The sequence below is a fragment of the Butyricimonas sp. RTP31003st1_G1_RTP31003_210430 genome (assembly GCF_040920905.1).
In the GTDB taxonomy this organism is placed as follows: domain Bacteria; phylum Bacteroidota; class Bacteroidia; order Bacteroidales; family Marinifilaceae; genus Butyricimonas; species Butyricimonas paravirosa.
In genome coordinates this window covers 57,672-103,768 of the sequence record NZ_JBCOSQ010000008.1, presented here as the reverse complement: position 1 = coordinate 103,768, position 46,097 = coordinate 57,672, and the positions used below count along the sequence as shown (strand labels likewise).

The following is a 46,097-nucleotide window of genomic DNA, read 5'->3' as shown; positions in this document are numbered from 1 at the left end:
CTTCATATATGTTTGACAACCGTTATGCATTCAATATGAGTGTTCGCGGGGATGCTTCCAACCGTTTTGGTCAAGACAGACGTGTGCGTTTTAAACCGGTTTGGGCGTTGGGATTCCGTTGGAACATGGCCGAAGAACATTGGCTGGCCGACCAGAATATAGTGAATGACATGAACTTTACTTTCTCTTATGGATTCCAAGGAAATGTGGTAACCAATGTGAGTCCTGAATTGATCGCTGTCATTGGTGTGGATGATAAAAATTATGACTATACGTTGACATTGAAGGATTTGCCTGCACCTCGACTGAAATGGGAGAAGGTACAAAACATGGACTATGGTATTAGCGGAATGTTGTTCAATCGGAAAATATCATTCTCTTTTAACGGATATTATAAGAAGACAAAAGACATGGTTATAAATAATGAAGTGCCTTATGAGAATGGTGTTGCTTCTCGTCCGATTAATGGAGGTCAGATGTCTAACTCCGGATGGGATTGTAGTTTTGGTTTTACTCCGGTAAGAGGGAAGGATTTTATCCTCTCTATGGGAGTGAACATGGGTAAAGTGTATAATAAAATTGAAACGGAATTGGAACCGAAAGGAAATTGGCAGGAAGCGGTAAGTGGTAATGCGAATAAGGAGGGGTATGCCGTATCCAGTTTCTGGGCATTTCGTTTTGACGGATTGAATCCGGAAAATGGGGGGCCGATGTTTGATTTGAGTGGTTCGGAGTTGGAAGCAGCTAAAAGTGATGCAACGCTTTATATGGATTATGCCGGTAAATTGGAACCGGATTTTACTTGCGGGCTTTCTTTCTCTATTCGTTACAAAACGCTTTCTTTCTCCAGTGGATTTTATTTGAGTGTGGGTAACCAACAATTCTTAGCTCCTTTGGATCGAATTATCACGAACTCGGTACCGAGTGAGTATCAAAATATGTCCACGGAATGGGTGGATCGTTGGAGAAAACCGGGAGACGAAAAATTTACGAACGTACCTTCGTTGCCGAATAAAATCACGAGTGCAAGAGAAATCGAATTGCTGGGAGAGAGTGTTAATCCGTATAAGTTGTATGCCAATTCAACTATTCGTGTAGTGGATGCTTGGTATTTACGTTGTGGTACTCTCAGCTTATCTTATACGTTACCGGAAAAGAATTTGCCTCATTTTATTAAAAATATGGGTTTCTCTTTCTTCATGTCAAATCCATTCCAGATTCGAAGTAAGGATTTTAAGGGACGTGACCCGGAGGTCGCTCTAGGAGGTCAACCGATGACGAGAAACATGGGGGTTGGTATAAATGTTAGTTTTTAATTCATAAGGAGATAATAATATGAAATCAAGATTATTTATACTCTTTTTGGCGTTGAGTTTTGTACGTTGTAATGATTTTTTGGAAGAGAAAAGTCAAGATGAAATTCGCCCTTCTACCGTGACGGATATGTCAAAAATAATGGAGAGTGAAGCCTATTTTTCGATAGGCGAGGGGGCTTTGTTTAATCGTAAAACCGATATTTTCACGGATGATATCACTTGTGCTGTAGTAGAGGATGTTAGTTATCAAATCCAGAAAGAGCAGGATCATTGGCGTTATAGATGGGATGCAAAGATGTTTGATGAAGGCGGTGGTGGAGAGGATCTTTCTTTCTGGAAAATTCCCTATGAACGTATCAAAGGATGTAATGTCGTGTTGGAATATGTTGATGGTATGCAAGGGGATGAGATGAGAAGAGAGCATTTGAAGGGGGAAGCTTACGCTTTGCGAGGATTTTATTACTATATGTTGGTCAATTTCTTTGGGCTACCTTATAACTATGGGGATCCGACTCAGAATTTAGGAGTTCCTTTGAAATTGGTGAGTGGGGTTACCGCTGAGCTATTTGTGCGAAATACGGTGGCTGAATGTTATGCTCAAATTGTGAAGGACCTTGAATTAGGAGCGGAGTTGATGGAGAAGAACAAAGAGGTTCACCAAACGAAATTGCATCTCACTTATTTGGCTGCCCATGCGTTACTGTCGAGAGTGTATTTGCACATGGAGAATTGGAATAAGGTGATCGAATCGGCAGATGCGGTGTTGAATGAGTATCCGGAATTATTGGATATGAAAACCACGCCTTCTAGTAGTGGCGTGTACGACGAGAGAAGTAATGTTGAAGTGTTGTGGGCAGGACCGGAAAAAGCATTGGATCAACCGGATCAATTAGCAGCTTATCCGAATTCAATGGATTTGTCTTCTGTTTATGACATAGATAATGACGGTTCGACGGATAAAAGAAGAGAGTCAGGTAAAACATCTTCTTTCTTGCATAATTCTTGGATGGCACCCGAGTTAGGATACTTCTATGTGTATAAAGGTTGGGGAAATTTGTATTATACTAATGGAGGTGTTCGGACTGCAGAGGCATATATAAACCGGGCAGAAGCGTATATTCGGAAATACATAGAGTCTAAAAATAGAGAGGAAGCACAGAGGGGATTGGATGATTTGAATACTTTGCGTAATCATCGTATTGTGGGTAATGTAGATAAAGTTTTGGAAGATTTTGCCACTCCGGAAGAATTGTTGAATTTCTGTTTGCGGGAAAGACGTCGTGAGTTATGTGGAGAGGCCAACCATCGTTGGTTTGATTTACGTCGTTTGGGTATGCCGGAAATCAAACACATTTATGTCGATGATCAGAATGGACATCAAACAGTGCATACTTTACAGAAAGAGGATCCTCGCTACGTGTTACCGATACCGGAACGTGTGATTGAAAAAAATCCCAATTTGCGGGAAAAATAAAGAAAATAATTTAATCGTATAGATGATGAAATTTGTATATTTATTATTTGCGATAGCAATGCTTTGTAGTTGCTATAATGAGAAGGACATTGTTCCTACGGAAGGGGCGGAAAAAATGTATACTTTGCCGCAAGGGGGAAATGCTGACTATGATCCGGATATTGTCGGATGGTTTGAAAAATATGGTTTTTATGTGGTGTATGATTTTGACCCGGAGGATGTATATTGGGCAGATAGAAACTGGGAAGGTTTCACGGGAGTCCCAGGGCTGAGTGATGGTTCTTTGGAGGTGACGAAAGGCGATCCGAAATACATCGGTCCTTTATTGGAGATGTTTAAAACGTTTTTCTTGAAATATTATACGGAGGATCAGTTGGCTTGTATGCCTTTGAAGGTGTTTTTGTGTTCGAAATTGGATAGTCGGGGATGGGATGGTAATGTACCTGCCGAAGAGACTACTCGTTTATGGTTTTATCAAGGGTATGATTATTTTGCATTGAATGGAGCAAGCAAAGAGGAATCCGAAAATTTTGATGATGGAGACAAAACGGAATTTATGCGGAATATTAATCGGGCATTCATCCGTATTTTGTTAGGGCAGGAAAAATTGGTTGTGCCGGAAGAGTTTAGTAAGGTGTCTAATTATACAGTTTATACCGGTAATGGTATATTTCCTTGTTATCCAGATGAGTATCCAAAACCTTGGTATAATAGTGACTGTTTTACTCAAGGCTATTTAAATATTCAGACGGCTAAAGCAGGATTGACAAAAGAGCAAATGCAATATTACGATTTCATATATTATGTGGATCTCGTAATGAGTTATTCTTTGGCAGAGTTAGAAGAAGGTGAGGGGCAATGGGCAGAAAATTGGGGAGAAAAATTTAATCAGCCTTACATGAACTACCTGGGATTGTTGAATCCGGTTTACGAGCTTACGAAGATTCGGCAAAAATATGACATTGTGGTAGATTACATCCGGGAAATCTTGGGTGACGATTATGATCGTATCCAGTATCCAGAGCGTTTCGTAGAAGCAGAATAAATCGTAGTTAGTTATAATTTTCGTGATTGATTTATGAGGTATCGCCCTGTCTCCTTGAGAGACAGAGCGGTACTTAAGGGAGTATTGTTTGTAAATATGTAAGAAATTATGGAAGAATCTATTGTAAGAGTAGAGCATTTGTCACATCGTTACAGCGTTCAGTGGGCTGTTCGAGATGTTAGTTTTGAGATTCCCAGGCGAGGAATTTATGGATTATTGGGATCGAACGGGGCGGGGAAATCGACCGTGATGAATATCATGTGCGGGGTGTTGAAACAGACCGAAGGAGATGTGATTATTGCGGATATAAATACGAAGCAAGATACGATTGCAGCGAAACGGCATATTGGTTTCTTGCCTCAAAAACCACCATTGTATGGCGATTTGACGGTAGAGGAGTATTTGACTCATGCGGCTGATTTACGTTGGGTGGCACCCCGGGAAGTGAAGAAAGCCGTGGATGAGGTATTGGAACGTTGTGCGATCTCTCATTTCCGTAAACGTTTATTGAAAAATCTGTCCGGGGGATACCAGCAACGGGTGGGGATAGCTCAGGCTATTGTACATAAGCCGGATTTGGTGGTGTTTGACGAGCCGACAAACGGGTTGGACCCGAATCAAATCGTGGAAATTCGGCATTTAATCAAGAGTATTGCCGAGGAACGCACGGTTATTCTTTCGACACATATTCTTCCGGAGGTACAGGCTACCTGTGACCATATCTTGATGATGGATCATGGAAAGTTGGTTTTTGCCGGAACAGTAGATGAATTTGATAATTATATTGTGCCTAATACGATATTTGTCCATTTGGCAAATGCACCTTCAACGGATGTCCTGGCACGGATAGAGGGTGTTTGTGGAATTGAAGAGCTGGGTGGACAACAGTTCCGTATACGTTTCACGGATGCCCAAGAGGTGATCGAGCGAATCGTGGATCAAAGTATCGAAAATCATTGGAGATTACTGGAGATTCGACAGGAAAAGAATTCCTTGGATACGATATTCGCTAAATTGACGGAAAAGGGTCAGTAATGTATTACAAATTAAAAGTTAGATATTTATTATGAGAGCAATATATAAAATAGCGAAAACCGAATTGCAGATGCTTTTTTATTCGCCTATCGCTTGGTTATTGTTATTGTGTTTTGTTATCCAGACGGCCGTTTTCTTCACGGGGATGTATGGGGATTTCGTGCTTAACATGGAGAAATACGGTCGGGCGTTTGATTGTTCAAACCGTCTTTTCGTACTTGGATATGGGGGAGGTAATCCGGGATTGTGGTACCAGGTAACCAATTTCTTGTATATGTATATCCCGTTGTTGACGATGGGAGTCATCACGAAGGAGTTAAGTAGTGGTTCCATTAAGTTATTGTACTCTTCACCGATTAGTAATGTACATATTATTTTGGGTAAGTTCTGTGCGATGGCAACCTACGCTTTTATTTTATGTGCGGTGTTGTTCCTTTACGTGTTGCTTGCCGGGTGTACGATTGAAGGTTTTGAGTGGGCATGGATTTTGACCGGATTGTTTGGTCTGTTCTTGCTGACTTGTACCTATATGGCTGTCGGTATTTTTGTTTCCAGTTTGACTTCTTATCAAGTGATTTCAGCTGTCGGTACGTTTATCGTTTTGATGTTATTGAGTATGGTGAGTGGTTGGGGACAACAATATGACCTAGTGCGTGAGATTACGTTTTGGTTAGGGATCAGCGGGAGAGCGGCAACCTTTATTCAAGGTATGATTTGTAGTGAGGATTTAATTTATTTCCCTGTGGTAACAGGAATGTTTCTTGCCTTGACAATTATTCGTTTACATGCAATCCGCCAAAAACAGAAATTTTCTATTACGCTGTATAAAAATACAATCGTGATCGCTATCGTATGTGTGATTGCATTTGTCTCTTCCCGTCCTTCATTATTGGCTTATGTAGACACGACGTCCACGAAACAAAACACACTGACAGAAGTCAGTCAGGATATTGTTTCTCAATTGGATGGAGGTTTGACGATCACTTCTTACGTGAACTTGCTTGATCCTAGATATAACAATTACGCTTATCCTTATTTTATCATCAATAACCGGAATGAATTCAGACAATATACTCGTTTCAAACCGGAAATTGACTTGAAAGTGGTTTATTATTATGCAGATCCTGCCGGAAGAGATTTGGGAGATTATGCTTGGCAGCAGGCCCGGAGAGTGTGTGAGATGTATGATTTGGATAGTATGATGTTTTTGAGTAAGGCAGAGGTAGATCAGTTGGTTGATTTATCGGAGGAAGGATACACGTTTATTCGTCAGGCAGTGCGGGAGAATGGACAGAAAGAGTGGTTACGGGATTTTACCGGAGGTAAGGTGAAAGAAGCAGAAACGTCCGTGGCTTTGAAACGGATGGTGGTGGCTCAGGTGCCGAAGATCGGATTCTTGACCGGACATCGTGAAAGAAATTTGTATGGAGATTTCCCGACAGCGATGGGGTTCATCATGTCCCACAAAGGTTTTTCGACATCTATGTTTAATTCAGGATTTGATATTGAAGAAATAACGTTAGAAAAAAGGATTCCTGCAGAGATCAATATATTATGGATTGCTGATTTACGTATCCAGTTGACGCCGGAGGAGGAAGCCGTATTAGCTGAATATATCGAACGGGGAGGTAATTTGGTATTCATGGGAGAACCGCGTCACCGTGAAGTACAAAATGCCTTATTGGCTAAGTATTTCGGTTTGGAATTGACACCGTTGGTAGTAGGACCGGATGTGCGTTTCAAAGGTACGTTACCCACGGCGAATATTTTGGCCGCTCGTCCGACGAAGGAGGGAATTACTCAAGGGTATCAGTTGGGAAATACATTTACCGTGGTGCATGAAAATTGTTCGGGAATTGAACAGATCGAAGATAAAGGTTGGAATGTGACAGAGTGGGTGAAATGTGACACGGTGGGACAATTCTGGACGGAGTTGGAGACCACTGATTTCTTGGATGATACGGTGAAATTTAACCCATCAGTTGGAGAGGTGATGAAAGAATTTACGACCGTGGTCGGATTGAACCGAACTGTGGGAGATAAAGAGCAACGCGTGATCGTAACCGGGGATGTCGATTGTTTGGCAAACAGTGAGTTTACGATTGTTCGCGGGGTGTCCAGCAGCAATGCATTCCTTGGACAGGCGATTGCTAATTGGCTGACTTATGGTGAAATTCCGTTGGATACCCGTCGTCCGCAAAGGGATGATAAGTATGTTTCGTTACGAACTGCCGGATTCGGAATTGTGAAGAACGGATTCTTATTTGGACTACCAATCTTGTTGTTAGGTTGTGGTCTGTATATTTGGATTAGGAGAAGAGGAAGATAAGGTTGAGATTAAATAGATTAAGTGATTATTTTAAGATATTTATATGAAAGAAGCTATTGTAAAAGTATGCCATCTATCTCATAGATATAGTGTACAATGGGCTGTCAAAGATATTAGTTTCGACATCCCGGCACAGGGTATATACGGATTATTGGGTTCCAATGGTGCGGGGAAATCCACCGTGATGAATATCATGTGCGGGGTGTTGAAACAAACTGAAGGAGAAGTTTTTATTGATGGAGCGGATACCCGCAAAGATCCGTTGGTAGCAAAACGGTGTATCGGATTTTTACCGCAACAACCTCCCTTGTATGGAGATTTAACGGTAGAGGAGTATTTGACCCATGCCGCTTATTTGCGCCGTATGCCGGATAAAGAGATCAAGGCGGCGGTGGATGAGGTACTGGAACGTTGTTCTATCGCGCATTTCCGTTCTCGTTTGATCAAGAATCTTTCCGGAGGATACCAGCAACGGGTGGGTATTGCTCAGGCAATTGTTCACAAACCGGCGTTGGTGGTATTTGATGAGCCTACAAACGGATTGGACCCGACTCAAATTTTAGAGATTCGTCATTTGATCCAGAGTATTGCAAAGGAACGTACTGTGATTCTTTCCACGCATATCTTGACGGAGGTTCATGCTATGTGTGATCATATATTCATGATCGAACAGGGGCAATTGGTATTTAATGGTACGGTGGATGAGTTTGATAATTGCTTGACTTCGAATTCTATTTTCTTGCAGTTGGCTGATGCTCCGGCAACAGAAGAATTGATGAGAATCAAGGGGGTAACGGATGTAGAGGAGTTAGGGGGACAACGTTATCGTATTCGTTTCTCAGAAGCAGAAGGTGTAGTGGAACGTTTGGTGGAAGCCAGCTCGCATAATCGTTGGCGATTGATGGAAATCCAACAGGAGAAAAGTTCGTTAGACGATATTTTTGCCGCCTTGTCTAAAAAAGCAAAGAAGTAAAATGCTAATTTTAAAATAGATCGTATGAAATTAATATATAGAATTGCGAAGGCTGAATTGCAGATGTTGTTTTATTCGCCGGTTGCGTGGTTTTTGCTCGTGATATTTGCCGTGCAGACGGGTATGTTCTTCACAGCGCAGTACGAGTGGTTCATGAAAGGAAACGAGCTGGGCAACGGGAATACGTTTATGGTCTCCATGAGACTTTTCCCACAAGGAATCTGGGGAATTGTACAGAATTACCTCTATTATTATATCCCGTTATTGACGATGGGATTGATCAGTAAGGAGTTGAGTAGCGGGTCAATCAAGTTGTTATATTCTTCTCCGGTTCGAAACTCGCAGATCATTTTGGGCAAGTTCTTTTCTATGGTGTTATATGCAGCCGTAATGTGCGGAATCTTGTTATTGTACGTTATTTATGCAGAGTGTACGGTGAAGGACTTCGAATTGCCAGTGGTGTTGGTCGGTTTGTTGGGATTGTTCCTGATGACGTGTACGTATGTGGCCGTGGGTATTTTCATGTCCAGTTTGACTTCTTATCAGTTCGTGGCGGCCATTGGAACTTTTATTATTTTGATGTTGCTGAGTATGGTCGGAAGATGGTGGCAAGAGTATGATATTATTCGCGATATTACTTATTGGTTCAGTATCAACGGGCGAGCCTCCACATTTATCATGGGTATGATTTGCTCTGAGGACTTGTTGTATTTCCCGATCGTGACGGCTTTGTTCTTGTTCTTGACGGTGATTCGTTTGAATGCAGTGCGTCAGAAAGTAAGATGGCAGGTTTCTTTCGGTAGATATATAGCGGTGATTTTGATCGCTTGTACATTAGGATATTTTTCTTCTCGTCCGAAATTGATGGCATATTATGATGCGTCTTCTACAAAATGGAACACTTTGACCCCACAGAGTCAGGAAATTGTATCGAAATTGTATGGGGATATGTCGATCACGGCTTACGTGAACGTACTGTCTCCTAACTATGCATTGTTTTCGTTCCCGCATTTTATTCAATCTAACCGGGAGTTGTTTAAACAGTATGAACGCTTTAAGCCGGAAACAAAATTGAAAGTAGTTTATTATTATGATACGATCACCGTAGAAGATTCACCTGCCTATGCCGAGACTTTTGCCAATAAGTTGAAGAAAGATGGTATGACGTTGTGGGAAGCGGCTAAAAAAGGGTGTGAAATCTATCGAATTGATAGTAATCGTCTGAAAACACCAGAAGAGGTACGTAAGATGACGGATTTGACCGGAGAGCGTACTTTTGCATGGGAATTGGTGCGGGAAAACGGACGTAGAGCTTGGTTGCGTACATACGATGATCCGATGAATCCTTTCCCTACCGAGGCAGAGATCTCCGCTGCAATGAAACGGATGGTGATGGAATTACCGAAAATCGGTTTTGTGGAAGGATATGGTATGCGTTCTATCCATGATAACAGGAGCCGTGGCTATGGTTTTTTTGCTTATAAGAAAGATTTCCGTCAAGCTTTGATCAATCAGGGATTTGATGTTGTGGAGATTGATTTGGAAAAGGGTATTCCTGAAGATGTAAATATTTTGACCTTAGCGGATATGCGTGAACCGCTTTCTGAGAAAGAGGAACAGGTTTTGGAAGAATATATAGCCAACGGAGGAAATATGTACTTGTTGGGAGAACCGAGAAGACGGGACGTGATGAATCCATTGATGAATAAATTGTTCGGGGTGGAATTAATGAAAGGTACGTTGGTGCAATATCGTTTAGAGTGGTTGCAACCGGACATCTTGTGTAGTTTGATCACTCCCGAAGCGAGAAATTTGAGTTTTTATTATGGATTGGCTTATAGTGTATTATTGCCAACGGCTGCCGGTTTGGAGGTTGTTGCTGATCGTGGGTTTCAGATGGTTCCCGTATTGAGAAGTGACACCTTGAGTATTGCTAACAAGAAAAATCGTTCCTATGCAGTTTGGAATGAAATGGAATCTTTGGACTATACAGAAGATGAGATGATTCCAAACCCGGAGAAAGGTGAAGTTGTGGGGGATTACTGTACGGCATTGGCTTTGATGCGTAAAGTCGGAGATAAGGAACAACGGATCATGATCATGGGGGATGCAGACTGTATTTCAAATGGTGAGATCGGTGAATCCCGTTCTCAGACCAATTTCGTGATGGACTTGGGAACTTACCATTGGTTATCTAATAATGAAATGCCCGTGGACATAAGGAGAGCGCAACCAACGGATAACCGGGTAGATATCAGGAGAACCGGATTCAACATGATGAACTGGGGTTTCATGGGTGTATTACCTCTGTTGCTGGCTGGTGCCGGGGTGATTTTATGGATTCGTAGAAGATCAAAATAATTTGATGGTTTATGATTGACGTTCCCTATTGGCATAGGGACGTTAGTCGTGGATCAGACATATAAATGGTGAATAGATGAGTTTTAAGATAGATAAACAGACACTGAATGATTTAGCCGTGTTTGGTACGGGTAGAAATCAGTCGGTGTATGAGATTTTCAATCGGATGCATACACGGGGAGGTGCCCGGCAATTGGAGGAGATGTTTCAGTTTCCTCTTTCTGAAGTGGAGGCGATTGAAAACCGGAGTAAGATTATTGCTTACTATATGAATAGCCGGGTGGCTTTTCCATTCCGGGGTGCGATATTTGATGCAATGGAGTTTTACCTGAATAACACGGATCGTCGAACGCAATTGATGGTACAGGATAACACGCTGGGTAGGAAGATGAAGAATATGATGGGCTCCGATACAGACTATACCTGGATTCATAACGGGATAATGGGATGTTTGGAGATGTTGAATGTGTTGGATGATTTTCTGAGTTCCGGGGCAGAGGCGACAGATCCGAACGTGAAGAAGTCTAATGAAGAGTTGAAGGCATTACTTGCCAATGAAAATTGGAACTGGTTCCGGCAGGAAAAAGGGAAGAAAAAGGTGACTTACGAGCAGGCGGTGACATATGATCGGGTATTCCGATTTGAAGAGCGGGATAAGTTGTTCAAGATGATGTATAATATATATTTGATGGACGTGTATATCACCGTGGGACAGGTTGCCGTAGAACGAGGTTTCGTGTTTGCAAAGGTTTTACCGGCAGAAGAGAATGTGTTGAGGATGAGAGGTATTTTCCACCCGTTCTTGAAGAAACCCGTGGGGAATTCGATAGATGTGGATAAGGATAGTAATCTTATATTTCTTACCGGGGCAAATATGGCAGGAAAGTCGACGTTTATGAAGTCTTTCACCATTGCCTTATTCTTGGCTCATGTAGGTTTTCCGGTTCCGGCGAAAGAGATGGAATTTTCTGTGCGTAACGGAATGTTCACAACGATTAATCTACCGGATAATCTGAGTATGGGTTATAGTCATTTTTATGCTGAAGTGTTGAGAGTAAAGAAAGTGGCCCAGCAATTGTGTCAGACAAAGAATCTGGTCATCGTGTTTGATGAACTTTTCAGGGGGACGAACGTGAAAGATGCGTATGATGCAACGTTGGCTGTGGCAGAGGCATTTGCTGAAATTCCGGATTGTTTGTTTATGATTTCGACACATATCATTGAGGTGGGGCAGGCTTTGAAAGAGCGTTGTAAAAATATCCGTTTTGTCTATTTACCTACAAAGATGGAGGGCAGCACTCCTGTTTATACTTATCAGTTGACGGAAGGTATCACGAATGATAGACATGGAATGATTATTATTAATAACGAGAGAATTATAGAAATTATCAATGGAGAAGGAGGTACACGATGAGTTTCGAGACAGATAAACAGACCTTAGAGGACTTGAATATTCTTGGTAAGTTTAAGAATAATTCAATTTACAGTATCTTTTCCGGAATGGTGACTCGTGGAGGAGAACGTTTATTGGAAAAAATGTTCTTGAATCCATTGACGAATGCCGAAGAAATCAATCAACGCACACGGGTTTTTCGGCACTTTAAAGAACATGATGTTGCATTCCCCGGAGACACGAAAGAGTGCGACGTGGTGGAACAGTATTTGGCGGGAGCAAGCGGAAAACATTGGGTGTTCAATTTGGCTCTTTTGTTCAGAGCAAAGATGTTGGAATTGATTGGTAATAATACAGTTATCAATCAATGGCATGAACAAGTTATTACCACGGTGTTTTTCTTGCAAAAGGCCAAACGTTATTTAGATGAAGTCGGTAAGACGATTGCCGGGAATCCGATGGAAGAGGGCATCAAGAAAGGAGAGGCTTTGTTACAGAATAAAACATTAGCTTGTGTGCTGAATTTCCAAGGTAAAAACTTAAGCTTGACAGAGATGTTCAAGTTTGACAAGCTTTTGCGTTGTGACATGAATAAACAATTTGCCGAATTGGTAAAATTGTTTCATGAAATAGATGTGAATACTGTGGTGGGACGGGTGGCCCGGGAACGAGATTTCAGTTTTCCTGTGGCCTTGACGGATGATGAAATGTCAATAGGAATTAAAGGACTATTTCATCCGGCTCTTCCCGGTGCAGTTTCGAATGATTTGGAAATCACGAAGAGTAAAAATATCTTTTTCTTGACAGGGGCGAATATGGCAGGAAAGTCCACGCTGATGAAATCTTTCGGTATTGCCGTTTACATGGCACACATGGGATTCCCCGTGGCTGCGAAAAGTATGACGTTCTCCATTCAAGACGGATTATATACCTCAATCAACGTACCTGATAATATTAACATGGGATACAGTCACTTTTACGCTGAAGTGCTTCGGGTGAAGAAAGTGGCGGAAGAGGTCAGTTTGTCAAAACGCTTGGTGGTGATCTTTGACGAGTTATTTAAAGGAACAAACGTGAAGGATGCTTTTGATGCTACTTTGGCGGTAACGAAAGCGTTGGCAAATAGAAAAGCTTGTTCATTTATGATTTCGACACATATTATCGAAGTGGGGCAGGAATTGGGAAAAGCATGTGATAATGTGACATTTGCGTACCTTCCTACCGTGATGAGAGATAAGGTGCCGACTTACACGTATAAATTGGAAAATGGAATCACGAGTGATAAGCACGGTATGATCATTATTAATAATGAACATATTGTAGATATTATTCGCTCAAGGACAATATAGACTTCAAAGATTGAATTATGAGATGTTTAGGTGATATTAGTTCACGTTTTAGAAGCGTGAATAAGGGATTTATAGTGTTTTTCGGAAGTGTATGTATCTTTTTTTCCGGAGTTCATGACGGGGTTGCTCAAGAGAAAAAAGAAGGTTGGTCTCTGCGTGCTTGTATCGAACATGCCCGGGAGCATAACCTTCAGGTGGGATACGCCCGGGTGGCATTGGAAAATACGTCTGTTGAATTATCCCGAGGGAAGGCACAACGTTTACCCTCGTTGAGTTTTTCCAGTACTCAAGGGTGGGCACATCAGAAAAAGACAGGAACAAACGGGGATTTGAAATCATCGAGTGCTTACACGGGTAGCTATTCTTTAAATGGTAATCTTTCGATTTACGAGGGAAGAAAGCTTTCCCGTTCCATTCTGCAACAAGAGTTAACGGAGAAGGCCATGAAGCTGAACGTGCTTGTGGCGCAGAATGATATAGAGATAGCTGTAACAGAGGCGTACTTGCAAATTTTGTATGCCAATGAAACGTTAAAGACGGATCGACAGACATTAGAGAGCTCGGAAGTACAATTAGCCCGTTCTAGGGAGTTGTGCCAAGCGGGTTCTATCAGTCAAAGTGATTTGGCTCAGATGGAATCTCTGTATAGTAGCGATCAGTACCGGGTGATACAATCCGAAAATAATTTGGCTTTTTCTAAATTGCAATTGAAACAACTTTTGGAGTTGGAACCGGAAGAAGATTTTGAAGTGATGTTTCCGGAGCTGGATGAAAAGAGCGTGTTGGTTACTATTCCTAGATTGGAAGATGTTTATCGGGAAGCATTGTTGGTAATGCCGGAGATGAAAAGTAGACAAATAAGCGTGGAAGCATCTGTCTTAGGAGAGAAGATTGCCAAGGCCGGATATTTACCGACGGTTGCGCTCTCGGCTTCCGTTTCTACAAATCACGATTCCAAGAGTTCCGGTTCTTATTTTTCCCAGATGGATGATCGGTTGGTGGAAAACGTAGGGGTTAATATCAGTATCCCGATCTGGAACCGGAAACAAGCCCGTTTGAATGTGTCAAAAGCAAAATTGCAAACGGAGCAAGTCCGGTTAGATGAACAAAATACCCGAAAAGATTTGTTGCAGACGGTTGAATCCTTGCATCAGGATGTTGTTGCCGCTCAAAGTCGGTATTCTGCAGCCATACAGCGAGTGAAATCCGCTTACGAGAGTTATCGACAAGTACAAGAAAAATTTGATGCCGGAATGAAGAATGCTGTGGAGCTACTGGTCGAAAAGAATAATTATCTATCGGCTTTACAAGAACGGATTCAAGCTAAGTATCAGGCAGTGCTTGCATATAAGCTGTTGAATTTTTATAGAAATGAATCGATTAATATCTAATGTTTGATAAAAGAGATTGAAAATGAAAAAGATTGCTATTTTAATAATCGTTGTCGTGGGAGCTATTTTCTTGTTTTTTTCTTTTCGCACGGAAGAAAAAGCGAAGATAGATTACGAGGTGTTTAAAGTGAGGAGAGGTAATATCCGTAACACGATAACAGCTACCGGTACGATAGAGCCTATTACGCAGGTGGAAGTGGGAACGCAGGTGTCCGGTACGATAGCCCGCATTCTCGTGGACTATAATTCAGAGGTGAAGAAGGGACAACTTATTGCAGAATTGGATAAGACCGTGTTGGAGTCGGAATATGAAGCGCAACAGTCAACGCTTTATGCCAATCAAAACGAGTTTGACTATCAGAAAAAGAATTACGAACGAGTGTCCGGTTTGTATGCTAAAAAATTGGTGAGTGATTCTGAGTTTGAGACTGCCGAATATCAATATGAGAATGCCCGTCGGGCTTTGGACAGATCACGTTCTGATTTGATCAAAGCGAAAACAAATTTGAATTATTGTATGATTTATTCTCCGATTGACGGGGTGGTTATTTCACGGGCAGTAGATGAGGGACAGACGGTTGCCGCGATGTTTAATACTCCGAAGTTATTCGTGATCGCAAATGATTTGCGGAAGATGAGGGTGATTGCGGACGTGGATGAGGCCGATATTGGTCAGGTACAAGAAGGACAAAAAGTAATATTTACCGTGGATGCTTTTCCGGATGAGCATTTTGAAGGATCGGTGACTCAGGTGCGTTTAGAGCCTATCGTGACTTCAAACGTGGTTACTTACGAGGTGGTTATTGATGCTCCGAATCCGGATTTAAAACTGAAACCCGGTTTAACGGCTAGTATTACCGTATTGATACATGAGAAGAAGAATGTGTTGGTAATGCCTTTGCGTGCCCTACGTTTCCAACCGGAGGATGAAGATGGGATGCCTGTGATGACTGAAGAAGTAAAAACACAAACGAGTAAATCAGTTTGGTTACAAACGCTTGAAGGATTGAAATCTAAAGATGTACGTACTGGAATATCGGACGGTATTTACACGGAAGTGTTGGAGGGAGTTCAAGAAGGAGAAAGCGTGGTGACCGGAATACGTTTGCCGGAGAAGGCTGCCGACGTGAAGAAAACGAAACCGGGGGGGAAATCCTTTGATGCCTAATATGACCGGGGCACGGCCACAGCATTAAAGTAATGACTAATTGGAGAGGGACTGTTCCAAAAGTCATTTTATTTCCAAAATTCCTCCATCACTTCGTGCCATCTCCTCTATAAATAGAGGAGGAACTGGTGACTCTTCCCGAAAACATGGAGTATTTCAATTCTCCCTCTGTTTATAGAGGGAGTACCCCGAAGGAGGGAGGGAGTTTGAAAAATGACTTTTTGGACAGCTCTACCTAAATGAAACGGACAAATGAAAGATATTATAAAAATAGAAAATCTCTGTCGGGATTTTGTGGTAGGTTCGGAAACAGTACATGCTTTAAGAGATGTCTCTTTTGCCATTCAGCCGGGAGAGTTCGTGACGATTATGGGAACGAGTGGTTCCGGTAAGTCGACCTTGTTGAATGTGTTAGGGTGTTTGGACATACCGACATCCGGGGAGTATTATCTGGATGGGATGTCGGTTCGAAATATGGGAAAGAATGAACGGGCTTCTTTTCGAAATTTGAAGATAGGCTTTATTTTTCAGTCCTATAATCTGTTACCCAAAACAACAGCATTGGAAAACGTGGAATTACCTTTATTGTATAATCCTTCTTATTCGAAACGAGCGAGAAGGGAGAGGGCTTTGGATGCGTTGAAGGCGGTTGGGTTGGAAAACAGGATTCACCATCGTTCCAATCAAATGTCTGGAGGTCAACAACAACGGGTGGCCATTGCTCGTGCCATGGTGAATGATCCCGTTATTTTGCTGGCTGATGAGGCGACTGGTAATTTGGATACCCGCACTTCATACGAGATTTTGGCATTGTTTCAACGTTTACATGCAGAAGGGAGGACGATTATTTTTGTCACTCATAACCCGGAAATAGCTGAATTTAGTAGCCGTAACATATTGCTGCGGGATGGGCAGATTATCGAAGATAAGGTAAATCTACAGATCGGGTCGGCACAACAGGCATTGGAGGCGTTACCGAAAGAGAACGATTAGACAATTGAAAATCAATTAATTTGTGATTTATGAATTACGGAAATTTGATAGTTATAGCCCTTCGGGCATTAAGTAATAATAAATTGCGCGGATTCCTAACGATGTTGGGAATTATCATCGGTGTGAGTTCGGTGATCTCGATGTTGGCCATTGGTGAAGGCTCCAAGCGTAGTATTGAAAAACAGATAGAGGAGCTTGGGGCTAATATGATCGTGGTCAACCCGACCAATGCGATGGTGGGAGGTATCCGGCAAAATGGAGTGATCGTGCAGACTTTAGAGTTGAAAGATTATCAAGCCATTATGTCGGAAGTTCCCTACTTGGAAAGTTGCTCCCCTTACGTGACAAAATCGGGACAGGCTATTTATGGACCTAATAATACTCCTACTTCTATTTATGGGATTAACGAGGATTATATGGAAATTCGTCGTTTATCTGTTGCCAAAGGAGAAATGTTTAGTGATCAGGATATGAAAATGGCGGCCAAGGTGTGTGTGGTAGGGCAGACTATCGTGGATAATTTGTTCAAGAATGGGGAGGATCCTCTTGGGCAGGTTATTCGTTTTGATAAAGTACCATTCCGTATTGTCGGGGTATTAGCTCCCAAAGGGTACAACTCTATGGGACGAGATCAAGATGATATTATAGTGGCTCCTTTCACGACGATACAAAAAAGATTGTTAGCTATTCCTTATATGCACGGGATATATGTTTCCGTTGCGGATAAAAAGTACACGAATAAAGTGATCCGGGAGATAACCGGAGTATTGAGACAAACGCATGGTATATCTGGAACGCAAGAGGAGGACTTTACGGTTCGTTCTTTGGAAGAGATGAGTTCCGTGTTGACGATGGCAACGAAAGTTTTGACTATACTTTTGGCTTGTATCGGAGGTATTTCTCTATTGGTTGGGGGTATCGGGATCATGAATATCATGTATGTTTCCGTGACGGAACGTACGCGGGAGATCGGTTTGCGAATGTCCATCGGGGCCAAGGGGAGACATATATTGTTCCAATTTTTGATCGAATCAATCATCATCAGTGTTTCCGGTGGAATTATAGGTGTGGCCTTGGGAGTTGGGGTGGCATTAGCACTGCGTTCGCTTTTGGGATGGCCGGTATCTGTTTTATTGTATTCCGTCATCATTTCATTCTTGGTTTGTACGTTTACCGGGATATTCTTCGGTTGGTATCCAGCCCGCAAAGCTTCCCGGTTAAATCCGATAGATGCTATTCGTTACGAGTAATAATTTAAGATTTTGAAGATATGTTTTTTTTAGGAGCAGCAATAACAAGTATCACGTTAGCCCTTGTTTTTTACACGATAGGGACTTGGGCTGAGAAGGTACAGGGCAGGCTGAAATTGTGGCACATCGTGTTTTTTCTTTTGGGTTTGGTTGCCGATTCTTTGGGGACGGCGATTATGTCCGATATTGCAGGACAAAAAGGAGATGTAGATCCTTTACATGGGATAACCGGAATGCTTGCGATTGTTTTGATGGCAATTCATGCGGTTTGGGCCATAGTAACTTACCGGAAAGGGAATGAGAAGGCGATGCGTAATTTTAGCAAATTCAGTGTGATTGTCTGGGCCTTTTGGCTCGTTCCTTACGGACTGGGGCTTGTTTTAGGTATGTCTCATTAGATTAGCTTTTCCATAAATCATCTTGATTGAACACAAGCAAGATGGACCTATCTGTTTCGGCAGGTAGGTTTTTTATTTGTTATTAGGGCTTTAGGGTACTAAAAAAGAGGGAAATTTCCCTCTTTTTTACTTGTATTTAGTAACGCTTCAATTATAGAGCGTTTGCATCAACAACTACGTCTTTGTTGTATTCTCCGTTAGCTAACTTTTGGGCAACATTCTTGAACGCTTTTACCGTGTATTCCACGTCTTCCAAGGTGTGCATAGCCGTCGGGATCAAGCGGAGTAATAATTGGCCTTTCGGGATAACCGGATAAACCACGATAGAACAGAACAAGTTATAGTTCTCTCTTAAATCCATGGCAACCTGTGTTCCTTCAGCCACACTACCGGACAAATAGACAGGAGTAACCGGAGAATTGGTTCTTCCGATATTCAATCCGTCAGCTTTTAATCCGGCTTGGAGAGCTCTTACGATCGTCCATAATTTTTCACGCAATTCCGGTTTGGTTCTCAATAGTTCCAAGCGTTTGATCGCACCTTCAACCATAGGCATCGGGAGTGATTTTGCGAAGGTCTGAGAACGCATGTTATATCTCAAATACATACAAATATCTTCATCACAAGCGATGAATGCACCGATACCTGCCATTGCTTTAGCAAAAGTTGCAAAGTAAAGGTCGATACCGTCCATTACACCGAAATGATCTCCTGTTCCGGCTCCGTGGGGTCCCATGGTTCCGAATCCGTGAGCGTCATCCACGAGTAAACGGAAATTGAAATCTTTCTTTAAAGCTACAATCTCGTCCAATTTACCAAGATCTCCTGCCATACCGAATAAACCTTCCGTAATCACCAAAATACCACCACCGGTGTTTTCCACCCATTTGGTTGCTCTTTCCAGTTGTTTACGCAAGCTTTCCATATCATTATGCTGGTACACGTATCTTTTTGCCGGAGACAAACGAAGACCGTCCATGATACAAGCATGGTCTTCAGCATCGTACACGATACAATCATGACGGCTGGTCATGGCATCAATGATAGAAACCATTCCCTGGTAACCGAAGTTTAATAAGAAAGCGTCCGGTTTTCCCACAAATTCTGCTAATTGAGATTCCAAGTACTCGTGACGAGAAGTTTGCCCACTCATCATACGTGCCCCCATCGGGTAAGCCATACCATATTTTGCAGCAGCCTCGGCGTCAGCTTTACGCACTTCCGGGTCGTTTGCAAGACCGATATAATTATTTAAACTCCAGTTTAAAACTTCCTTACCGCGGAATTTCATGCGGGGACCAATTTCGCCCTCTAATTTCGGGAAAGAGAAATAGCCATGAGCTTGTTTGGCATATTGACCAATGTTTCCCTTTTGTTGTCTTACTCTTTCAAAAATGTCCACTTCGATAAATATTTTGAAATTCTTAATCTTATTATTTACAATGTGGAAACAAAGGTAACTAAAAAAATGTATTCCAAATAAGTTCTTTTGAAAAGTTGCGATCTGGAAGGAAGAAATACGTTTAAATACTTAGTCCCTATTTTTATTCATGCAACGTTTGGTACACTCTCGTTAGGTTTCTCTCTACTTAAGGTCTTGTTTTGGGCCAAACTCACCCCCTTTTTGAACAAACATTTTACGAGGGGCGCTCGCTAGTGGCACGGAGAAAGCACGGAGGAAGCACGGAGAAAGCCTAGCCGAATGGTTAATCAATAGCATAGTACGAACGGATATGTTATAATGCTGTTATTTCTAAAATCCTGCTGTGCGTTTTATTCGTGGTAAACACTTCTATCCCTACTTTCATCAAGTAATCACCGGAATACGTTTTACCTTGTGCTTTCAATGAAGACCGACGTCTCGGCATGAGATTGATTTCTTCAATTTTATAGTTTTTGGTCGGATCAAGTCCTTGTAGTTTGACTGGAATAAGGCTTTCTCCGAATCGGGGATACAAGTCGTAGGCATACAGAATGGCTTGCTGTTGATCTTTCCCAACATGCATTACTGCAGCATGGTTGGTCTTGTAAGGTGAAACCAAGCGATAGAGATCCCCTTGTAAAATAATGGGGGATAGGCGTTTAAAGTTTTTTACGGCTTCCTGACAAAAGGTTTGTTCATCCGGTGTTAGGCTTGAAATACTAATGTCAAATCCCAATTTGCACATCATGGCAACGTCTGTACGGAATTTGATGGATTGTTTACCCCAACTGGTTACATGGGCACAAAGAACTTGTGATGGGTATATTTGCGAGAATCCCCATTGGATAAAGATTCGTTCCACGGGATCCGTGTCATCACTTGGCCAGAATTCCGTGAAATATTTTAATGCTTCGTAATCGCAACGCCCGCCACCGCCGGCACAAAGCATCATGGATAGGTCTGGATATTTTTCTTTTATTCGTTCCCAAACGGTATACACTCCTCGTGCATGGTCTATGTATAATTGGGATTGTTTGTTCTTTAGATACGGGGAGTAGATGTTGGTAATAGGACTATTGCAGTCCCATTTGAAAAAAGCAATTCCCGGGTGTCGGGTCATTAAATGATCGACGATATTATATACGTAATCTTGTACTTTGGGATTGCTCATATCTAGCACTAGTTGGTTACGATAATAGTAAGGTTCCCGATTGGATTGGTGTATCGCCCATTCCGGGTGTTTCTTGAAGAGGTCGCTTTTGGGATTGATCATTTCAGGTTCAATCCAGATTCCGAATTTAATACCACTCTTTTCGGCCCCGTCAATTAGGGGGGCAATGCCGTTGGGTAATTTACTGGTCATGGGTTCCCAATCTCCTAAACCAGCACGGTCGTTATTCCGAGGATAATTGTTCCCGAACCAGCCGTCATCTAATAAAAACATATCAACTCCAAGATGTTGAGCTTCTTTTATCAGGTTAAGTAATATTTTTTCATCGAAGTTAAAACCGGTATTTTCCCAATTATTTAATAGAGTGAGACGTTCTCCCAGTCCGTTTTTCACTTGATAACGACGGGCCCAATCGTGTAATTGGCGACTGGCACGGCCGACTCCATTTTCACTAAGGGTAAAAATGAATTCGGGTGTTTTGAATATTTTGCCCGGCAGAAGTTCATAATGCGACGCATAAGGATTTATACTAGGGACTACACGTAGATTTCCGATATTGTCGACTTCAAAGGTAAACCGGAAATTTCCGGTCCATCCGATGGTTCCTACTAAAACTAATCCTTCATTTTCTGTAACGGGGTGTCCTATACCTAGTTGAAAGAATGGCTGGGTATGCATGGCGGATCGGCTCCCCAATTTGGTGTCAAGAATTTTTTTCCCAAACTGTAATTCTTGAGAGGTCATGTTAACCTCATTAGCCCAATCACCACTGAATTCTGTTAAAAAGTAGTGGGGATTTTGAAAATATAACATGGTTGATGCATACCGGAATAAGGTTATTGATTTTTTTTCTTGATGGCTTATTTCTGACCATGATTTTATGACATTTTCTTTGGCAAAAGCCATATAGTGTAGTTTTACTTCGATTGGGTAGACTTCATCTTGCAATACAATGATCGTTTCTGTCGTGTTACTATCTATTAGGTGAATCTCCTGTGATATGTATTTCAGCAAAGTAGTCATGTTCCCATCGCTATGAGTAATGCCTAACGCTGGTTCAAAATAATCTTCCATTCCGGACCCCGGGTATGCTTCCCATTTGCAGGCAGATATGGTCTCGTCATTTAAAAAGTGATTTATATCGGTTTCATTAATAAGTCGGGGACCCAAGTATGACTGGTACAGACGCCCGTTTGTTCCTATTTGAAGAATTAAATCCGTGGAAGCAGTGGAAATCCGAATAATCCGCCTGTCTAGAGCTTGTAGTTGGAGCGTAATTAGACATAATAGGAATATAATTAATTGTTTTTTCATACAAAATGATTTGAATGTTAATTGAATAACCATTACTAGGCTTTTGATGACCATTATTCAACAAATATATGACATAAATTAGTTGAATGAAAATTTTAGAATGTTTTATAAATAAAAATTATTTTCTCTTCACTGGTTTGAAAGGGAATTCATGATTTGAATCCATATTCAGAATTTTCATTCATTATCTTTGTAATTTGATATTTATAATTTATCTTTGCGTGATGCAAAAAAGGCACTTTATGATGAAGAATTTTATAGGATTTCTGCTTGTGATAATTTTGATGAGTTCATGTAGTGAGTATCAGAAACTCTTAAAAAGTGGTGATTCTCAGGCCATGTATAAGAAAGCGGTAGAGTATTATAATAATGGAGATTACACGAAAGCATCCAATTTATTCGATGGAATTCGGATGGTTTTTCAGGGAACATCCAAGGCTCAGAGTGTGGCTTATTACCGGGCTTTCTGTAGTTATAACCAAAAAGATTATGAGGTTGCGGCAGAATTGTTTAAACAATTCGTTTCTATCTATCCGGAAAGTTCCTACGTGGAAGAATGTTTATACATGATCGGGTATTGTAATTTCTTGGCCTCTCCGAAAGCGAGATTGGATCAGACCGTGACAGAGAAAGCAATGGAAAGTTTTCAGCTTTATTTGAGCCGTTACCCGAACAGTTCCCGTAAAGAGCAAATTCATGAATACATGGATGAGATGAGGGATAAGTTGTCTTACAAAGATTACTTGAGTGCAAGAAATTACTATTTGAGGGAAAAATATAAATCGGCCGTAGTGAGTCTTGAGAATTGTTTAAAGGATTACCCCGGATCTAAATATCGGGAAGAAATCATGTACATGTTGTTCAATTCCAAGTACGAGATGGCTGTAAATAGTGTTGAAGATAAACAATACGAACGTTATAATGCGGCTAAAGAGGAGTATTATTATTTCCTTGATGAATACCCGGAAAGTCGTTATGCCAAGGAAATGGCTCGAAAATATGAAATCATCAACGAGTTCTTGAAACCGTATGATGTTGATGAAGAAGAATAACCAGATAAAACAATAATATTCAAATTAACCATGGTAGATTTTAAGAAAGTTAAAGCGCCGAATAATACTATTACCCGGAATCCTGCATCATTGGCCAGTAAAGCGGATAACATCTACGAGGCAGTAGCCGTGATCGGTAAAAGGGCTAATCAGATTTCGGTTGAAATGAAAGAGGAGTTAAGTAGGAAACTTCAAGAGTTTGCCTCTTATGCGGATAATTTGGAAGAGATATTTGAAAATCGGGAACAGATCGAGATTTCCAAGTATTACGAGCGTTTGCCGAAACCCGTGTTGATTGCTACCCAAGAATTTGAGGACGGGGACATTTATTTCCGTGTTTCCTCGAAAGAGAAAGGTGATGCAAATAATGCAGACGAGGAATAGTCCCTGTCTTTAAGGAAAAGAATATACCTGAGAGTGTTATACTTTCAGGTTTTTTGTTTTAAATTTGCCAAGCAGTTCATCTTTCTTTGGTATTTGAATTCGAGAAACGTGAATTTATAACGTTATAAATAAGTGATGTTAAAAGGAAAACATATTATATTGGGAGTGACGGGCAGTATTGCCGCGTACAAGGCCGCAACATTAACTCGTCTGCTTGTGAAAGAAGGGGCGAGCGTGAAAGTGGTTATGACCCCCTTGGCGAAAGAGTTTATTACTCCCTTGACAATGGCGACTCTTTCCAAGAGTCCGATTATGGTCGATTTTTATAACCCGGAAAATGGGGATTGGAACTCTCATGTTGATTTGGGGTTGTGGGCAGATTTGTATCTGATAGCTCCGGCCTCTGCGAACACGATTGGAAAGATGGCGGGAGGTATAGCAGATAATCTTTTGCTAACGACATATTTGTCTGCAAAATGTCCGGTGATGGTTGCTCCGGCAATGGATTTGGATATGTATAAACATCCGGCAACGCAGCGGAATTTGAAGGTATTGCAATCTTTTGGTAATATTATTATCGAACCGGAAAGTGGGGAACTGGCTAGTGGGTTGATAGGGAAAGGACGAATGGAGGAACCGGAAAGGATAGTTGCTTTTATTACTGATTATTTTGCTCGGCAGGCGGATTTCAAAGGTAAAAAAGTTGTGGTAACGGCAGGGCCTACTTACGAGAAAATAGATCCTGTACGTTTTATCGGGAATTACTCTTCCGGAAAAATGGGCTTGGCTATTGCGGAGGAACTTGCAGGACGGGGGGCAGAAGTGGTGCTTGTGTGTGGTCCTGTAAATCTGAAAACGAGTCACCCTGCGATTCGTCGGGTGGACGTGGAGTCTGCAGCTCAGATGTACGAAGTAACGTCAAAAGAATTTGTCAACAGTGATGTCGCGGTTTTGAGTGCTGCTGTGGCTGATTTTACCCCGAAGGAAAAAGCCGATCACAAAATTAAACGGGGTAAGGATGATCTGTTGCTGGAATTGCTGCCAACAAAAGATATTGCTGCTGAATTAGGAAGAATAAAAACTGTGTCGCAATTATTAGTCGGGTTTGCCTTGGAAACGAATGATGAAGAGATGAACGCTCTTTCTAAGATGCAACGAAAGAATTTGGATATGATCGTCTTGAACAGTTTGAATGATAAGGGAGCGGGTTTTAGTGTAGATACGAATAAGGTGACAATTCTGGATAAAGCGGGAGATAAGACTGTCTATGAGTTGAAGACAAAGGTGGAGGTAGCTAAAGATATAGTCGATCAGATTGCTTCCCGGTTATAGTTTATACATGGGATTTTTGGGGTGAATTTTTTTTCTTGTAACTGGTTCGTTTGCAGGAATTCTCGTTTTTGTGAGAAATATTTTGGAAAATAAATTGGAAAATCGTTTTGTTCGGATGGAAATTATGCATAATTTTGTATTCCGATATGAAGATAGAACATCAAAATATTCGGCGAAGATTGTTTTTATGCCTGCAGTTTAGGCAGAGACATAGTCGTTGTTTTAACAAGATACAGAAAACCAACATTGTCGTTAGTTGACATTGTTGGTTTTTTTTTATATGGGAGAGTATGAACGAACATAAACACTTTTAATATATAGAATTATGAATAAACGTAGCTTAGTATCCATTACCGACTACTCGAAAGAGGACATTTTGGAAGTATTGAAAATAGCTTCTGAATTTGAGAAAAACCCAAATCGTAATTTATTAGAGGGTAAGGTGGTTGCTTCCCTGTTTTTCGAGCCATCTACTCGTACGCGTTTGAGTTTCGAAACAGCTATTAGTAGAATGGGAGGTCGTATTGTCGGATTTTCCGATGCTTCATCCTCTAGTACGACAAAAGGGGAATCATTGAAAGATACGACCAAGATGGTGGATAACTACTGCGACTTGATTGTGATGCGTCATCCTTTGGAGGGTGCAGCCCGTTTTGCCAGTGAGGTTGCTGATGTGCCGGTAATTAATGCGGGAGATGGTGCCAATCAACACCCGACTCAAACCATGTTGGATTTGTATTCTATCTATAAAACGCAGGGGACCCTTGAAAATCTGAATATTTTCATGGTTGGGGACTTGAAATACGGAAGAACAGTCCATTCTTTATTACAGGCAATGAGCCATTTTAACCCGACGTTCCACTTTATTTCCCCGAAAGAATTGGAGATGCCGAAAGCCTACAAGTTATTCTTGGATGAATTGCATATTCCTTATTACGAGCATACCGAGCTAGATGACGTGATCAATGATGCGGACATTCTTTATATGACACGCGTACAACGGGAGCGTTTTGCAGATCCGTTGGAGTACGAGAAAGTGAAGAATGTTTATATCTTGAAAAACTCCATGCTGGCTGGGACAAAAGATAACATGAGGATTCTTCACCCGCTGCCTCGTGTGAATGAGATCAGCGAGGATGTGGATGATAACAAGAAGGCATATTACTTCCAGCAGGCTTTGAACGGGGTATACACTCGTCAAGCAATTATTTTCAAGACATTAGATTTAAAATGGTAATTAAAGAACAAAGAGATATGGCAGCAAAGAAAGAATTACAGGTTAGTGCCGTGGAGAACGGAACGGTAATAGATCATATTCCTGCAGAGAAATTATTTGACGTGATTAACGTGTTGGGAATCCAGAATTTGGAGAATACGGTAACTTTTGGTTACAACTTAATTAGTAGCAAGTTAGGTAAAAAAGGAATTATCAAGATTTGGGATAAATTCTTGAAAGATGATGAGATAAACAAGTTGGCTTTAGTTGCTCCGACGGCAAAAATCAATATTATAAGAGATTTCGAAGTTGCGGAGAAAAAAGCGGTTATGGTGCCAGAACACGTGGAGGGAATTGCTAAATGTGTGAACCCGAAATGTATTACCAACAACCAGAATGTTCGTACGAAATTCGATGTTGTCGGGAGTTCTCCTATCGTGTTGAAGTGTCACTATTGCGAGAAACTAACTGATCAAGAACACATTGTAATCATTTAACGATACAAAGCTAGTTACAAAAAGAATAGAGATACATAAGTATCTCTATTCTTTTGTTGCTAAACTTCTTTCTTTTTGTTTGTTTTTTAACGATTTGCTGGTTATAAACTTGATGTAATCGTAAGAGGAATATTTTTCCACTTTTTTGGTAATCAAATTGAACCTTTCTCTTGTTTTTTGTTGTTTTACAGCTAAAGTTCCGAAGTCTTGAATCGTAACTTTTTCACCTGCTTCAAGAGATTCCAGTATACAACTGATAAAAGTGTTAATGATTAATGCAGAAGTTGCTTGGGTGTGTCCACTTCTTTCTGCTACTTTTTTAGTGAGTTCTCTTTTGTTCATAATCAATTTGTTATATAATTCTACATACCGAATGTGAATTCGATTTTCATATGATTTAACGCCTTATTTAAAACTATTTGTCAGACTAAACGTTCATTAAAGTTGACACTGCTTTTTGCATGAAAGATTAGATTTTTTTATATACCTTTTCTTTCGTGTAAGGGTCTTGTTAGTAATATTTTTGCAAGAATTCATCATGTTTCTCCTAAAATTTGGTATATTTGTCTAGTAAAATGAACGTTTTACTTGACACCTGTGTGATTTGTTTGTTTATATTTGTGATTCTGAATTTTTTTATAAAATGACTATTAATGTCTTTGTTTTAATTTATTTTGTAAAACGGAAGGGTTATGACAATAGCATATTTAAGGGTAAGCACAGGGAAACAACATCTTGAGAATCAGAAAGAAGAAATTGAAAAATTTGCTGCAAGGAAAAACTTGACCGTAAACCGTTGGGTGACGGAAGTGGTAAGTGGCAAAAAGAAAGAGCATGACCGGAAATTAGGGCGATTATTGAAAAGTTTGAAAAAGGGAGACGTGTTAATCGTTACTGAATTATCCCGATTAAGCCGGACTTTGCTAGACATAATGTCGATACTTCATCGTTGTCTTGAAATGAATATAACGGTATATAGTACAAAAGATGGTTATGCTTTTGACAATAGCATCAATAGTAAAGTTTTAGCTTTTGCTTTTGCCTTGGTGGCAGAAATTGAGCATAATCTGATTTCGATGAGGACTAAAGAAGCTTTGGCTCACCGGAAGTCGGAAGGCGTGCGTTTGGGACGTCCACCGGGAAAAGGAAAGCAAAACGTGTTGCTGGATAACCGGGAAGAGATTAGTCATTTGCTTGAAGAGGGGATGTCCGTGTCGGCTGTTTGCCGAATCTATCATATCTCACGAGAAACATTTTATGCTGTAAACCGAAAGTATCAGCTTTTCTAAAAAAGAAAAAGCTGAACGTGCATGACGTTCAGCTTGTATGGAGAATTAAAAGTTCTATTCTTCCAAGAAATTAGGATACATATAGTTCGTTGCCGGAACAAACGTTTCTTTAATGGCTTGTGGTGAAACCCAACGCAATAAATTGAAGATCGTTCCTGCTTTATCATTAGTACCGGATGCACGACCACCACCGAAAGGTTGTTGATCAACAACAGCTCCTGTCGGTTTATCGTTGATGTAGAAATTACCGGCCGTGTGAGTTAAACGCTCTGTCATTTCCTCGATGTTGGCACGATTTTTAGAGAAAATAGCTCCGGTAAGAGCGTATGCCGATGATTTGTCCAGAATATCTAATGTTTCATCTACTTTTTCCGGATCATAAACGTAAACGGTTAAGATCGGACCGAATAATTCTTCCCGCATGGTAATGTAATCCGGTTTGAAAGCTTGGATAATGGTCGGTTGGATAAAATATCCGGCACTCATATCGTAATGCCCGCCGATAATCACTTCTGCATCTTCCGATTTGTTTGCAGCATCAATTGCGTTAGACAATTTAACGAAAGATGCCTCATCAATAACGGCGTTTACAAAGTTCGTGAAATCTTCAACTCCACCAACTTTTATGCTAGCCATGTCCTCTTGCACGTAGTTTTCTACTTCGGGCCAGATATTGGCAGGAATGTAGGCGCGTGAGGCGGCAGAACATTTTTGTCCTTGATACTCGAACGCCCCGCGTACGATGGCTGTTGCCACTTCTTTAGGACATGCTGTCGGGTCGGCGAAAATATAGTCCTTACCTCCGGTTTCCCCAACAATTCTCGGATAACTTCTGTATTTATCAATATTTTTCACGATAGTAGCCCAAATATCATTGAATACTTGAGTTGATCCCGTGAAATGTATACCTGCAAAATCTTTATGAGAGAAAATAACATCGGCAGCCGTCGGGCCTGAGCAGTAAACCAAGTTGATAACACCGTCAGGTAATCCGGCTTCTTTTAGAATTTCCATAATCAGATGTGCCGAGTAAACGGCAGTCTTGGATGGTTTCCAAACGCAAACATTACCCATTAATGCCGGGGCTCCCGGTAAGTTACCCGCGATAGAGGTAAAGTTGAATGGAGTAAGGGCGAAAACAAATCCTTCCAAAGGACGCCATACCGTACGATTCCAGATCCCCGGAGCGGAATTCGGTTGCATATGGTATATTTCGTACATATTTTTCACGTTGAAACGGAAGAAGTCAGCTAATTCTGCCACACAATCGATTTCTGCCTGGAAAGCATTTTTGGATTGTCCTAACATGGTCACGGCATTCATCCGTTGACGATAAGGTCCGGCTAAAAGATCAGCCGCTTTTAAGAAAATGGCAGCCCGACTTTCCCAGCTCATTTTTTCCCAAGCCGGTTTAGCTTTTAATGCAGCATCAATTGCCATTTGCACATGGCTGGCATCCCCTTGGTGATAGTGTCCGAGCAGATGATGATGATCATGTGGCGGACGAATATCTACCAGTTTCCCCGTGCGAACTTCTTTCCCGTCAATGATCATTGGAACATCGGCAACGATAGAACGCAATTGATTGATTTGTGACTTCAATTCTTTCCTTTCCGGAGAACCCGGTGCATAACTTTTGATGGGTTCATTGGTAATGTTTGGTAGTTTAAATACTCCTTTGGGCATATTTTATTCTTTTATGTAGTTAGTATTCTTTCTAAATTTCCCAAATATAAAAAATATTTGATGGATAAAACAAGATATTTGTCATTTTTTATATGATTTCGTCGGGGTGTAGGTTATTTTTATGTGCAAATTTTGAATTTGCAATCTGTAACTTGTGAACTTGTAACTTGTAACACACGGGTAAACTCGTTTGCCCGTGTCTATAAGTTTCGTATATTTGTACTCGTTAAAATATAGAAGGTTTTATTTTGCATGATGATATATGATTTCAATTAATAATGTAAGTGTTTTATTTGGAGATTACGCGTTGCTTGACTCTATCTCTTTTCTGGTGAACAAAAGAGATCGGATTGGTCTGACTGGGCGTAACGGGGCCGGAAAGTCTACATTATTGAAGATATTGGCCGGGGTACAAGAGCCTTCCGAGGGAAGTGTATCTGTTCCTTCCGGGTTGAAAATCGGGTATTTGCCACAGACGAAAGTGTATGCAGAAGGTAAGACCGTACGGAAAGAGGCGGAAACAGCGTTTAATGATGTGCTGGATTTGCAGGCAGAATTGGAGCGTTTGCATCGGGAATTGGGCGAGCGTACAGACTACGAGTCGGATAGTTACATGGCGCTGATTGATAAATTGAACGTGAAGACCGAGATGTTACATATGCGAGGGGCGGATAATATGGACGGTGAAGTTGAGGTCGTGTTGAAAGGATTGGGATTTCGGCAGGAAGATCTGGAACGGCGGTGCGAGGAATTTAGTGGGGGATGGCGTATGCGGATTGAGTTGGCTAAAATATTATTGGCACGTCCCGATGTTTTTTTATTGGACGAGCCGACAAATCATTTGGATATAGAGTCTATATCTTGGTTGGAGTCATTCTTGCAAGGTTATCCTGGGGCTGTGGTTCTTGTTTCACATGACCGTGCATTTTTGGATAATATTACAACCCGGACGGTAGAGATCTCGCTGGGAAAGATATATGATTATAAGGTATCGTATACACGTTTTACCGAATTACGTAAGGAACGTATCGAGCAACAGCAACGTGCTTACGAGAACCAGCAAAAGCAGATTAAGGATACGGAGGATTTTATCGAGCGTTTTCGTTATAAGGCGACAAAAGCGGTACAGGTACAATCCCGGATCAAACAACTGGAAAAAATAGAACGAATCGAGATTGAACAGGAAGATTCAGCACGAATCAATGTGCGATTTCAACCGGCGGTACGTTCGGGGGATATTGTCGTGAGTGGGCGGGATTTGAGTAAAGCGTATGGTGATCACGTGGTACTGCATGAAGTGAATCTTGATGTGCTGAGAGGAGAGAAAGTTGCTTTTGTCGGAAGGAACGGAGAAGGTAAAACAACTTTGGTGAAGATGATCATGGATCAGATCCCCTATGAGGGAAACCTGAAGATCGGGCATAACGTGAATATCGGGTATTTTGCGCAGAATCAAGCTGATTTGCTTGACCCTTCGTTGAGTGTTCTGGATACGGTAGACCAAGTGGCAGTAGGTGAAATCCGGAAGAAAATCCGGGATATATTAGGGGCTTTTCTGTTTTCCGGTGAGGATGTCGACAAGAAGGTGAAGGTGCTTTCCGGGGGAGAGCGAACCCGCTTGGCAATGGTACGTTTGTTATTAGAACCTTATAACGTGTTAATCTTGGATGAGCCGACGAATCATCTGGATATGCGCACGAAAGATATATTGAAAGATGCGTTGAAGAAGTTCGAAGGAACTGTGATTGTCGTTTCCCATGACAGGGATTTTCTGCTTGGGTTGGCAGATAAGGTGTATGAATTCGCCAACAAGGGGATAAAGGAATACCTGGGAGGTGTTGCGCATTTCCTAGAGGCTAAGAAACTGGAATGTTTCCGGGAATATGAACAGATGCACCCTCGAAAATTGCAGCAGGAGGATGTTGTGGAAGAGGAGATTGTTTCTGAAAATAAAATTGCTTTTGAGGAACGGAAACAATGGAATAAAGAGATCAAAAAGTCAGAAGTGAAGATCGAGAAGTTAGAAGTGGAAATTGCTGATTTGGAACAAAAGATCGGGGAGGCAGAGGGAAAAATGGCAGAAGGCGTGATTAATGATGAGTTATTAAAAACTTATGATGAGATGAAAAAACGCTTGGAAGTCTGTATGGAAGAATGGGAAGAGGAGAACGGGCATTTGGAAGAATTGAAAGCTAGAAATTAATAATAACGAATAAGATGGCAAAGTTTAAACAAGAGTGTATTTTCGGAATCCGGGCCGTGATGGAGGCTATACAGGATGAGAAGGAAATTGACAAGGTGATGTTCCGTCAGGGAATAAAGGGGGAGTTGTTCCAACAATTATTTTCGCTGGTGCGTGAACGTCAGATTCAGTTCCAGTACGTACCCGAAGAGGTGTTTAAACCGTTTGCCGGGAAAAATCATCAAGGAGTTTTGGCAGAGGTTTCTCCAATTCCTTACCAAGACATAAATACGGTCGTGGATGCTGTGGTGGCGGAAGGGAAAATACCATTAATACTTATTTTGGATCGGATTACTGATGTTCGAAATCTGGGTGGAATTGCCCGTACGGCAGAGTGTGCCGGGGTGAGTGCCATTTTAATTCCGAATAAGAATTCTGCAAAAATATCTTCTGATGCGATTAAAACATCTGCCGGGGCTTTATACCATTTGCCTGTTTGTCGGGAGAAGAATCTCAAAAAGACGATAAAAGAATTGAAACGAAGAGGGTTAACTTTATTTGCCGCCACGGAGAAAGCAGATAAATTTTATACCGAAGTGGATATGAAAGAGGGATGTATGATTATTATGGGAGCGGAAGATACCGGTATTGATGAAGAGTTGTTAGTGTTGGCTGATCAACAAATTAAAATTCCCCAGTATGGGAAAATAGAATCTCTGAATGTTTCTGCTGCTGCTGCGATCCTGGTGTATGAGGCGGTGAGACAAAGAAGGTAGAAATCTTACTTAGTATAAACGAAATAAAGCAGACAAGTGTCTGCTTTATTTCGTTTATTTATTTGATTAAAGTCTTCTATCATACCAGGAATCCCGTTTGGTTAATTTCAAATCCCTCAATAAAGAGGATCGGACGTGAATTTCAAAGTTGTAAGACTGGTGCTGTCCGAACGGCATACAGTTGAATGTCATTTCCCAACAATGTAAGTCTCTCGTGACACTAAAACTGGTTGAAGTAACTTCTTTGTTTTTAATATCATATCCCGATTGGAACGTGAGTTTCCATTTAGGGGTTAACGAGAGGTCTCCCGAGAAGTTAACAATCTGACTAATAGTTGGACTTCTATAAGGACTGGGTCTTGAATAGGTAAAATTGTAACTGATACTTATATTCCACGGAACATCGAAATCCATGTAATCATCGTAAAATCCTCCTACGAGGTCATTCTTTTTTTCTTTATTTTGTCCATTATCCGCGGAAAAACTAAAATTGGTAGAGATTGTTGCGTTGGTTAAACGTCCTAGTTTTCCGTGATATTTATTATATCTTACATTATTTGTATCTATCGCATAAGGGTCAATGGTACCGCTGAAATTCAAATCTACTTTGTTATTCAATATTTTGGTACGTGCGCTTATGGAGATATTTGAAAAGTTCATACTGTCGGCGAAGGGATTATAAGATGTTGAAAGTCTGAAACTCTCCAACAGTTTTACTTTTTTGAATTCTTCGTCTCCGGTTGTATCCTTGTCATTTCGGACTTTCATTTCGACGTTGTTATCCAAACTGAAACTAATACTCCCGGATTGTTTACCGCCGGTCGTGTTCGGACGATAGGTTAAACCTTCGTGAATGTCATATTCAACCTCTTTCTCTCCATCGAAGTAGCTCTTTTTGTAGTTACCCAAGGGTTTTATAGCGGGGGTATAGGATGCCGATATGGAAGGACGTATCATGTGGCGGATGGCAACAACTTTACATCCCGGTTTGAACATGAACATACCATATATGGTTGGGGTATACCCGATTGATCCGCTGGCTGAATAATCGTGCGAGTAATTCAACCCGGGGACATCCCGTGTGATAAATTGCCCACCGTTAGCACTCGTGTCCGGGATCCATATTTTTTCAATGGTTTTGAGGTTCAAGTAGCCGTTGTAATTTAAAGAGGGAGTGAAAGTCACGTCCTTGGCAATCTTAAATTGTAAACTGATCGGGATATTGTGTTTAAATCCATTACTCCAGTCTCTTTCAAAAGAAGATTTGAACAACTTGTCTTCTTTGGTTTGGATACTATTTCTTAATTCGGCAGAATAAGATACACCAATATTGTCATACCATTTCATTTCACCGCTTTTCCCTTTTTTACGGAAAGGATAGATTTGTGTCATCCGGAGACTCAAATTCGGTAATGTTATAGCAATAGAGGAATCCCGGCTATTCTGGCTATGATTGAACGAACCACTCAAGCTGAACGGACTTTCCGGCCATTTCTTACTCCACGAAATACTGGATTGCTTTCTTTGGTTGGCAATTCCGTCTACCGTGTTGGCATTATAGTAGTTGTTATTGGCGGATGACATATCCACGGAAGCAGAGAATGAACTGTACGGGTTTGCTTTTCCGTCTTGCGTGTGGGTCCAGCGTACAGACCAGTCAGATGATTCCTGATAATCAGGCAACCCCTTTTCACTGACATAGTTTTTACTGATCGTGAAGTTCAGATTACCGTTGAATTTGTATCTTTTACGGTATTGGGTTGCGTATTGTAAACCCCAAGAACCGTTGGTGTAAATATCCCCGGTGATGTTCATATCAATATAGTCATTGATATAAATATAGTATCCACCACCTCTCAAGTTAAATCCTCTCATTCGTTCCTCTCCGTAAGTGGGCATGATAATTCCCGACGTGGCTTTTTTCGTGATCGGGAAAAAGCCGAAAGGAATAAAGATCGGTAAAGGAATTCCTTCCAGTTCCAAATTGGTGAAACCGACGAATATCTTTTTATCCTTGATCATCTTCGCTTTGCTCATGTTTAGCCCAAAGTGAGGATGGTCGTGTTCGTCGCAGGTCGTGTACATACCGTGTTTCACGCAATAGACGGAGTCACTCATCTTTTTGGTTGTTTTTCCTTGAATATAACCTTCTCCTTCCTGGGTGATAATCTCGGTTACGTAACCCTTTTTCGTGTCAAAATTATAATGTAATTCAGTACTTTCAAATTCCTGACCACCATCTTTAAATTTGGGTGTTCCTTTTAATTTCCCGACAGAATCGGGTACTCCGGTTGCCATGGCTAATTTTTTATCCATGTCCAGTTCGATGTAATCGGCTCTTAACTCTGTTGTGAGGTATTTCACGAAACCATTTCCGTATAGATATACTTTTTTCTCTTGTATTGAAAATCTGACAGAATCGTCCGCGTTATAATCGATCAAGTCGTCGAATAGAGGTTTGGATTGTGTGGAATCGTTACGAATAGTGTCTATCGGGATTCCTGCAGAATCATAAACGATACGAATGCTATCACCGGGTTGTCCCGTTGTGTCAATGGCCGTGATAAAGAGATTTTGTCCGAAAATAATCTCGGACGCCAAGCCATTCGATGAGAGTATTATGGGCAGGGCGATCATTGTTAAAATGATACATTTCTTAATAAAAAGCCCTGTATATAATCTAACTTGCAATTTTATAATTATTTTTGTGACTAATTATTGCATCACGCATATTGCATTTTTGCTTTGCAAATGTAAGAAATAATGGTTGTTAATGCTCATGATTCTTTTTAAAAAGTTTTAAATACATGATAAATCAGTGCAGGTTCATATGTTTCTTGTTGGTAATCTTTTTATTAGAAGGTTCAAATTCTTTGATTGCACAAGAAGCTTTGGGTAAAATTAATTGTATTTGTATTGATGCCGGACATGGAGGAAAAGATCCGGGAGCTATCAGTGGAAAGCTGAGAGAAAAAGATATAACGTTGGCAATTGCCCTGAAATTGGGAAAAATGGTGAAGAGTGCCTATCCTGATTTGAATGTCGTGTACACGAGAACAAAAGATGTCGCCGTGGATTTGAGAGAACGGGGACGGATTGCAAATAAGGCCAAAGCGCAATTGTTTATATCTATTCATGTGAATAAGTTTTCCAAATCAAGCGTGAGAGGCGTGGAAACATACGTGTTGGGGTTGCATAAGTCGGAGGCCAGTTTTCAGGTTGCCATGAAAGAGAACGAGGCTATTCATTACGAAGAGGATTATTCTGTGAAATATGATGGTTTTGATCCGAAAAAGGCAGAGTCATATATCATGTTTAATTTTTTGAAGAATAGTCATTTGAAGAATAGTATGGAATTTGCCGCACCTATACAAAAGGAGTTAATCGCGAGAACTCGTATGCCGGATCGGGAAGTAAGGCAAGCGGGATTTATCGTGTTGATGGACGTAGGGATGCCGGCAGTTCTGATTGAGACCGGTTTTATTTCGAATCCGAGTGATCAAAAGATTTTAACGTCTGAATCGGGACAAACGAATATTGCCCGGGCTATATTTACGGCTTTTCAGACCTATAAGAATAACGTGGAACGTAACAGTGTCGTGTTGACCGGTGGGCAGGATGAACAAAAAGTGATACCAAAACAAACTCCGCAGGTGCAAAAGCAAAACCAGAAAACTTCCACGGTAGAAAAGAAAGAAGTAGAGAAGAATGTTACGACTTCTGGTAAGAATGATTTGTTTTATGCGATACAAGTTGCCTCTTCCAAGACACAAATAAAAGATCTTCGGTATCTGAAATTGAAAGATAAGGTGGAGGAGTTGAAGGGAACAGACCGTTATCGGTATTACGTGAAGAAAACTTCGAGTTACGAGAAGGCGTTAGAGTTTCAACAAGAAGTTCGGAAAACGGTAAAGGATTGCTTTATTATTGCTGTCTATAAGGGAAAACAAATTACCGTGGCTGAGGCAAGAAAGTTAGAACAGAAGAAATAAATGAAGAAATAAAATAATACTCATGAAAATAAGAAGAGAAGCGAAATTAGCCCTGACCGCGTTGGCTGCGGTTTTTATCTTGATTTGGGGAATAAATTTCTTGAAAGGTTCGTCCTTGTTTGAATCCAAAAGTACATTTTATGGTGTGTATGATAGTGTAGAAGGATTGAAAGTGTCTAGTGGCGTTATTTACCGGGGCTATCAGGTAGGACAAGTAATTTCGATTCAATTTACGGGAGAACGGTTCGATCGGGTACTCGTGAAGTTTTCGGTGGATAAAGGGTTGGAGCTGCCATCAAACACGTTGGCCATGATTCAGAGTGCTGATTTAATGGGTTCAAAAGTCGTTGCTCTGGTACCGGGAGATTCTCACGTGACTGCGGTAAGTGGAGACACCCTGCGCTCCCAGGTGGAGCGAGGACTTATGGAACAGGTAAGCCAGCAAATGTTGCCATTGAAACAGAAAGCCGAGCGTTTGCTGGGATCATTGGATTCAGTGATGTTAATTGTTCAAGGGTTGTTTAATGAGGAAACAAAAAAGAATTTGAGTAATAGTTTCGGAAGTATTGATCGAACGTTACGTAATTTGGAGGGAGCCTCGGGAAATTTGGATACCTTAATACAAGGGGAGTCCGCGAGAATCAGTTCTATCTTGCAGGATGTAAATAGCATCACGGGTAATTTGAGAAATAATAACGAAGAGATTTCTACTATTTTGGGGAATGTATCCGCGATAAGCGATTCTTTACGGCAGGCAAGTTTACACCAGACATTGATGAGCTTGGATTATATTTTGGCTACAACCGATTCGATAATGAATAAAATAAATAGAGGAGAGGGAACGATAGGTGCTCTTTTAAATGATAATGATCTCTATTATAATTTGAATCAAGTGAGTGAAAATTTGAATCGTTTATTAGTTGAGTTCAGGTATAATCCGAAACGCTTTATAAATCTTTCTCTGATTGATTTTTCTTCAGGAAAAAATGCTCTTGAAGAATATGGCGTGGTGATTTTCGAGTCTTCAGAACGATTGGATATTAATTCTGAATTGTATGTGCAAAATCCTGGATTGAAGGAGATTAAGTATAAGGATAAATATCTTTACATCATTGATAGCTACAAGAAATTGAAACCTGCCCAGAGGAAATTAGACGATGTTATAAAGCGTTATAATGATGCTTATATTGTTAAAATTGACTTTATTTGAAAATTAGAATTGTTCTAAATAATGCTTTTGGGAGGCTGAATTTTGTTAACATAAAAAACTAGTTTTAAGAATCAAAAAAATATAGCGTAGTTCATTTTTTTTCCTTAGGTGCTAAAGCTTTATCCCTATGATAGGTTAATTAGAATGTTACGTTTATGTTAAGAATCTGTTGCAAAAAAGAGACGATAGGTAATTGTGTTGATTTAGGTTAAAGTTTTGGTTATCAATGGTGTATGTCTAAAGGATTGATACCTAAAACGTAAGCAAGAATCGATAAAAAACAAGTGAAAGCATCATTTTTTTTCCAGGATTTTTTTTTCGAATTTAGCGTTCCATTTCCTAGAAATGAGATAGGGATATAAACTAATAGATAAATGAAAAGGGATTGTAAAAGTGTTTGGTCGGAATGTCTAGACTTGATCAAGGAGCAGGTGTTGCCAAGAACGTTTAAAACTTGGTTTGCACCGATTCGTGCATTGAGTTTCAAAGATGATGTGTTGACAATTCAAGTGCCGAGTCAATATGTTTATGAATGTTTGGAAGAGCATTTTGTGGATATATTGAGAAAGGCTGTTCGTACCGCTATTGGTCCGAATGCAAAACTTGAATATTCGGTTGTAGTAGAAGAGAGCCATCCTCGTGACCCTCTCTCCGTAACGATGCCTTCCAATAACATGAAAAAGGTGGAACCAAACACGGTATACGTGAATGGTAAACCGGATAGTGTTGCCCCTAAAAATCCTTTTGAGCGTAATAATAATCGTTTGCAGATAGACCCTCAATTGAATCCTTCTTACACGTTGGACAGTTATATCGAGGGAAGTTGTAATCGTTTGGCAAAGTCTGCTGCCGTGGCGATTGCACAAAATCCGGGAGGTACGGCTTTTAATCCCTTGTTAATATATGGTGGGTCCGGATTGGGGAAAACTCATTTGGCTCAAGCTATCGGTATGGAGGTGAAACAAAATTATCCCAACAAGGTCGTGTTGTACGTGACCACGAATGTTTTCCAGACTCAATTTACGGAAGCTGTACGTAAAAATGAGATAAATGATTTCTTACATTTCTATCAGTTAATTGACGTGTTGATTCTGGATGATATTCATGAGTTGGCCGGTAAGACTGCCACGCAGAATACATTCTTCCATATATTTAATCACTTGCATCAATCGGGAAAGCAATTGATTTTGACATCCGATCGTTCTCCGGCTGAATTGAGTGGTTTGGAAGAACGTTTACTTTCCCGTTTCCGTTGGGGATTGTCTGCCGAGATAAAAGCTCCTGATTTTGAAACTCGTATGGAAATTGCTCGTTTTAAGGCGCATAAAGATGGTATTGACTTCTCGGATGAGGTATTGGAATATATCTGTAAATATGTAAGTAATAACGTGCGGGAATTGGAAGGAGCAATGATTTCTTTGCTGGCCCAGGCTACATTTAACCATAAAGACCTGACAGTTGATGTGGTGAAGGATATTTTGGGTAAAATGGTGAAGAATCAGAAAGTCGAGTTGACCGTGGAACATATTCAGCAGGTTGTTTGTAATCATTTTAACATGGCTCCCGAAATGTTGCAAGAGAAGACGAGAAAGCGGGAAGTTGTTCAGGCTCGTCAGCTGGCCATGTATTTCAGCAAGACTTACACGAATGCATCGTTGGCATACATCGGTAAACAAATTGGTAAGAAGGACCACACAACCGTGTTGTATGCTTGTAAGGCTGTTACCGATCTGATGGAGACCGATCGTGCTTTTAAGGCTCAAGTGGAGGAACTCCAAAAGAAACTTTATTGCCGTAACTAATTATCACGTTCCTTTATGGAGGAGGATAAATATAGAACCGTAAACGCGATTGCCGAAGGCCTGTACAAGGAAAAAGGCAGTCGCTTTATTTCTTTTATTTATCCCGTGAAATCCGAAGAAGAGATTAAAGATATTGTTACCGGGCTTAAGACGAAGTTTTATGATGCCCGACACCATTGTTATGCTTATTGCCTAGGGGCAAACCGGGAGCGTTTCCGGGCGAATGATGACGGGGAACCTTCTTCTACGGCGGGTAAACCCATCCTCGGACAGATTATTTCCAATGACTTGTCCAACGTGCTTATCGTGGTGATCCGGTATTTCGGGGGAATTAAGTTAGGGGTATCCGGTTTGATTCAAGCCTATAAAGAAGCTGCTGCCGATGCGATCAATCATGCAGAGATCGTGGAGCGAACGGTAGATGAAGTTATTCACGTGCGTTTTACTTATGTCGTGATGAATGACGTGATGAAAGTATTGAAAGAAGAAGAACCGGACATTTTATCCCGAAATTTTGAGATGGAATGTGAGATGACTTTGTCTATCAGACAGAAAGATATGCCTCGTCTTAGAGAACGTTTGTTGAAGATCGAGTCTTTGAGTATCGAAGGATAGCGAATTTCATTTGCCCCTCCCTTTGGGAGTATACATTGGTGTATAAAAAAGGATCCGCTATAATTCGTTTATTATAGCGGATTGTCATTCGAACTGTGATCCAGCTGGGACTCGAACCCAGGACCCCAACATTAAAAGTGTTGTGCTCTACCGGCTGAGCTACTGAATCCTTCAATTGTGTTTCTCAATTGCGGTTGCAAAGATAGGTATTCTATTCGAATTTCCAAAGGACAAAAGGATTTTTTACAAAAAAAAGACAAGATAAAAAGAATACTTTAGCCCCCATAGATGCTCTTTTTATCGTGATATACCCGAATGTCCCGTTAAGACTTTTGATATTCGGAGCATTCGCCATTTGTCCGCTTATGGTTATCTGCGGGCTACACTTTGGCCGCAGATGGGCAGGGAAAAGAACAAATCATTTTCATTGTAGGTACATAGCAAGTACATTGGAGATTGTTCTTGCTATGTTCCTGCTGTGTGTGTGCTTGGTAATTGTCATAGCCCATCACTAGCCTAACCCCGGAGTAATTATGGACGAATGTTCGCCTTCGGCGAGTTATAGGCTACAAGTTGCAGATTCATCTTTTAGTTTCTCCTGGCAGGGAGAGGCGTTATTTTGAAATAAAATTTTGTGGCTTGTCCTTTATTATAATAGAGGTAATTGATGTAACATATTTTTGATCCTGATTGCCGTGCGAGGCATGGGTTCCGCAATTGTCAGGCCTACTAATTCTTTTTCTGCGGCAATGTCCTTTATTACCCGAATGACTTCTTCCATTTTCATCCCATCGGGGTCTGTACCAACAGCAGCGATGATTTCGGCAGGATCAAGTACATCCATATCAAAATGGATAACGACTTTCGACGCTCCGCATGATTTCAACCAAGTTTTGATTGCATCACTGTTTTGTGCAACATCTTTGGGCGTGAGATGCTTTATTCCGTATTGCTTTTGGCGTTCTTTGATTTCTTCACGTTCCCAGTTGCGTAATCCCACGAGTAATATGTTTGATGGGGTAAATCGGGTGGGTAATTCCGCTAGAATTTTGGTGTCTCCATATCCCATGCAGGCAGTTACGGCCATGGCGTGAAATCCGGGATAGATGTCTCCGGGGAGTGTGATGTCGGGATGTGCATCAATCCAAATTAGGGCAACATCGTTCTTGTATTTCTGAGCCAAGTAGGTAAAGGGAGCGACACTGACCGAACATTCTCCGCCGAGTGTTACGATTTTATCGGGATTACTGACTTGTAGCATGTTTAATGCAGCTCTTGTTTGACGGACTATAATATCCCGGTCAAGGACTCCGTCTGTCACCTTTCGATCCGTGATTTCAGTCGAAACTGGAACGGTTAGTGTTTCTTGACCATTGTCCGGGGCCAGGAAATTTAAGAGTTGTGCCCCCAAGACATATCCCCTTGAGGCATCATCGGGATTTTCAACCTCTGTAATCAATTTTACGATATTGGCACCTTGCCATTGAGGATAGATCAAACGAATTGTTTTTGTTTCTTTTTCCATATTCTGCTGGTTTATTCTATTTTGCCCCTTTATTGTTTTCATACAAAGTTACATAGTCTTTTTCCCTTAAACAAGTATTGGTAAATTATTCCGTATAGATTATTGGGGTAATCTTCAAAAAAAACGGAAGTTTCGGTTGACTCGGTTTGTTGAGGGAGTATTTTGTAGTCATATTTGCTATATTGTTGCATTTTGGATGGAAAATGTTGTATTTTATCTTTTAATTTCTAACTTTGTTAGGAATAAATGTTGAACAGACATGAGTCAGTATTTATCGTGTGAGGAAAAATCATTTTACAATTAGATATGGACAAGAGAAAAATAGTTAAGATTGTGGCCAAAAAAAATGGCATGTCACAAAAGGATGTGACGATGGTATTTGATGAAATTTTCAGTACGATGTTAGAAGGGTTAAAAGAAGAGGGGCATGTGGGGGTATTGGGCTTTGGATCTTTCAACGTGAAAAAATGTGCTGTTCGTCATCGATATGTTCTTTCAACCCAAAAAGTTGTTTTGTACCCCGAAAATAAAAAAGTTATTTTTAGGGTGGCGAAACAATTTAAGTTTAAGGCAGATGGAGTAGGAGAGGAGTAATTCGAACTCATCACTTGATGAAATTCTGTATGAATGAAGAAACGTCCGGGAATTACTCCCGGACGTTTCCTTTTATATAAATTGCAACCTAATTTTATTTTGATTTCGGTCGGAAGATCATATCAACAACATCGGCTCCCTTGAATAATTTCTGGGTGAATTTCTTCACGTCTTTTGTTGTGATCTTGTCAATAATATCATCGAAGTTTTTCGGGTCAGTTACATCAATTCCACGAAGATAATAAGTTTGAATTGCACTCATCCAATATGCATTGTGAGGTTTGCTTTGTTCATTATTTTTCTTCAGGATAGTAGTTACCTTGTCGATCTCTTCCTGTGTCGGACCTTCCTTCATTAATTTGTCGATTTCGGCATAGATTAATGATTTCAAATGTTCTGCTTTATCCGGATCGCAATCAAAGCTCATGCTCATGCTGTAGCTTTCGTACGGTTCTTTAGAAGATCCCGATTGAACACCTACACCATAGGTCCCACCTTCTTTTTCACGGATATTGGTCATGTATCTTTGATCCAGTACGCCTTTCAAGATATTCAAGCAAAGATTGTCGTGAATGCTTGTTTTCATCTCTTTAGAGAAACTGGTGATTACAGTTGCTTTCGGAGTGGTCAGATCCAGTTCAATAACTTTTTCAGTTCTTCCTTTCGGTCCTCTCACTTTGTTATCTACCCAATTTTCTTTCCGGTTGTAAGATTTTACAGATCCCAAGTATTTTTCAACCAATGGTTTTACGGTTTCTGCATCGATGTTACCCACGATGAAGAATGTAAAGTCGCTGATGTCTTTGATACGGTCGCGGTAGATCTCCTCGATTTGTTCAATACTGACTTTATCTAAAAATTCTTTACCGAACAACAATGTTCTCGGGCTATAATTGCTCATGATCATGCTAACAGAGTCTTGCATAATCTTTTGAGGATTGTTGGCTGAGTTCTCGATGGCAGCGTAGTTACGTTGCATCATGGTATTGTGTACTTCTTTGTCGAAACGAGGTTTCTCGAAACGCAAGTAGATCAGCTGCATCAAGGTTTCGAAATCATTCGGGGTAGATGCACCACCGACTGATTCTGAAAGACCGCCAATGCTTACACCGGCTTGGGCTTGTTTCCCGGTTAATAATTTTCTCAAGGTTATTGCGTCATAGTCTCCTAATCCGTAAGCCCCGATAAATTGATCTGTGACTTGGGCAGATGCTAATTTGTCGATACCATATAATGAAGTACCACCCTTACTGTAAGAACTTACTTGTACTTGGTCTTTTTCGTAGTCGGCTTTGCGGAATACTACTTTTGCCCCGTTTTCCAAGGTCCACTCTTCAGCATCGAATTGCGGTAATTTTTTGGTAGCGATAATCTTGGAACCTTTCAAGTCCTCGTTGATTAAAGATGCCTCTGTTACTTGGTCTTTATAAGGCTCTAAATTAGAACTCTCAACTTTGTCCAACACGGCGATGGCTTCTTCTTTCGTGATGTGTTTAACTCCTTCAGACGGGCCTTGTGCAACGATCACCATGTTTTTCCGGTTAAGGTGTTTTTTAGCTAAAGCTGAAACTTCATCCACGGTGATGGTCGGGATAATAGCTTTGGCAAAATTGTAATAGTAATCGAAGTCTATGATAGGCTCTCCCTCAAGGAAGTTAGATTGCATTTCACCGATATAATCTTCGGAGGTAGTTTTGTCTTTTTGTTTGTAAGCAGATTCCAAACCTACGAGCATATTGGTTTTTGCTCTTTCAAGCTCGCCTTCCGTGAAACCGAATTTCTTTACTCTTTCGTTTTCACGATAGATAGCTTCCAGTGCTGCTGCTTCTTCATTCGGTTTTGCCGTGGTAGAGATAATATAGGTACTCCATCCTCTTACAATGCCGCCACCGAATCCGGCTTGTGCGTTAATGAAAGGAGGATTGCCTTTTTGAAGTAATTCAGAAACACGTTGTCCCAACATGGTATTGTAGAAAGATTGAAGAATACTATTTTTCAGGTATTCATGATTCTTTTCTTCTTTCGGGGTAGAGGGGTATTTGATATACACGCTGACAGACGATTGAGTTACTTCTTTGTCCGTTGCGCATACGAAGTAAATATCGTCGTGAGGGTTAACCGTGAACTCTTCTCTCACGGCCGGATTCACCGGAGTCGGGATTTTGGAGAATAATTCTTTTACTTTTTTCTCCATCTGGTCTACGTCGAAATCACCAACAACAGCGATAGCTTGCAGGTCCGGACGATACCATTTGTGATAATAATCACGAAGGGTTTGGTATTTGAAATTCTTAATAATGTCCAAGTTACCGATAACATCTCTTTTCGCGTATTTAGAGTCTTTCAGTAATACCGGCATGATTTGGGCACGGATACGGAAACTCGGGGTTCTTCTGGTTCTCCATTCTTCAGAGATAACTCCTCTTTCGCCATCGATTTCGTCATCGACTAATAAAAGATAATGTGACCAGTCGTGAAGTACGAGTAGACAAGTATCTAATAAATCAGGATTGGTTGTAGGAACCTCGCTGATATTGTAAACTGTCTCGTCTTGTGCCGTGTAAGCATTCACGTTTCTTCCGAATTCAACACCGTGTTTTTCCAACATGTTGGTAATACCTTTTCTTCCCGGGAAATGCTTGGTCCCGTTGAATGCCATGTGTTCCAAGAAGTGAGCTAAACCGTCTTGATCATCATTTTCCAGGATAGCTCCCACGTTTTGGATGATGTAAAAACTTGCTCGTTCTTTGGGTTCCGCGTTATGGCGGATGTAATAAGTCAATCCATTAGCTAGTTTCCCGATGCGAACGTTCGGATCCATGGGAAGTGGTGCCTTCATGTCATATTGGGCGAACAGGCTAGTGCTGATCAATGCCAATAAAGCACACACGATTAATAATTTTTTTGCCATACGAATTATTTTAATGTTTTAATGTTTGTGTCTGCAAATATAGCAAAGTGTAAGTAATTTTGTTCTGATACGTTAATTCTTTAACGTTAATTTAGGGGTTAAGTGTGAAAATAGGGAAAAATAGAGGGGTTTTTAGATTATTTAGAACGATTCGTTGTTAATGGGGTTTAACTTATCCGGTGGTTTATCGTATACGCCTGTAAAACTTTGGGAAAGATATGATGCTGTTGAAAATAGATATAAACAAATGGTTTTCTTGGTTGAATTTGGGTATTAAAGACCCTTCCACGGCCTCGGCAGTAGAGGTCCTCTTGCAGATCGCGGTCATTTGTCTGATTGCTTTTTTATTTACATTCTTTCTGCGCAAGGGAATAACCCGGGTGATCGGGGGAATGGTGCGTCGTACGAAAACCAAATGGGATGATATTTTTTTCGAGGAGCGTGTTTTTCAGAAAATATTTAATCTGATACCGCCGATATTTATAGATTTTGCTTTTAAAATCGTGTACGGGAAGTGGCAACATATAGAACTTTTTCATCGGTTTATCGTGGCTTGGATACTCGTGGTTGCCGGTTTCGTGATTGTTGCCGTGCTGGATGCGATAAACCGAATCTATGATTCGTACCCGATCGCGAAAGATCGTCCGATAA

The 46,097-nt window shown here is 40.9% G+C and carries 35 protein-coding genes and 1 tRNA gene (1 of these 36 only partly in view); 28 read left to right on the top strand and 8 right to left on the bottom strand.

The features are described 5' to 3' along the window. The 14 genes from AB5542_RS04275 to AB5542_RS04210 form a co-directional block, all read left to right on the top strand. Positions 1-1,316: TonB-dependent receptor domain-containing protein (locus tag AB5542_RS04275; protein ID WP_368242989.1), on the top strand; the 1,316-nt coding region annotated here is incomplete at its 5' end. A 19-nt stretch (positions 1,317-1,335) separates the two neighbouring features. Beyond that, the gene (locus AB5542_RS04270) at positions 1,336-2,790 is read left to right on the top strand and encodes a RagB/SusD family nutrient uptake outer membrane protein (RefSeq protein ID WP_270542834.1); all 1,455 of its coding nucleotides are present in this window, start codon (positions 1,336-1,338) and stop codon (positions 2,788-2,790) included. A 22-nt stretch (positions 2,791-2,812) separates the two neighbouring features. Beyond that, entirely contained in the window at positions 2,813-3,835 is a 1,023-nt protein-coding gene (locus AB5542_RS04265) for a hypothetical protein (RefSeq protein WP_288215205.1), read from the top strand. A gap of 108 nt (positions 3,836-3,943) precedes the next feature. Next, entirely contained in the window at positions 3,944-4,870 is a 927-nt protein-coding gene (locus tag AB5542_RS04260; protein ID WP_288215204.1) for an ABC transporter ATP-binding protein, read from the top strand. Positions 4,871-4,901: 31 nt separating this feature from the next. Beyond that, positions 4,902-7,199, top strand: a complete 2,298-nt coding sequence (locus AB5542_RS04255) for a Gldg family protein (RefSeq protein WP_288215203.1) — start codon at positions 4,902-4,904, stop codon at positions 7,197-7,199. Between the two features lie 43 nt (positions 7,200-7,242). Beyond that, the gene (locus tag AB5542_RS04250) at positions 7,243-8,172 is read left to right on the top strand and encodes an ATP-binding cassette domain-containing protein (RefSeq protein ID WP_288215202.1); all 930 of its coding nucleotides are present in this window, start codon (positions 7,243-7,245) and stop codon (positions 8,170-8,172) included. 24 nt (positions 8,173-8,196) lie between these two features. Beyond that, on the top strand, positions 8,197-10,533 hold the full coding sequence (locus tag AB5542_RS04245; RefSeq protein WP_288215201.1) for a Gldg family protein: 2,337 nt from the start codon (positions 8,197-8,199) through the stop codon (positions 10,531-10,533). Between the two features lie 76 nt (positions 10,534-10,609). Next, a complete protein-coding gene (locus tag AB5542_RS04240) occupies positions 10,610-11,947 on the top strand; it encodes a MutS-related protein (RefSeq protein ID WP_273307673.1) in 1,338 nt (445 codons plus the stop codon). Further along, positions 11,944-13,275: a MutS-related protein gene (locus tag AB5542_RS04235; protein WP_288215200.1), complete on the top strand. Its 1,332-nt coding sequence runs from the start codon at positions 11,944-11,946 to the stop codon at positions 13,273-13,275. The genes AB5542_RS04240 and AB5542_RS04235 overlap by 4 nt, the downstream gene beginning before the upstream one ends. Positions 13,276-13,292: 17 nt before the next feature. Next, on the top strand, positions 13,293-14,666 hold the full coding sequence (locus AB5542_RS04230) for a TolC family protein (protein ID WP_288215199.1): 1,374 nt from the start codon (positions 13,293-13,295) through the stop codon (positions 14,664-14,666). Between the two features lie 22 nt (positions 14,667-14,688). Continuing rightward, on the top strand, positions 14,689-15,834 hold the full coding sequence (locus AB5542_RS04225; RefSeq protein WP_368242988.1) for an efflux RND transporter periplasmic adaptor subunit: 1,146 nt from the start codon (positions 14,689-14,691) through the stop codon (positions 15,832-15,834). 252 nt (positions 15,835-16,086) lie between these two features. Further along, positions 16,087-16,827: an ABC transporter ATP-binding protein gene (locus AB5542_RS04220; RefSeq protein ID WP_270542844.1), complete on the top strand. Its 741-nt coding sequence runs from the start codon at positions 16,087-16,089 to the stop codon at positions 16,825-16,827. A 29-nt stretch (positions 16,828-16,856) separates the two neighbouring features. Beyond that, positions 16,857-18,077: an ABC transporter permease gene (locus AB5542_RS04215; protein WP_288215198.1), complete on the top strand. Its 1,221-nt coding sequence runs from the start codon at positions 16,857-16,859 to the stop codon at positions 18,075-18,077. A 20-nt stretch (positions 18,078-18,097) separates the two neighbouring features. Further along, positions 18,098-18,475, top strand: coding sequence for an HsmA family protein (locus AB5542_RS04210; RefSeq protein WP_270542846.1), 378 nt, complete (start codon positions 18,098-18,100; stop codon positions 18,473-18,475). Positions 18,476-18,626: 151 nt separating this feature from the next. Here AB5542_RS04210 and AB5542_RS04205 read toward each other — a convergent pair whose 3' ends face one another. Beyond that, entirely contained in the window at positions 18,627-19,877 is a 1,251-nt protein-coding gene (locus AB5542_RS04205) for an aminotransferase class I/II-fold pyridoxal phosphate-dependent enzyme (RefSeq protein ID WP_118304889.1), read from the bottom strand. 334 nt (positions 19,878-20,211) lie between these two features. Continuing rightward, entirely contained in the window at positions 20,212-22,383 is a 2,172-nt protein-coding gene (locus AB5542_RS04200) for an alpha-galactosidase (protein WP_288215197.1), read from the bottom strand. Between the two features lie 242 nt (positions 22,384-22,625). On the opposite strand from AB5542_RS04200, the gene AB5542_RS04195 reads away from it, so the two are divergent. The 5 genes from AB5542_RS04195 to pyrI all read left to right on the top strand — a co-directional run bounded on the left by AB5542_RS04195 (position 22,626) and on the right by pyrI (position 26,864). Next, positions 22,626-23,435 carry an outer membrane protein assembly factor BamD gene (locus AB5542_RS04195; RefSeq protein ID WP_087421734.1) on the top strand — a complete coding sequence of 270 codons (810 nt, stop codon included), beginning with the start codon at positions 22,626-22,628 and terminating at the stop codon, positions 23,433-23,435. Positions 23,436-23,465: 30 nt separating this feature from the next. Beyond that, positions 23,466-23,819: a DNA-directed RNA polymerase subunit omega gene (locus AB5542_RS04190; RefSeq protein WP_027203087.1), complete on the top strand. Its 354-nt coding sequence runs from the start codon at positions 23,466-23,468 to the stop codon at positions 23,817-23,819. A gap of 132 nt (positions 23,820-23,951) precedes the next feature. Continuing rightward, complete coding sequence (gene coaBC, locus AB5542_RS04185; RefSeq protein ID WP_087421735.1) at positions 23,952-25,151, top strand: bifunctional phosphopantothenoylcysteine decarboxylase/phosphopantothenate--cysteine ligase CoaBC; 1,200 nt, start codon at positions 23,952-23,954, stop codon at positions 25,149-25,151. Positions 25,152-25,476: 325 nt separating this feature from the next. Then, the gene (gene pyrB / locus AB5542_RS04180) at positions 25,477-26,388 is read left to right on the top strand and encodes an aspartate carbamoyltransferase (RefSeq protein WP_087421736.1); all 912 of its coding nucleotides are present in this window, start codon (positions 25,477-25,479) and stop codon (positions 26,386-26,388) included. A gap of 17 nt (positions 26,389-26,405) precedes the next feature. After that, entirely contained in the window at positions 26,406-26,864 is a 459-nt protein-coding gene (gene pyrI, locus AB5542_RS04175) for an aspartate carbamoyltransferase regulatory subunit (protein ID WP_162613827.1), read from the top strand. A gap of 45 nt (positions 26,865-26,909) precedes the next feature. Here the strand turns inward: pyrI and AB5542_RS04170 are convergent, their stop codons facing one another. Next, complete coding sequence (locus tag AB5542_RS04170; protein WP_255378869.1) at positions 26,910-27,239, bottom strand: HU family DNA-binding protein; 330 nt, start codon at positions 27,237-27,239, stop codon at positions 26,910-26,912. A 317-nt stretch (positions 27,240-27,556) separates the two neighbouring features. Between AB5542_RS04170 and AB5542_RS04165 the strand changes: the two genes are divergently transcribed. Continuing rightward, positions 27,557-28,153 carry a recombinase family protein gene (locus AB5542_RS04165; RefSeq protein ID WP_087421739.1) on the top strand — a complete coding sequence of 199 codons (597 nt, stop codon included), beginning with the start codon at positions 27,557-27,559 and terminating at the stop codon, positions 28,151-28,153. A gap of 54 nt (positions 28,154-28,207) precedes the next feature. Here AB5542_RS04165 and pruA read toward each other — a convergent pair whose 3' ends face one another. Next, entirely contained in the window at positions 28,208-29,839 is a 1,632-nt protein-coding gene (gene pruA / locus AB5542_RS04160; RefSeq protein ID WP_279040758.1) for an L-glutamate gamma-semialdehyde dehydrogenase, read from the bottom strand. A gap of 262 nt (positions 29,840-30,101) precedes the next feature. Here pruA and AB5542_RS04155 point away from each other — a divergent pair, with 262 nt between their 5' ends. Together AB5542_RS04155 and rlmB are read left to right on the top strand one after the other, a co-directional pair. Further along, positions 30,102-32,042: an ABC-F family ATP-binding cassette domain-containing protein gene (locus tag AB5542_RS04155; RefSeq protein WP_118304891.1), complete on the top strand. Its 1,941-nt coding sequence runs from the start codon at positions 30,102-30,104 to the stop codon at positions 32,040-32,042. A gap of 14 nt (positions 32,043-32,056) precedes the next feature. Further along, positions 32,057-32,797, top strand: coding sequence for a 23S rRNA (guanosine(2251)-2'-O)-methyltransferase RlmB (gene rlmB, locus AB5542_RS04150; RefSeq protein ID WP_087421742.1), 741 nt, complete (start codon positions 32,057-32,059; stop codon positions 32,795-32,797). Positions 32,798-32,863: 66 nt separating this feature from the next. Here the strand turns inward: rlmB and AB5542_RS04145 are convergent, their stop codons facing one another. Continuing rightward, positions 32,864-35,488, bottom strand: coding sequence for a putative LPS assembly protein LptD (locus AB5542_RS04145; protein ID WP_229782456.1), 2,625 nt, complete (start codon positions 35,486-35,488; stop codon positions 32,864-32,866). A 116-nt stretch (positions 35,489-35,604) separates the two neighbouring features. On the opposite strand from AB5542_RS04145, the gene AB5542_RS04140 reads away from it, so the two are divergent. The 4 genes from AB5542_RS04140 to AB5542_RS04125 all read left to right on the top strand — a co-directional run bounded on the left by AB5542_RS04140 (position 35,605) and on the right by AB5542_RS04125 (position 40,416). After that, a complete protein-coding gene (locus AB5542_RS04140) occupies positions 35,605-36,789 on the top strand; it encodes an N-acetylmuramoyl-L-alanine amidase (RefSeq protein ID WP_288215196.1) in 1,185 nt (394 codons plus the stop codon). 22 nt (positions 36,790-36,811) lie between these two features. Next, positions 36,812-37,999, top strand: coding sequence for an MlaD family protein (locus tag AB5542_RS04135; RefSeq protein WP_087421745.1), 1,188 nt, complete (start codon positions 36,812-36,814; stop codon positions 37,997-37,999). A 374-nt stretch (positions 38,000-38,373) separates the two neighbouring features. Further along, positions 38,374-39,801, top strand: a complete 1,428-nt coding sequence (dnaA, locus tag AB5542_RS04130; protein ID WP_087421746.1) for a chromosomal replication initiator protein DnaA — start codon at positions 38,374-38,376, stop codon at positions 39,799-39,801. A 15-nt stretch (positions 39,802-39,816) separates the two neighbouring features. Beyond that, positions 39,817-40,416, top strand: coding sequence for an IMPACT family protein (locus AB5542_RS04125; RefSeq protein WP_279040766.1), 600 nt, complete (start codon positions 39,817-39,819; stop codon positions 40,414-40,416). A 96-nt stretch (positions 40,417-40,512) separates the two neighbouring features. Here AB5542_RS04125 and AB5542_RS04120 read toward each other — a convergent pair. Continuing rightward, positions 40,513-40,585 (bottom strand) — tRNA-Lys (locus AB5542_RS04120). A 480-nt stretch (positions 40,586-41,065) separates the two neighbouring features. Continuing rightward, entirely contained in the window at positions 41,066-41,983 is a 918-nt protein-coding gene (locus AB5542_RS04115) for an arginase family protein (RefSeq protein WP_320914100.1), read from the bottom strand. Between the two features lie 264 nt (positions 41,984-42,247). Between AB5542_RS04115 and AB5542_RS04110 the strand changes: the two genes are divergently transcribed. After that, positions 42,248-42,535 carry an HU family DNA-binding protein gene (locus AB5542_RS04110; RefSeq protein WP_087421749.1) on the top strand — a complete coding sequence of 96 codons (288 nt, stop codon included), beginning with the start codon at positions 42,248-42,250 and terminating at the stop codon, positions 42,533-42,535. A gap of 94 nt (positions 42,536-42,629) precedes the next feature. On the opposite strand, the gene AB5542_RS04105 is transcribed toward AB5542_RS04110, so the two are convergent. Beyond that, entirely contained in the window at positions 42,630-45,446 is a 2,817-nt protein-coding gene (locus tag AB5542_RS04105) for a M16 family metallopeptidase (RefSeq protein WP_087421750.1), read from the bottom strand. A 218-nt stretch (positions 45,447-45,664) separates the two neighbouring features. Here AB5542_RS04105 and AB5542_RS04100 point away from each other — a divergent pair, with 218 nt between their 5' ends. Further along, positions 45,665-46,097, top strand: partial view of a mechanosensitive ion channel family protein gene (locus AB5542_RS04100; RefSeq protein WP_229128227.1) — the beginning only. It continues 806 nt past the right edge of the window; the window shows 433 of its 1,239 coding nt (coding positions 1-433); it begins with the start codon at positions 45,665-45,667; its stop codon lies beyond the right edge, outside the window.

What these genes read in the sequence shown, in the direction of transcription:
- AB5542_RS04270 (WP_270542834.1), top strand. Translation starts at nt 1,336, where the DNA reads ATGAAATCAAGATTATTTATACTCTTTTTGGCGTTGAGTTTTGTACGT.
- AB5542_RS04265 (WP_288215205.1), top strand. Translation starts at nt 2,813, where the DNA reads ATGATGAAATTTGTATATTTATTATTTGCGATAGCAATGCTTTGTAGT.
- AB5542_RS04260 (WP_288215204.1), top strand. Translation starts at nt 3,944, where the DNA reads ATGGAAGAATCTATTGTAAGAGTAGAGCATTTGTCACATCGTTACAGC.
- AB5542_RS04255 (WP_288215203.1), top strand. Translation starts at nt 4,902, where the DNA reads ATGAGAGCAATATATAAAATAGCGAAAACCGAATTGCAGATGCTTTTT.
- AB5542_RS04250 (WP_288215202.1), top strand. Translation starts at nt 7,243, where the DNA reads ATGAAAGAAGCTATTGTAAAAGTATGCCATCTATCTCATAGATATAGT.
- AB5542_RS04245 (WP_288215201.1), top strand. Translation starts at nt 8,197, where the DNA reads ATGAAATTAATATATAGAATTGCGAAGGCTGAATTGCAGATGTTGTTT.
- AB5542_RS04240 (WP_273307673.1), top strand. Translation starts at nt 10,610, where the DNA reads ATGAGTTTTAAGATAGATAAACAGACACTGAATGATTTAGCCGTGTTT.
- AB5542_RS04235 (WP_288215200.1), top strand. Translation starts at nt 11,944, where the DNA reads ATGAGTTTCGAGACAGATAAACAGACCTTAGAGGACTTGAATATTCTT.
- AB5542_RS04230 (WP_288215199.1), top strand. Translation starts at nt 13,293, where the DNA reads ATGAGATGTTTAGGTGATATTAGTTCACGTTTTAGAAGCGTGAATAAG.
- AB5542_RS04225 (WP_368242988.1), top strand. Translation starts at nt 14,689, where the DNA reads ATGAAAAAGATTGCTATTTTAATAATCGTTGTCGTGGGAGCTATTTTC.
- AB5542_RS04220 (WP_270542844.1), top strand. Translation starts at nt 16,087, where the DNA reads ATGAAAGATATTATAAAAATAGAAAATCTCTGTCGGGATTTTGTGGTA.
- AB5542_RS04215 (WP_288215198.1), top strand. Translation starts at nt 16,857, where the DNA reads ATGAATTACGGAAATTTGATAGTTATAGCCCTTCGGGCATTAAGTAAT.
- AB5542_RS04210 (WP_270542846.1), top strand. Translation starts at nt 18,098, where the DNA reads ATGTTTTTTTTAGGAGCAGCAATAACAAGTATCACGTTAGCCCTTGTT.
- AB5542_RS04200 (WP_288215197.1), bottom strand. Translation starts at nt 22,383, where the DNA reads ATGAAAAAACAATTAATTATATTCCTATTATGTCTAATTACGCTCCAA.
- AB5542_RS04195 (WP_087421734.1), top strand. Translation starts at nt 22,626, where the DNA reads ATGATGAAGAATTTTATAGGATTTCTGCTTGTGATAATTTTGATGAGT.
- AB5542_RS04190 (WP_027203087.1), top strand. Translation starts at nt 23,466, where the DNA reads ATGGTAGATTTTAAGAAAGTTAAAGCGCCGAATAATACTATTACCCGG.
- pyrB (WP_087421736.1), top strand. Translation starts at nt 25,477, where the DNA reads ATGAATAAACGTAGCTTAGTATCCATTACCGACTACTCGAAAGAGGAC.
- pyrI (WP_162613827.1), top strand. Translation starts at nt 26,406, where the DNA reads ATGGCAGCAAAGAAAGAATTACAGGTTAGTGCCGTGGAGAACGGAACG.
- AB5542_RS04165 (WP_087421739.1), top strand. Translation starts at nt 27,557, where the DNA reads ATGACAATAGCATATTTAAGGGTAAGCACAGGGAAACAACATCTTGAG.
- pruA (WP_279040758.1), bottom strand. Translation starts at nt 29,839, where the DNA reads ATGCCCAAAGGAGTATTTAAACTACCAAACATTACCAATGAACCCATC.
- AB5542_RS04155 (WP_118304891.1), top strand. Translation starts at nt 30,102, where the DNA reads ATGATTTCAATTAATAATGTAAGTGTTTTATTTGGAGATTACGCGTTG.
- rlmB (WP_087421742.1), top strand. Translation starts at nt 32,057, where the DNA reads ATGGCAAAGTTTAAACAAGAGTGTATTTTCGGAATCCGGGCCGTGATG.
- AB5542_RS04140 (WP_288215196.1), top strand. Translation starts at nt 35,605, where the DNA reads ATGATAAATCAGTGCAGGTTCATATGTTTCTTGTTGGTAATCTTTTTA.
- AB5542_RS04135 (WP_087421745.1), top strand. Translation starts at nt 36,812, where the DNA reads ATGAAAATAAGAAGAGAAGCGAAATTAGCCCTGACCGCGTTGGCTGCG.
- dnaA (WP_087421746.1), top strand. Translation starts at nt 38,374, where the DNA reads ATGAAAAGGGATTGTAAAAGTGTTTGGTCGGAATGTCTAGACTTGATC.
- AB5542_RS04125 (WP_279040766.1), top strand. Translation starts at nt 39,817, where the DNA reads ATGGAGGAGGATAAATATAGAACCGTAAACGCGATTGCCGAAGGCCTG.
- AB5542_RS04115 (WP_320914100.1), bottom strand. Translation starts at nt 41,983, where the DNA reads ATGAAAACAATAAAGGGGCAAAATAGAATAAACCAGCAGAATATGGAA.
- AB5542_RS04110 (WP_087421749.1), top strand. Translation starts at nt 42,248, where the DNA reads ATGGACAAGAGAAAAATAGTTAAGATTGTGGCCAAAAAAAATGGCATG.
- AB5542_RS04105 (WP_087421750.1), bottom strand. Translation starts at nt 45,446, where the DNA reads ATGGCAAAAAAATTATTAATCGTGTGTGCTTTATTGGCATTGATCAGC.